The following is a 57,671-nucleotide window of genomic DNA, read 5'->3' as shown; positions in this document are numbered from 1 at the left end:
TGCTTATCGACCCAGCGCCCAATCAGCGGGCGCGATAAATGCCCCACCACAAACGGCACCATCAGTTGCAGAACGATTTTGCCAATCGCGTGCAACGTGTCGGTAGAGCCTTCCTGGGTATTCATCAATGCGCCAACCAGAACCGGGGACAGGAAAATCCCCAGAATGCTCGATGCCGAAGCACTACACACCGCAGCCGCTACGTTACCGCCCGCAACGGAGGTAAAAGCAATCGCCGACTGAACGGTTGCAGGCAGAGCGCAAAGGTAGAGGAAGCCCATGTACAGCGGTTGGTTAAGGATTGCAGGCGACAAGAACCCCATCGCCAGGCCGAGCAATGGAAAGAGTGCAAAGGTGCTGAGAAACACCACCAGATGCAATTTCCAGTGGCCCATTCCCGCCACAATGGCATCACGCGAAAGTTTAGCGCCATGCATAAAGAACAGCAGCGCAATGGCCGCCGTGGTCAGGTACTCAAACAAGGTTTTGACGATACCTTCGCAGGGAAACAGCGAAGCCAGCACCACCACGGCAATCATAATCAGCAAAAAAGTATCAATTTTAAGACGCTGCAACCAGTTCATCCGCTTTCCTTTAACACGAGGCAAGACCTTGAGTATCAATAATAATTAATACTGTTTTTGATAGTGTAGCTTTGAATTTTAGGCGGTTTGACACTTTCGTCGGTAATACTCAGCACGCATTCCAGCGGGTTGAAATGACCATCATAGTCACAGCTCTGTTTCGTCGTGCCGACGGGCTTACCGTTGAGCGTACTTTCAGAGGTGTAATCGAGTTTTTTCTTTTTGTCGCTACCGGTTTTCGCCGTAATGGCCAGGGTTTCTTTGTCTGCGGTGGTTGTTTTACCTAAGGGATAACCGTCTGCGTCATAGTGGTAAACAATAGCAGTCTCTTTAGTGTGGGCAGAAACAACAAAACCATGATCGTCGGTTTCGTAGGTCACAGCAGCCTGAGGTAACTCCGCCAGCTGGCATTTTCCCTGCAGTCTTACCTTTTTTTCACGGCTTTGAGAATCAAGATAGTAATTGGCATCAAGCACCAGCGTAGCGCCAGAGTTGCTTTCCAGATCGTGAAATTCGAGTTCGTTAAAACAGCCTTCTTTCGATATGAAACCGACAACGCGTTTAACGGCCTCACCCTTTTCATTAATCAGCGTCTGGCTGAAATCCTTGACCGGCCCACGTAGCGGGTCGAAATCAAATTCATTCGAGAAACTTGCCATTTCTGGGGTGTAGGAGAGTGTAATAGTCTGATTATCACAACCGGCAATCGACGCGGCCAGTGCACAAAGGATAATGATTTTCTTCACGTAAGTGCTGTCCCCAACTTGAAATGTAATGAACATGATATAAGCAAATACAACAATTTACACTACAGCGACTATTCTTATAGTGGATCCTCAATATAAGGAAGTGACCATGCAACGTTCAATCTGGCTGGGTATATGCCTCTTGGCAGCGGCGGCCCCCGTGCTGGCTGCACAGACGTCATGCGACAAAGTTAAGGCAGACATTCAGCAAAAAATCATCAACAACGGCGTCGCGGAATCAGGATTTAGTTTGACCATTGTCCCAAATGACCAGGCTGATAAACCAGACGCACAAGTTGTTGGGCACTGTGCTAATGATACGCAGAAAATTCTGTATACGCGCACCAGCAGCGGTAATTCCCAGTCAAGCAGTACGACACAAGACGGCACATCTGCCGAACCACAGTAATCTTTTTGCCGGGGCGCCATCGCCCCGCGCTAAAGACTCGCAGCCAAATCAAGTTTCATTCAAAAGTCGCACTAACTTTGACCCGCGTTAACAACTCCTACTCCTTAATGAGTAAAAATCGTTCCTGCCGATAATATTCGCCTGATAAGCAATATTCCGCACCGCCGTCATTCATACATAACAACGATAACAATGACATCCCAACTGAGATAACACTTCATGGAGTGAGTTATGTCGAACCCATTTTGCCCTGATGGAATATCCCGTAGAACCCTGATGAAAGGCAGCGCCATTAGCGGGCTGGCCCTTGCCGTAAGCGGTATTTCCCTGCCCTTTGGCCTGCGTGCTGCAGCCACTGCGGTAGGTGCTGCAGTCACCCCTGACGAAGATAAAGTTGTCTGGGGTGCCTGTTCTGTAAACTGCGGTAGCCGCTGTGCCCTGCGTTTGCACGTTCGTGATAATGAAGTCACCTGGGTGGAAACCGATAATACCGGGCACGATATTTATGGTGACCATCAGGTGCGTGCTTGCCTGCGTGGCCGTTCAATCCGCCGCCGTATCAATCACCCGGAACGCCTGAACTACCCGATGAAACGCGTAGGTCTTCGTGGCGAAGGGAAATTTGAGCGTATTTCATGGGATGAAGCGCTCGATACCATCACCAAAAGCCTGAAAGGCACGGTAGAAAAATACGGTAACGAGGCGGTGTACATCAACTACACCTCCGGAATTGTCGGCGGTAATATCACGCGTTCTTCGCCGTACGCCTCGCTGGTTGCCCGTCTGATGAACAGTTATGGCGGTTTCCTCAGCCACTACGGCACTTACAGTACCGCGCAAATTGCCTGTGCAATGCCTTATACCTACGGCAGCAACGACGGCAACAGCACGTCCGATATCGAAAACAGTAAGCTGGTTGTGTTATTCGGCAACAACCCGGCCGAAACCCGCATGAGCGGCGGCGGCATTACTTACTATCTTGAGCAGGCTCGCGAACGCTCCAATGCGCGAATGATCGTTATCGATCCACGCTACACCGACACCGCTGCCGGGCGTGAAGATGAATGGGTACCGATTCGCCCAGGTACAGACGCCGCGCTGGTTGCCGGTATCGCTCACGTTCTGATTAGCGAAAATCTCGTCGACCAACCGTTCCTTGATAAGTATTGCGTCGGTTACGACGAAAAAACGCTGCCAGAAGGCGCACCAGCCAATGGCCATTACAAGGCATATATTCTCGGCCAGGGCGATGATGGCATTGAAAAATCACCGCGTTGGGCGTCTGCCATTACCGGTATTCCGGTCGATAAAATCATTAAGCTTGCGCGTGAAATTGGCAGTGCTAAACCTGCGTATATTGCACAAGGCTGGGGGCCACAGCGCCAGGCAAATGGTGAGCTGACTTCCCGCGCCATCGCTATGCTGCCCATTCTGACGGGTAACGTCGGCATTAACGGCGGCAACAGCGGCGCTCGTGAATCGACCTACACCATCACCATTGAACGCATGCCGGTGCTGGTCAACCCGGTGAAAACACAAATCTCCTGCTTTAGCTGGACGGATGCCATCGCCCGCGGTCCGGAAATGACGGCCAAACGTGACGGCGTGCGCGGCAAAGATAAGCTCGATGTACCGATTAAGTTCATCTGGAACTACGCCGGTAACACCATCATCAACCAGCATTCCGACATCAACAAAACGCACGATATTCTGCAAGACGACAGCCAGTGCGAAATGATTGTGGTCATCGAAAACTTCATGACCTCGTCGGCAAAATATGCCGACATTCTGCTGCCGGACTTAATGACCGTCGAACAAGAAGACATTATCCCGAACGACTATGCCGGAAACATGGGCTACCTGATCTTTATCCAGCCGGCCACCACGCCGAAGTTTGAGCGTAAACCGATTTACTGGATAACCAGCGAAGTGGCGCGCCGCCTGGGGCCGGATATCTACCAGAAATTTACCGAAGGGCGCACCCAGGAAGAGTGGCTGAAATATCTCTACGCGAAGATGCTGGAACAAGACCCGGCATTGCCGTCTTACGAAGCGCTTCGCGAGATGGGGATTTATAAACGTAAAGACCCGAACGGCCATTTTGTAGCATATAAAGAGTTCCGAGCCGATCCGGATGCCAACCCGTTGAAAACCCCGTCCGGGAAGATTGAAATCTACTCCAGCAAACTTGCGGAAATCGCGGGCAGTTGGGAGTTAGAAAAAGACGAAACCATCAGCCCGCTGCCGGTTTACGCCTCAACTTTCGACGGCTGGGATGCGCCAGAACGCAGCTCTTACCCGCTGCAACTGTTTGGCTTCCACTACAAAGCGCGTACCCACTCAAGCTACGGCAACATTGATATCCTCAAGGCCGCCTGCCGCCAGGAAGTGTGGATGAACCCGATAGATGCGCAAAAACGCGGCATCGCCAACGGCGATATGGTGCGCGTGTTTAACGGGCGCGGTGAGTTACGTATTCCTGCGAAAGTCACACCGCGCATAATGCCGGGCGTGACAGCCATGGGTCAGGGTGCCTGGCATGAGGCGAATATGGCGGGCGACCGCATCGACCATGGTTCGTGCATCAACACACTAACCTCGCAACGCCCTTCACCACTGGCGAAAGGCAACCCGCAACACACCAATCTGGTCGAAATCAAGAAGGCTTAAGGAGTAGCTGATGGCAACGCAATACGGTTTTTATATTGATTCCAGTCGCTGCACCGGCTGCAAGACGTGCGAACTGGCATGCAAAGATTACAAAAACTTAGGCCCGGATGTCAGCTTCCGTCGCATTTATGAATATGCGGGCGGTGACTGGCAGGAAGATAACGGTGTGTGGCAGCAAAACGTGTTTGCTTACTACTTATCCATCGCCTGTAACCACTGTGAAGATCCGGCTTGTACCAAAGTCTGCCCGAGCGGTGCGATGCACAAGCGTGAAGATGGTTTTGTGGTGGTGAACGAAGACGTGTGTATTGGCTGCCGTTATTGCCATATGGCCTGCCCGTACGGTGCGCCGCAGTACAATGCAGAAAAAGGCCACATGACGAAGTGAGATGGTTGCTACTCGCGCATTGCCGAAGGCAAGAAACCTGTTTGTGTTGAATCCTGCCCGCTACGTGCGCTGGATATGGCCCCCATTGATGAACTGCGCAAAAAATATGGTGAGCAGGCGGCAATCGCCCCCTTGCCATCGGCGCACTTCACCAAACCCAATATTGTGATTAAACCTAATGCCAACAGCCGCCCTTGTGGGGATAAAACCGGTTATCTGGCCAATCCTCAGGAGGTATGAGATGGGAAGCGGATGGCATGAATGGCCGTTGGTGTTGTTTACCGTACTGGGCCAGTGCGTAGTTGGAGCGGTAATCGTGATGGGGCTGGCATGGAATGCAGCCAGTAACAACAGCGAGTTACAGCAAAAAATCGTGCGTTCCATGTTCTTTATCTGGGTGCTGATGGGCGTTGCTTTTATTGCGTCGGTGATGCACCTCGGCTCACCGCTGCGGGCGTTTAACTCGCTTAATCGCGTGGGCCATTCAGCATTGAGTAATGAAATTGCCAGCGGTTCGGTGTTCTTCGCGGTCGGCGGTTTCTGGTGGCTGATTACTGTGTTAAAGAAAATGCCTGTCGCGATTGGCCGCGTCTGGCTTGCTGCCACGATAGTGTTGGGGCTGGTTTTTGTCTGGGCAATGACGCGTGTTTACCAGATTGATACCGTGCCGACCTGGCATAATGGCTACACCACGCTGAGTTTCTTTATGACGGTGCTGCTTGGCGGTCCGCTGCTCGGAGCAATGTTGTTACAGAGCATCGGCTTCAGGTTCCAGAGCATTAAACTGGCAACGCTGAGCGTGCTGGCGCTGTTTGTGGCTATTGCGGTTATCGTGCTACAAGGCGGCGAACTGGCTGGTATCCAAAGTTCAGTGCAGCAAGCCCGCGCGTTGGTTCCTGATTACGCCTCGCTTCAGGTGTGGCGTATCGCGCTTCTAGCGCTCGGTTTAGGCTGCTGGATTTGCCCGCTAATGCGCCGCACGCAGCCCTCAACCTTTGGCTTGTTCATTGGCTTTGTGTTGGTCGTTATCGGCGAATGTATTGGCCGGGGTATTTTTTACGGCCTGCATATGACAGTTGGCATGGCGGTAGCAGGTTAATTAATACAAAATGCGCGGGAAAACTCGCGCATCCTGCGCAACAAGGAAAAGAACGATGTCTCAAATTAAGCAAAGAATGGCAACTATCGCCCTGACGGGAAGAGTGCTCGGCGCACTGTTTTATCAAGAGCCAGGCAGCCGGGACGTAGCAACGCTTTACGCCAGTCTTGCAGACCCTGTATGGGCAGAACAATGGCCGGTGCAGCATGAAGAATTGACCGCTATCGCTCAACGCATGGCTGATGGGTTCAATTATTCCGAAGAGTCACTCAGCGAAGCCTGGCAGCGCCTGTTCATTGGCCCTTACGCTTTACCGGCTTCTCCGTGGGGCTCGGTTTATCTCGATAAAGAGCAAGTGCTGTTTGGCGATTCCATGCTTGAACTGCGCCGCTGGATGCGTAAGAACGACATCGCCAACGAGCAAGAGACCAACGAGCCGGATGACCATATCGGTCTGTTGCTGATGCTGGCGGCCTGGCTTGCCGAAGAAGGCTTGCATCAGAAAGTGGATGAACTACTCGCCTGGCATATTCTGCCGTGGAGTGGGCGTTTTCTGGAGCTGTTTATCGCCAATGCTGAGCACCCGTTTTACCTGGCATTGGGCGAGCTGACCCAAATCACGCTGGCTGACTGGCGTGCAGAAATGCTGATCCCGGTTGCCAGTAAAGAGCTTTATTTCTAAGAATCTGAGAAACGGTGGATTAGCCGCAGGCGACATCCACCTAACAAAAACAGCGCTCATAAGTCGGATTAGCGCAGCGACATCCAACACTTAGCTTCGCAATAAAAGTTACACCGTAACTTCACTCCCCCACTTTTAAGACAATTCTTTACCTTCTCGTTTAAGCGAGGCGGCACAAGGCCAAACGTTATATTCCCCTGCAAATCATAAGCCTGCTCATTTCCACATAAACTGGAATCATTCCCGTCACGTTGCTATAGGTCAAAACACCCTGCCGACACAAGGCATAACAACAGGCGACCTCAAGGTTGCTATAACACGTGCACCCAGGGAGACACACTGCAATGCAAAATACTTCCATCGTAAAACGCACTTTTTTAGGTGCTATTGCGCTGATCGCTGTGGTCGGCTTGCTGGTTTGGGGGATTGGCCCGGAAACCATAAAAGCGCGTAAGGTCGATTTACTCTATCTCGGGCAACAGCATTTAATTCTGGTGTTTAGTTCTATGGCACTGGCGCTGCTGGTCGGTATTCCGAGTGGAGTCTTGCTAAGCCGCCCTGCGGCTCGCCGCTGGGCTGAGTATGTGATGCAGATATTTAACGTCGGGAATACATTGCCGCCGCTGGCGGTACTGGCACTCGCCATGGTGGTTATCGGTATCGGTGACAAACCGGCGATTATTGCGCTGTTCCTCGCTTCCCTGCTGCCGATTGTGCGTAACACCTACTCCGGTTTATGCGGCGTTCCGTCATCGCTTATCGAAGCCGCCAATGGGATTGGCATGACAAAATGGCAACGCTTGCGTCAGGTTGAGTTTCCCAATGCCTGGCCGGTCATTCTTTCGGGTATACGTATTGCGACCGCAATTAACGTCGGTACCGCACCGCTGGCCTTCCTGATTGGTGCCAGCAGCTACGGCGAACTGATTTTCCCCGGTATTTATCTCAACGATTTCCCGACGCTAATTTTGGGTGCAGCCGCCACAGCACTGTTTGCCCTGATTCTTGATGTCGCACTCGCCGGTCTGGGCCGCGTTTTAAGTCCGCACACCGCGAAATAACAACAATAAGGAGCGTTGTATGAAACCCATTAAACCGCTGGTTGCTGCACTTGCCGCAACGGTATTGCTGGCTGGCACCGCAAAAGCGGCCCCTATCGTCCTGGCGACCAAGAGCTTTACCGAACAGCATATTCTTTCCGCTATGACGACCCAGTATTTAACTAAAAAAGGCTTTCAGGTCACGCCGCAAACCAATATTGCCACCGTGATTTCTCGTAATGCGATGATCAACAAACAGGTGGATATGACCTGGGAATATACCGGCACGTCACTGATTATTTTTAACCACATCAACAAGCGTATGACGCCGCAAGAATCCTGGGAGACGGTTAAAAAACTGGATGCAAAACTGGGGCTGGTGTGGCTGAAACCCGCGGATATGAACAACACCTACGCCTTCGCGATGCAGCGTAAACGGGCGGAAGAAGAGAACATCAATACAATGTCGGAACTGGTGGCGAAGATTGAAAAAATCCGCCAGACCACGCCGAAAAACAACTGGATGCTTGGGCTTGATCTGGAGTTCGCCGGGCGCAGCGATGGCATGAAACCCTTGCAGCAGGCCTACAACATGCCGCTCGACAGACCGCAAATTCGCCAGATGGACCCGGGCCTGGTTTATAACGCAGTGCGCGATGGCTTTGTCGATGCCGGGTTGATTTACACCACCGATGGCCGCGTGAAAGGTTTCGATCTGAAAGTTCTGGAAGATGATAAAGGCTTCTTCCCAAGTTATGCCGTCACACCCGTGGTACGCAAAGACACGCTGGCGGCAAATCCGGGTCTTGAGGAAGCACTTGATACCCTCTCCGGCACGCTGAACAACGACGTGATATCCACCCTGAATGCCAAAGTGGATATCGACCATGAAACCCCGCAGCAGGTTGCTCGTGAATTCCTGCAACAGAAAGGCTTGCTCTAAGGAGGCATCATGGAAACGTTGCATTATATGATTGATAACGCAGGCTATCTTGGTGGCCTGACGCTACAACACCTTTGGTTAGTCCTGATGGCTGTTGGCCTGGCGATTGTGATTGGCGTGCCGTTGGGCATTTTAATCGTGCGCCACAAATGGCTTGCGACGCCGGTACTCGGTATCGCCACCATCGTGTTGACCATTCCTTCTATTGCGCTGTTTGGCCTGATGATTCCGCTGTTTTCGATGGTCGGTCAAGGGATTGGCGTGCTACCCGCCATTACCGCCGTTTTCCTGTACTCACTCTTGCCGATTGTCCGCAACACGCACACCGCACTCGACAGCTTGCCTCCGGGCCTGCGTGAAGCCGGACGTGGTATCGGCATGACATTCTGGCAACGCCTGCGTTGGGTAGAAATCCCGATGGCCCTGCCGGTCATTTTTGGCGGCATTCGTACCGCCGTGGTGATGAATATTGGTGTGATGGCGATTGCTGCGGTGATCGGTGCGGGCGGTTTGGGCCTGTTATTGCTTAACGGTATCGGCAGCAGCGACATCCGTATGTTGATTGCTGGTGCTGTCATGATTTGTGTATTGGCTATTGTGCTTGATTGGTTATTGCACCGTCTGCAATTGGTGCTGACTCCTAAGGGGATTCGATAATGATTAAACTGGAAAATCTCACAAAACAGTTCGTTCAAAAGAACGGCCAAACCTTTAACGCGGTTGATAACGTCAGCCTCAATGTGCCTGAAGGCGAAATGTGTGTACTGCTCGGCCCTTCCGGCTGCGGTAAAACCACTACGCTGAAAATGATCAACCGCCTGATTGCCCCAACCGGCGGCAACATCCTGATTAACGGTAAAAATACCAACGAGCTGGATACCGTGACGCTGCGCCGCAATATTGGCTATGTTATCCAGCAAATCGGCCTGTTCCCGAACATGACGATTGAAGAAAACATCACCGTCGTGCCGCGCATGTTGGGTTGGGACAAAGCACGCTGTAAAGAGCGTGCCAGCGAATTAATGAGCATGGTGGCACTCGACCCGAACCGTTTCCTGAACCGCTACCCGCGTGAAATGTCTGGCGGCCAGCAGCAGCGTATCGGCGTGATCCGCGCGCTGGCGGCGGATCCTCCGGTGCTGCTGATGGATGAACCTTTTGGTGCGGTCGACCCTATCAACCGTGAAGTTATCCAGAACGAGTTCCTGGAAATGCAGCGCCAGTTGAAGAAGACTGTGATGCTGGTCAGTCACGATATCGACGAAGCCCTGAAGCTGGGCGACCGTATCGCCGTGTTCCGCCAGGGGAAAATCGTGCAGTGCGCCAGCCCCGATGAGCTGCTGGCTAAACCGGCTAATGAATTTGTTGGCTCGTTTGTCGGCCAGGACCGCACGCTAAAACGCCTGCTTCTGGTGCAGGCCGGTGACGTGACAGACCAGCAGCCGACCATCACCGCACGTGCGTCAACGCCGTTACCGGAAGCATTCGGCACCATGGACGACAACGATATGCGCTCAATTACGGTGGTGGACGGTGACGGAAAACCATTGGGGTTTGTGAAACGCCGCGAAGCCCGTGGAGCCACAGGTTCGTGTGCAGATTTGCTGCACCCGTTCCGCGTGACCGGGCGTGCGGAAGATAACCTGCGTATCGTGCTGTCGAAACTCTACGAACACAATATGGTATGGATGCCTATCACGGACGAAGATGGGCGCTATAGCGGTGAGATTTCGCAAGATTATATCGCGGATTACCTCAGTTCAGGCCGTACCCGCCGGGCACTGAATATTTACCAGCCGTAACCCGGTACACTTCACAATGGTGGATGACGCTAACGCGTATCCACCCTAAAATTACCTTTTAAGAATGCCTGAATACCCAAAATAATTCGAATTGCAGGAAGGCGACAAAGCCGAAAGCCCCCAGGAGCATAGTACACTATGTAACTGGGGCGATCGGGTGCAGTCAACGCATCTGCAATTTGAAGTATGAAGGGTATTTATGCATCGTTTAAACCACTTCCCAGACATGAAAGGCATGCTTCGACGGCTCGTTTTCGCCGTCTGGATAGGCATCGCCTCCGCGCTGGTTGTCTGGTTGTTTCGCCAGTCGATGTATTTTCTTGAAGGCCTATTCTTAGGTGATCACAGCGGAAGTCTGGTTGCTGCTGCCGCGGCGTTACCGGAGTGGCGACGCCTGCTGACACCGGCACTTGGCGGCCTGCTTGCAGGCACCTTACTTTGGGGCTGGCAACGCGCCACGCGCCAGCGCCCTGCCGCACCCACTGATTATATGGAAGCGATTGAAACCGGTGACGGGCGGCTTGATGTCTCGGCAAGCCTGGTCAAATCTGTCGCCTCGCTCATTGTCGTGGCAAGCGGCAGCGCCATTGGCCGTGAAGGGGCAATGGTTCTGCTGGCTACCGTCTTTGCCTCGGTATTCGCGCAGCGCTTCTCACATTCCAATGAATGGAAACTGTGGGTCGCCTGCGGAGCCGCCGCCGGGATGGCGAGCGCCTATCATGCCCCACTGGCGGGCAGTTTGTTTATCGCTGAAATTCTGTTTGGCACGCTGATGCTCGCCTCGCTCGGCCCGGTCGTGATCGCCGCCGTGATCGCTTTGCTGACCACGCATTTGCTCAATGATGAACAAGCACTGCTGTATACCGTTCGCGCGTTAAGCGCCCCGCAGCCCGGTCAATATTTACTGATGGCATTCTTCGGTTTACTCGCCGGAGTGGCCGGGCCGTTGTTTCTCTGGTTGATGTCGCAAAGCAGCAAAATGTTCCAGCGTCTGAACCTGCTGCCACCCTTGCAGCTCGCGCTAGGGGGTTTACTGGTTGGGCTGCTTTCGCTTATCACGCCTTTGGTGTGGGGCAATGGTTACAGCGTGGTGCAGTCGTTTCTTTCGCAGCCTCCGGCGTTGCTTTTTGCAGCGGGGATCCTGGTGTACAAACTGGCGGCTGTGCTGGCGAGCAGTGGCTCTGGCGCACCTGGTGGCGTATTTACGCCAACTTTATTTGTCGGGGCAGCGCTGGGAATGGTGGTGGGTCAATGGTGTGGGTTATGGGCGTGGAGCGGCGATAACATTGCGATTTTGATGGCACTAACCGGGATGGCAACACTGCTGGCAGCCACCACACATGCACCGATTATGTCGACGCTGATGGTCTGTGAAATGACCGGGGAGTTTACATTGCTCCCCGGCTTACTGATTGCGTGCGTGATTGCTTCAGCTCTTTCGCGCTGGTTACGCCCGCAAACGGTCTATCGTCAAAGCGCTGCCAAGACGGGATAAATCGATGTAATTTGTCAGATCTCGCTGTTCCGCGCGTGGCAAATAAGGCAGTTCACCAACCAGCGGAGCCGGCAGTTTTTTACTGAGTACATCGATAATTTCTGCGTAGTGCGCAAGCCCTGGATTGATGCGGTTTGCCACCCAGCCAATCAGCGGTAAACCGTCGTTGGCAATCGCCTGAGCCGTGAGTAAGGCATGGTTGATACAGCCTTCCTGAATACCGACAACCATCAATACCGGCAGTTGCTCCTGCACTACCCATTCGGATAGCGGGCGTAAGTCGTTCATCAGGCTGCGCCATCCGCCCGTGCCTTCGACAATAACGTGGTCAACCTGCCCGGTCAGGCGTTGCAAGCCGTCAGACAGCAGCGAATAGTTAATCTGGCAGTTGTGACTGACACTGCTTTCTTCTTCGCTAAGCGCAATAGGGTTGATGGCTTCGTATGGCAGTGCAACCGTGGAAACACTTTGCAGAACTAACGCATCTTTGTTGCGCAGGCCCTCTGGCGTCTCTTTACTGCCTTTGGCTACCGGCTTATAGCCGACGACACTTTTGCCACTGGCCGCAAGAGCCTGCAACAAGGCGCGAGACACTACAGTCTTCCCGACTGCCGTATCGGTACCCGTTATAAAGAAACGCGTAAGCATGACTAACTCCCAAGGTATGCTTCATTCCCCGTCATACTCCGGGTTGCAGCTAACGCACCTGCAACGCGAATTATTTAGGGGGACAGTGATTTGAAAATGAATAATTCAGGAGAGAAATTCTAAAAGAATAGTGATCCAACCAGCTTGAGATAGCGCAATTTTTAGTGGATCAACGAATATCATTACCCTTGCAGCAAGCGAATTAATAACGAACCGTTATACATTGCGTCTTTTACCAGCGCCGCCCCCGCCATGGTTCCACGGTGATTATACTGAGTACTTTCGACAATCATATGCTCGCTATAAGCCGGTAACGCCTGTTGACGGATGCAACTGGTAATCGCCGGATGCAGGATATCTGCGGCTCGGTTTAGCGGCGAACCAATCAGGATTTTTTGTGGATGGAACAAATTGACCATGATCGCCAGAATTCGACCCACATTGGTGCCGACGCCCAGAATAATATCTTTCGCCAATAGGTCACCGCTTAACGCGGCATCACAGAGTGATTCAACGGTTAGCGGCTGTTCATGCAGCATTGAACCCATTGACTGGCTCATCCGCAGCTGTGCCAGTTCCAGCACACTGTCGATGCTGGCTATCGTTTCCAGGCAACCGTGGTTACCGCAGTAACAGCGTTTTCCGTAAGGGTCGACCTGCGTATGGCCGATTTCAACCAGGCTGCTGCTGCCCGCATGGAGCAGGCGACCATCGGTAATCACCCCCGCCCCAACGTTATTATCAATCACTACCTGAATGACATCACGCGCGCCTTTTGAGGCACCAAACAACCCTTCCGCCATCGTCCAGGCACTGATGTCATGCTGAATGTAAACCGGAACACCGGTGTAATTTTCCAGAATCTCACCTAGCGGCATTTCACAAACATCGTAAAACGGCATGCGGTGGACGATACCGCGCTTGGTGTCGATAATGCCAGGCATGGTGATTGCGATGGCCGTCAGGCGTTCGAGCTTTTGCTGATGGCGAATAAAGAACTGGTCAATCTGCGCGATGATCCGCTCGATAAGCGGTTGTGAATCCTCGACGGCGAGCAAAACGGTATCTTCAACAATCAGTTTGCTGCTCAAATCGTGCAGACCGAGTGAGATTTCCCCACGGTTGATACGCACAGATAAATAATGCCATGCTTCGGTTTCCAGCATCAGGCCCACAGCAGGACGCCCCCGGCTGCCCGGATCCTGAATTTCTGTTTCCTGTACCAGATGGGCTTCAATCATTTCACGAACAATTTTCGTGATACTGGCCGGCGCGAGTTGCGCCAGGCGAGAAAGATCGATGCGCGACACCGGCCCATGGGTATCAATCAAGCGATAAACGACGCCCGCGTTAGTTTGCTTGATTTGATCAATATGGCCCGGTTGGCTATCAGCAACCACTTGCGACTCCCTTTATTTTCGCGCTTCGAAATAAACTTTGGGCTATGGTGAAACACTTCAAGTGAATGAGTCAAATATTTACCCATGGTTGTGATTTACCGCACATATTCCGCCGTTTTACACACCTTTTACCGCGCTTATTGACGCGGTAAGCAAGGCTGAGATCCGAAGTGCGGCCGCAGAAAGCTCACGATGCTTTGGCCACACCAACCACATTTCCGATTGCGCTTCCGGCTCCTCTATCGACAACCACACCACCTCGGACAGACGAACGCGTTTAAATGACGCCGGGAGTATCGACACACCTAACCCGGCAGACACCAGCCCGATAATCGTCATCGCCTCACCCACTTCCTGAGTAATGTAGGGTGAAATTCCGTGGCGTTGCAGCAGGCCGAGAATATCCTCATACAGCCCGGTACCCACGTGTGGGTCAAAAAAGACAAACGGCTCATGCGCGAGTTGTTGCAGGGAAATTGATGAGCGTTCAGCTAATGGGTGGTCGCGATGCACCATCGCCATTAATGGCTCGCGCAACACCAGACTCCAGGCAAGTGTGTCGGGAAGACGCGTGTTGCGCATTAAACCGAGTTCTAACTCGCCGTCATTTAACGGGGCTATTTGCTCGCGGGTGTTAATTTCACGCATCTGAAGATGAACATTGGGGTAGCTGCGGCGAAAAGTCGACAAGCTATCAGAGACTGCTTTGATAAACGGAGCTGACGATGTGAAGCCGATACGCAACTCACCAGTTTCCCCCTGGTGCAGCCGCGCCGCACGCCCGGCCGCTGTTTCAACCTGGCTTAAAATCTGCCGCGCATCGAGCAAAAACTGGCTTCCGGCCGCCGTCAGGCTCACGCTGCGGTTGGTTCTCGCCAGTAAACGCGCACCAATTTGTTGTTCCAGGATTTGAATTTGCTGGCTTAACGGCGGCTGCGAAATGCGCAACCGCGCCGCAGCACGGCCAAAATGCAGCTCTTCAGCAACGGCGATAAAATAGCGCAGGTGGCGTAATTCAATATTCATACTTTAAACATATCAATTGAGATTATTAATATATTAGACAGAACAATCACGATTTTCTACTCTAAAAAGAAGAGTACAACCTGCGCATTAAGGACCCATTTTGAGCCGTACAACCCTCGTCAACACCGCCCCGGCAGAAGATGTTGACGACAGATGTTTCCCCCAGCCGACAAGCTATATCAAACGTGGTTCACCTCAGTTTATGCGCGTCACTCTGGCGCTGTTTTCTGCAGGATTAGCCACCTTCGCGCTGCTATATTGCGTGCAGCCAATATTGCCGGTTCTGTCTCATGAATTTGGTGTATCACCTGCCAGCAGCAGTATTTCGTTATCTATTTCTACCGCGATGCTGGCGATTGGGTTGCTGTTTACCGGGCCACTGTCCGATGCTATTGGCCGCAAACCGGTGATGGTGACGGCACTTCTGCTCGCTTCAACCTGCACCTTACTCTCCACGATGATGACCAGTTGGCACGGCATTCTGGTGATGCGCGCCTTAATCGGGCTTTCGCTAAGCGGCGTTGCCGCCGTGGGCATGACCTACCTGAGTGAAGAAATCCACCCCAGCGTGGTGGCATTTTCGATGGGTCTTTATATCAGTGGAAATTCAATTGGTGGCATGAGTGGCCGCCTGCTCAGCGGTGTGCTGACCGACTTCTTTAACTGGCGTATTGCCGTTGCGGCTATTGGCTGTTTTGCTCTGGCATCAGCGTTAATGTTCTGGAAGATACTGCCGGCATCAAAACATTTCCGCCCTTCCTCGCTGCGGCCAAAAACCTTATTTATTAACTTCCGCCTGCACTGGCGTGACCAGGGGCTGCCGCTATTATTTGCGCAGGGTTTTTTGCTGATGGGGGCATTCGTTACCCTGTTTAACTACATCGGCTATCGCCTGATGCAAGGGCCATGGTATTTAAGCCAGGCGGTTGTTGGGCTTTTATCGGTTGCCTATTTAACCGGCACCTGGAGTTCGCCCAAAGCCGGGGCGATGACCGCAAAATTTGGCCGCGGCCCGGTGATGGTATTTTCCACCGCCGTGATGCTGTCAGGCGTGGTGTTAACCGTCTTTTCACCACTGCCGATTATATTCATCGGCATGCTGCTGTTTTCTGCCGGGTTCTTCGCCGCGCACTCTGTCGCAAGCGGCTGGATTGGTCCACGCGCAAAACGCGCCAAAGGGCAGGCCTCGTCACTCTATTTGTTCAGCTATTATCTAGGTTCGAGCCTTGCCGGGACGCTCGGCGGTGTTTTCTGGCATCAGTTTGGCTGGACGGGAGTCGCGAGTTTTATTGGCTCACTTTTGGTCATTTCATTACTGGTGGGAACGCGTTTGCATCATCGCGCACAATAACCCTGTCACGGCCTCGTTTTCGGGATAGCTTTTTGCTATTTTCGCTGCGTAAACCATCTCTTATGAGGCCCTATGGAAAAGCAAAACTACAATCACCTCACCCGCACCTTCCAGCGTCTTTCACGTTTTGGGCATCTCTCAGCTATCGCTGGCTGGGATATGTTCACCAATATGCCACCCAACGGCAGTACCGCACGCGGTGAAGCCCTGGCTGAGCTGAGTGTTTTGCAGCACCAAATCCTGACGGATAAAAAAATCGCCACGCTATTACAGGCGGCGGTTCAGGAAGATTTAAATGATGTTGAGCGCGCTAACCTGCGCGAAATGACGCGCCAGTATCAAGAAGCGATTCTTTTGCCGGCATCACTGGTAGAAGAAAAATCGCTGGTTGGAACACGCTGTGAACATGGCTGGCGCACGCAACGCCCCGCCAATGACTGGCAGGGTTTTTCCGCCAATTTAAAAGAGGTGGTTCGTGTTAGCCGTGAAGAGGCGAAACTGCGCGCCGAAGCAAAGGGTAAATCCCCTTACGATGCGTTGTTGGACATTTATGAACCTGGCATGTCCAGCGCCAAACTCGACGTGCTGTTCGGCGATTTGCGCACCTGGCTGCCTGAGTTGCTGCAACAGGTTGTCGATAAACAAGCAAAAGAGTCCGTCATTGCGCCGGTTGGCCCCTTTGCCACCCACGATCAGCGCGAGCTAGGCCTCGAAACCATGAAGCTGCTGGGCTTTGATTTTAACAGTGGGCGACTGGATGTCAGTGCGCATCCGTTCTGCGGCGGCGTGCCGGAAGATGTCCGCATCACCACACGTTACGATGAAACAGACCTGGTGAGCGCCCTGTTTGGCGTTATCCACGAAACGGGCCATGCACGTTACGAGCAAAACCTGCCACGTGAATGGCTCGGCCAACCTGTTGCGCTGGCGCGTTCCACCGCGATTCATGAATCACAAAGTCTGTTCTTTGAGATGCAATTAGGGCGAAGCAAAGAGTTTCTCAAACTGCTGCTGCCGATGGTCACTGCTCGCTTCGGCAAGCAACCCGCGTTTGAAACGGCAAACTTTATTGCTGTTAACCAGCGCGTCGAGCGTGGTTTTATTCGTGTTGATGCGGATGAAGTCAGCTATCCGGCCCACGTGGTTTTACGTTACGAGATCGAACGTGCGCTGATTGATGGTGAAATCGAAGTGGAAGATATTCCTGCACTGTGGGATGAAAAAATGCAGCACTGGCTGGGTCTTTCCACCAAAGATAACTTCCGTAACGGTTGTATGCAGGATATTCACTGGACGGACGGCGCTTTCGGTTACTTCCCGTCGTACACGCTGGGTGCGATGTATGCCGCGCAACTGTTCAATGCGGCAAAACTCGCACTGCCACAACTCGAAAGCGATATTGCAGAAGGAAACTTCACCGCGCTGTTCAACTGGCTACGTCAGAATATCTGGCAACACGGCAGCCGTTTCACCACTTCAGAGTTGATTACCAATGCAACCGGGGAAGATCTTAACCCGTTGTATTTCCGCAAACATTTAGAAGCGCGTTACCTTTAATCTTCCTCCCCCCGTCCGCGCCCTAAATAATTCGGGTTTTGTAGGGGGGATTAGCGTTAGCCACATCCACCATTGACGCAGGTTATGTCGGATGTCGCTGCGCTAATCCAACCTACGAAGGCATTTCGTCAGAAATTCCCCGGCGTGTACAAACCGTTACACGCCGAAACCAATCACTCACTGAACGCATTGATCCACAAGTTTATAGTTCATCTCAACGGCCCCGCAGTGGGGTTCAAATATAAGCAAATTCGAGGATGTCGAGATGAATAAAGTATTAGCTCTGGTTGTTGCCGCTGCAATGGGTCTGTCTTCTGCTGCTTTCGCTGCTGAAACTACTGCGACTCCAGCTCCTGCTGCAACAGCAACTGCTCACGCACCAGCTGCAAAAACCACTCATCACAAGAAACACAAAAAAGCAGCCACCGAGCAGAAAGCTCAAGCAGCTAAAAAACACAAAAAAGAAGTGAAGAAAACTGAAGCTGCAAAACCAGCTGCACAGAAAGCCCAGGCTGCTAAAAAACATCACAAAAAACCTACCGCTAAAACTGAAGCAGCAAAACCTGCAACTCAGCCAGCTGCGTAAGTTTATCGGGGCAACCCCGAAAGCATAGCCACACTATTAACCTGCATACTTCACGTTGTCGGTTAAAAAACACCCGGTTCGCCGGGTGTTTACTTCCGGAGTCTGGATGATGTTGCGACGCTATAGTTTTGAAATCATCCTCACGCTGCTTATTCTTTGCGGCATTGTTACGCTAAGCTTCTGGCTTTAATGACTTTTCACTCCCACTTTTTGTGCGACCCGTCTATAGTTAGACCATTCATTGGGTTTATTTAACAATCATAATTAATCGCCCCATAGAGAGTGATATGCGCAAAAAAGTTGTATTGCTGTTAGGTGTACTTTGTTTGTTACCTGCCCTTTCTCACGCTGATGAAAGCGCTGCGAATGTCAAAACACTGTTCTTTGGCAAGGATGACCGCATGCGTGTCACCGACCCATCAAGCCCACCGTGGGATGCTATCGGCCAGCTCGAAACAGCCAGTGGCAATTTATGCACCGCGACTTTAATCTCCCCGCATCTGGCGTTGACCGCCGGGCACTGTTTACTGCAACCGCCACGCGGCACACCTGATAAAGCTATCGCATTACGTTTTGTGTCGAACAAAGGCAAGTGGCGCTACGAAATTCATGACATCGAAGGCCGGGTTGAATCATCGCTTGGTCGTCGGTTAAAGCCTGATGGCGATGGTTGGATTGTGCCGGCAAATGCCGCACCGCATGATTTTGGCCTGATTGTGTTACACAACCCGCCGTCGGGTATTACGCCATTGCCGTTGTTTGAAGGCGACCGCGATGCGCTCACCGAAGCGCTCAAAAATCAGAATCGTAAAGTCACGCAGTCGGGTTATCCGGAAGATCATCTGGATGATCTCTACACCCATAACGATTGCCTGATTACTGGCTGGGCACAGAAAACGGTATTGTCGCACCAGTGCGATACGCTGCCTGGCGACAGCGGTTCGCCGTTAATGCTGAAGGTTGATAATGCCTGGCAGTTGATTGGTGTTCAGAGTTCGGCTCCCGCAGCCAAAGACCGCTACCGGGCCGATAACCGCGCGATTTCCGTTACCGGTTTTCGTGACCAGCTACAAACTTTAGCTAACCAGTAATTCCACCGCCTGGGCTTGCACCAGGCGGTTTTCTTTTATGCCAGTTTGATTATCACCATACCGATCAACAATAAAACCAACCCTACCCAGCCTTTGCGGTTAAGCCGTTGGCCGAACAATATCCAGCCTGCCGCCACGGTAGCGATAATCCCAAACCCACCCCACAAAGCATAGGCAACGGAAAGCTCAATCCCTTTTACCGCCTGCGCCAGTGCGCTAAAGGCGGCAAGCACTGCACACAGCGACAACACGCCATAGCCAAAGCGCCGGAACCCGTCGGAGTGTTTCAGGAAAATATTGGCCACAATTTCCAGCACAATCGCCACCAGCAACCACAGAGCGTGAACCCATTCAAATGACAGCATGTTCGCCCTCCCTGGCGGGTTTATCCGTTCGTGGTTTACGGGTAGCAGTACCGGATTTAATCAACGCGATCCCCACCACCAGCGTGGTCAAGCCAATTATTTTTAGTAGTGATATTGACTCGTCAAACAGCAGGACACTGAATACGGTAATAAATAAAATACCTATCCCTTCCCACATCGCATAGGCGACGCCAAGGGCGATTTTTTTAATCGAAAACGACAGTAAAATATAAGACAAGGTGATCATCAGCAGCATAAAAATATAGCCGAGATTATCATCGCTAACACTGGACCATTTCATGGATAATGTGCCAGTGATTTCTGCAATAATAGCCAGTGCTAATAATATCCAATAGATCATGATTCCTCTCCTGATAGAGAAAATAGCCGTGCTAAAACTTGTGACATGCTAAATAAAGCGCGCAAGTCGAATAAAAAATAAGCTTCTTTCCCCAAAACAATTCGAGTTCCAGCAAGGCAGCAACCTCGTCAGTCCCCCTGAGCACAGTGAACTATGCGATTGGGACGAGTGAGAGTAGCCACGCAACTGGGGCGCGAAGTATGAGGGGAAATACAGGAGAGCGAATCTACAGCGCGTTGCGCCAGTGTTGTTCACCGGAAAGTGAAAATGCAGAAGAGAAAGATGGAGCTTGATGGGTAACTAACATTTTGAACAGCTTGTTCGTAAGCATAATGTCCATAGTTTTCACAACGTATCCGCGGTGTTGCTTCTCATCAGTTGCGGATAGTAAATTGTCCTCAGTAGTCAAACACGCTAAATTTGTACCATATTTCAGGTATTAACCGCCTTCCCTTTTCAATTCTTTACGCTCGGCGACGTAAAAATAACGGTATACCCCTCCTTTTCACACCCGTATTATATAAACATTAAGGAACAGATTATTCTGACGGAGACCATCAATAATGGCAAAACCCATTATTACATTCAGTGCGTTAAAAGCAGTCATTATGATGGGTATGTTAGTCATCATTCTGGTGGGTATAAAAGTGGCAGCGGATATGATTGTGCCATTTATTCTGGCGCTGTTTATTGCCATTATCCTCAACCCCATGATCCGTCGTCTTGAAGGCATTCGCGTTCCACGGGTGCTGGCGATTACCCTGGTCATTTCAGTGATTATTTTCGTGGTGGTCGTGCTTCTCGCCTATCTGGGGACCACGATGAATGACCTGACGCGCACGTTGCCACATTACCGTTCGTCTTTAATTTCTCCGATGCAAACGCTGGAACCCTGGCTACAACGTGTCGGCATCTCGGTGTCGGTTGATGAACTGGTGAAATACATTGACCCCAATTCCGCCGTGGCACTGGTTACAGGTCTTATCACCCAGCTTTCCAACGCCATGACATCCATCTTCTTGTTGCTGCTGACCGTGGTGTTTATGTTGCTTGAAGTGCCGCAATTACCGGTAAAGCTCCAGCAGTTACTGTCCCGCCCGGCGGAAGGAATGGTGGCTATCCAGCGTGCGCTCGATAGCGTGAGCCAATATCTGGTGCTGAAAACCGCCATCAGTCTGGTAACAGGCCTTGTGGTCTGGGTAATGCTGGCGATGCTTGACGTGCGTTTCGCCTTTGTCTGGGCATTGCTCGCCTTCTCGCTTAACTACATTCCCAACATTGGTTCCGTTCTGGCGGCCATTCCTCCCGTCGCGCAAGTGCTGGTCTTCAGTGGTTTGTACGAAGCATTGCTGGTCGTGGCGGGGTATCTGGCGATAAACCTGGTGTTTGGCAATATTATTGAGCCGCGCATGATGGGCCGCGGGCTGGGGTTATCGACGCTGGTGGTGTTTTTGTCGTTGATCTTCTGGGGCTGGCTACTCGGCCCGGTGGGGATGCTACTGTCGGTACCACTGACTATCGCGGTAAAAATAGCCCTTGAACAAAGCGATGGCGGTAAACGTATTGCCGTGTTGCTCAGTGACGTGACAAAAAGCTAATGAACCAGAGCCGTTGCGCGCAAGCGTACGGCTCTGGTGTGAGATTACAAGGTGTAGCCCGGTTTTTTAGCCAGCGTATCTAATGCCGGGGCAATCTCTTTATCGTAAACATCCTCTTTCCAGCGATCTTTCTGGATTGGGGTTAAGGCTACGGAAAGTGATTCATCCGTTGAATTGAAATGCTTTTTGAGTACGTCACAGATATCGGCGGCTAGCGCCTCTTTCTGCTCGTCAGTCAGTTCACGCGGGAAGTGTTTTACGGTGATATGCGGCACAACAAATCTCCTTTGAATATCGAATTCTATTCTTACGTTAAGTTAGCCGGTTCTGGCAACTGAAAATTATTTCGGGCAAATAGCGGCAAACTCCGCAAAGCTGATACCGTATTGTGGGTGGTCAAAACGCAAACCAAACCGTTCTTGCAGCAGCTGATACAGTGCCGATTCATCGTTAATGTCTTGCCGCTCCCCGTCGTTAAACTGGCGGTTACTGAGCGAAAGCGTCGGCGAGGCGGGTCCGTGAAAACCGATACGCTCGAAATAGGCCTGTCGCTCAAATGTCATCATCTCAACTCCTTTAAATCAGATGTATTGACTATAAAGCGTTTTTTTCACGGTAAATGATCGATAATGCTCTCGCTCGAAGGGGCCTGTAGACTATTCACCGGAAATTAAGCGCCAGAAGGAAGGTTCATGAAACCCAAGTCGATGACACTCTATGACGTGGCAAAACACGCCAATGTCTCTTATCAGACCGTTTCGCGGGTCATCAATCAGGCGGAGCATGTTTCTGATAAAACACGCCGTAAAGTGGAAGCGGCAATGTTGGCGCTTAATTATGTTCCTAACCGTGTCGCCCAACAGCTGGCCGGGAAACTTAGCCACACCATTGGGCTGGTGACCAGTAATCTGTCGCTTCATGCGCCGTCACAAATCGCCGCAGCCATTAAAATTCAGGCCAGCAAGCTCCACTTCAACGTGGTGATATCAATGATTGAGCAGCCCGACATGAACGCCTGTAAAAATGCGGTCAACAGCCTGCTCTCGCAGCGGGTCGACGGGTTGATTGTGAATATTCCACTCGAAGATGAGCAGGCCGCCGCGATCACTGAGATGTGTGGCAATGTGCCTGCGTTGTTTCTTGATGTCTCACCGCAACTTGATACCCACAGCATCACCTTCGATGCCACAACAGGCACGCATTTGGCGGTGGATCATCTCGTTATGCAAGGCCACCAGCACATCGCGTTACTCAGTGGGCCGCTCAATTCCGTTTCAGCGCGTTTGCGCCTTGAGGGCTGGCAACAAGCACTGGTGCAGCATCAGCTGACGGCCATTGCGCAGTTGCAAGGCGACTGGAGTTCACTATCAGGTTATCTCCAGACACTCTCCCTTGTGAGTTCCGGCGTGACGTTCACCGCCCTGCTGGTCGCCAACGATCAGATGGCGTTAGGCGCACTGCGCGCACTCAATGAATCGGGCCTGGCTGTGCCGGGGCAAGTTTCAGTGATTGGTTATGACGACACCGAAGACAGCGCCTGTTTTATCCCGCCGCTCACCACCATCAAGCAGGATTTTAAAGCGCTGGGTGAAATCAGCGTCGACACCCTGACAGCCCTGATTCATACCGCTATTCGGCCCGTCAATGCACGCGTTTTACCGGTGACACTGGTGGAGCGTAAAACGACGGCGGCACCCGGTTTTTATACCGCGTCGCCACAGGCACTGGCGGATGCACTGGCTGTTCTCGCCCGCCAGGTTGCGCGCCTGAAATAATTTCTGTGAATCCCCTCACCTGAACCTGTTTTGATGCTTTACATTGCGGCGAACAAAAATCATATTATTTAAAATTGTGAGCGCATCGCAAAAATGCAAAGGAACAACCAATATGACAATTCAATCGGGTTCAGTCGCGGCGTCACTCGCCGCGATTCTCGGGCGACGTGACTGGGAAAACCCAGCGGTAACGCAATTGAACCGTTTACCGGCGCACCCACCGTTTTCCAGCTGGCGTGACGCTCTCGCCGCCCGTGACGATAGCGCATCGGACAGCCTGAAAATTCTGAATGGTGAATGGCAGTTTAACTATTTCACTCAGCCTGAAAGCGTGCCCGAAAGCTGGCTTGAAACTGATTTAGCCGACGCGCAGCCTTTGCCTGTGCCATCAAACTGGCAAATGCATGGCTTCGATGCGCCGATTTATACCAATGTCACCTATCCCATTCCCGTCACTCCGCCGTTTGTGCCGGCAAACAACCCAACAGGTTGTTACTCGCTCACATTTAATGTTGAACAATCCTGGCTTGATAATGGCCAGACACGCATTATTTTTGATGGCGTGAATTCTGCTTTTCACCTCTGGTGTAACGGCCACTGGATTGGCTACGGCCAGGACAGCCGCCTGCCCTCTGAGTTTGATCTCAGCAAAGTCCTGCATGCGGGGCAAAACCGCCTCGCGGTGATGGTGCTGCGCTGGTGTGACGGTAGTTATCTTGAAGACCAGGATATGTGGCGCATGAGCGGTATTTTCCGTGACGTCACACTGCTGCATAAACCGGCCACGCAGCTCAGTGATGTGCGTATTGCCAGCCATTTAAACGAAGATTTTAGCCATGCGATTCTGGAAACGCAGGTCGTCGTCAAAGGCGATACCGGCAGTCCATTGCAGGTAACAGTGCAACTGTGGCGCGGTGAGCAGTGCGTTGGCGAGCGGCAACAGCCACTCGGGAGCGAGATTATTGATGAACGTGGCGCCTATAGCGACCGAACCACAATCCGGCTCCCTGTTGCAAACCCGCTGCTGTGGAGTGCGGAAATCCCTGACCTCTACCGCGCCGTGGTTATTTTGCAAGATAGCGGTGGCGCGACAATCGAAGCCGAAGCCTATGACGTGGGCTTTCGCAGAGTCGAAATCCACCAGGGATTGTTGAAACTCAACGGCAAACCGTTGCTTATTCGCGGCACCAACCGCCATGAACATCACCCGGAATTTGGCCAGGTGATGGATGTCGAAACCATGCGCCGCGACATTCTGTTAATGAAGCAGCACAACTTTAATGCGGTGCGCTGCTCGCATTATCCGAACCACCCGTTGTGGTATCGCTTGTGCGACCGTTACGGCCTTTACGTGGTGGATGAAGCGAACATTGAAACACACGGCATGGTGCCGATGAATCGCCTGAGTGACGATCCCGCCTGGCTGCCCGCAATGACCGAGCGCGTGACGCGCATGGTGCAACGCGACATCAACCATCCGTCCATTATTATCTGGTCGCTCGGTAACGAATCTGGCCACGGCGTCAATCACGACGCGTTGTATCGCTGGATAAAATCAGCCGATCCCACGCGCCCTGTGCAGTATGAAGGCGGCGGTGCAAACACGGCAGCCACCGACATTATTTGCCCGATGTACGCCCGCGTCGATCAAGACCAGCCCTTCCCGGCAGTACCAAAATGGTCGATTAAAAAGTGGATTGGCATGCCAGAGGAAACGCGCCCGCTGATCCTGTGTGAATATGCCCACGCCATGGGCAACAGTTTTGGTGGTTTCCATAAATACTGGCAGGCATTCCGCCAGCACCCCCGCCTGCAAGGCGGCTTTGTCTGGGACTGGGTCGATCAATCACTGATTAAACACGATGAAAACGGCGAACCCTTTTCTGCCTACGGCGGGGATTTTGGTGATAAGCCCAACGATCGCCAGTTCTGCATGAATGGCCTTGTCTTTGCCGACCGTACACCGCATCCGGCATTGTTTGAGGCCCAGCAAGCGCAGCAGTTTTTCCAGTTTGCGCTACATCGCGAAACGCCATTGCGCCTGGAGATTTCCAGCGAATACCTGTTCCGCCACAGCAACAACGAACGCCTGATCTGGCAGATTTCGCAAGCAGGTGAACCCCTCGCAGAAGGTGAAATGCTGCTCGATATTGCGCCAGAAGGTAAGCAGACGATGACCTTCGATTCAATCCCAACAATTAGCGGTAGTGGTGACGTGTGGCTGACGGTAAAAGTTTTGCAAACCAACGCCACAGACTGGTCTGAGGCAGATCATGTTTGTGCATGGGATCAGTGGCAACTGCCAGGCATTCTCACGGCAACCCCACTGCCATTTAATGGTGAAGCGCCTGAACTGTCCACCAGCAATTGCCATTTCGATATCCGCCTCGGCCTGCATCACTGGCAGTTCAACCGCGAAACGGGTTTGTTAAACCAGTGGTGGAAAGCACAGCAGCCTGCGCTCATCACACCGCTGCAAGATCAGTTCACCCGTGCGCCGTTAGATAACGATATTGGCGTCAGCGAAGTGACGCGCATCGACCCCAATGCCTGGGTGGAACGCTGGAAAGCCGCTGGCATGTATGAGCTGGAGTCGCGGGTCGTGAGCTGTGAAGCTGAAGCACTTGCTAATGAAGTGCAGCTACGCACCATTCATAGCTGGCATCACCATGGCAAAACACTGTTTATCAGCCGTAAACTCTGGCGAATTGATTGCCTGGGCGAACTCCACGTCAGCGTTGATGTTGACGTCGCGTTTGGCACACCGCCACCTGCACGCATTGGCCTGACCTGCCAGTTAGCGGAAGTTTATCCTGAAGTGAGCTGGCTTGGCCTCGGGCCGCATGAGAACTACCCCGACCGCAAGCAATCTGCATTATTTGACCGCTGGCAGCGCCCTCTTGAAGACTTGTACACCCCTTATGTTTTCCCAACGGAAAACGGCCTGCGTTGTGATACGCAAAATCTGGAATATGGCGACAACCAGTGGCTCGGGAATTTCCACTTCAATATCAGCCATTTCAGCCAGCAGCAATTGCGCGAAACCTCGCACCGCCACCTGCTTGTTGCCGAAGAAGGAACCTGGTTAAATCTGGATGGTTTCCATATGGGCGTGGGTGGTGATGATTCCTGGAGCCCGAGCGTTTCCCCAGAATACCTGCTTGATAGGCAGCATTATCATTACGAGATTAGCTGGCAGCGTCGTTAACAGTGAGCCCCTGCTCCATTTATTTAAAAAGACATTAGCGTCCATAACCATTTATGGATAGGATTTAGCGCCCGTTTTGACATGGCCCAGAAGTTATAAAAAAGCCAGGCACCAAAACGGAGATCTTTTTAATACGGAGACAGGGGTCCACATGAAAGCAACACAAAAAACAGAAGCGGAAAAACACGCGGCCAGACGGCGCTGGCTTAACTCACATGATGACGGTTACCACAAAGCGATGGGCAACCGCCAGGTGCAGATGATCGCCATTGGCGGCGCGATTGGTACCGGCCTGTTCCTTGGCGCAGGTGCGCGTCTGCAAATGGCTGGCCCAGCTTTAGCGCTGGTGTACCTGGTCTGCGGGATCTTTTCCTTCTTTATTCTACGCGCGTTGGGTGAGTTAGTACTTCATCGCCCGTCGAGCGGCAGCTTCGTTTCATATGCCCGTGAGTTCCTCGGGGAAAAAGCCTCATACGTTGCAGGCTGGATGTACTTCGTTAACTGGGCAATGACCGGCATTGTCGACATCACCGCGGTGGCACTTTATATGCATTACTGGGGTGCTTTCGGTGATGTACCGCAATGGGTATTTGCCCTGTGTGCGCTCGGGATTGTCGGCACCATGAACATGATCGGCGTGAAATGGTTTGCGGAGATGGAGTTTTGGTTTGCGCTGATTAAAGTCCTCGCCATTGTCGCTTTCCTGGTGGTCGGGACGATATTTCTCGGCAGCGGTAAAATGCTGGACGGCAATGCGACAGGCTTCCATTTAATCACTGATAACGGTGGTTTATTCCCGCATGGCTTATTACCCGCGCTGGTGCTGGTTCAGGGCGTGGTGTTTGCGTTTGCATCCATTGAACTGGTGGGGACTGCCGCAGGCGAGTGCAAAGACCCGCAAACCATGGTACCAAAGGCGATTAACAGCGTTATCTGGCGTATCGGCCTGTTCTACGTGGGTTCCGTTGTGTTGCTGGTGTTGTTACTGCCGTGGAATGCTTATCAGGCAGGGCAAAGCCCGTTTGTGACGTTTTTCTCAAAGCTCGGCGTGCCTTATATCGGCGATATTATGAATATGGTGGTACTGAGTGCCGCGCTCTCGAGCCTGAACTCCGGCCTCTATTCCACCGGGCGTATTCTGCGTTCGATGTCGATGGGTGGTTCAGCACCTAAGTTCATGTCGAAAATGAGCAAACAACAGGTTCCGTATGCAGGGATTCTGGTGACGCTTGGCGTGTATGTGATTGGCGTGCTGCTGAATTATCTCGTCCCATCACAAGTGTTTGAAATCGTGCTTAACGTCGCTTCGCTCGGTATTATCACTTCCTGGGCGTTTATCGTGGTTTGCCAGATGAAACTGCGTCAGGCAATCAAGCAAGGCAAAACGCCTGATGTGGGCTTTAAATTACCTGGCGCGCCGTTTACCTCATGGCTGACGCTGTTGTTCCTGTTTAGCGTGCTGGTGTTGATGGGCTTCGATTACCCGAATGGCACTTACACCATCGCCTCTATTCCACTGATTGCTGTGCTGCTGGTCATTGGCTGGTTTGGCGCGCGTAAGCGGGTGCATGAGTTGGCTCATAACCCTGATGCACATCCCGATGATATGCCGCAGAAAGTTGAGTGATGACGTGGTGAGGTGTTAAAGAAAAAGGCAGAAGATTATCTTCTGCCTTTTTGCTTTCCCGCGCGGGTGTTACAGCGTGCCGCTGAATATCACCGGACCTGTTGGTTGTCCGGTTGGTGAGCCACCCTGCGGCTCAAGACTGATGGCAATCGTTGTGCCTGGGGACAATGCCACATTGGCAGCGGTGAGTTCCGTGGCTTCATGGGCGTTAACTAAACCCAGCGAAATCGGTTTTGCACCTGAGGGGATCGCCCACAGTTCTAAGCTGTTGCTGGCGGCAATTTCTCGCGGTTGAACCGGAACCAACTGCAATGTTTTACGCTCACGATCCGCATTAACAACCCATTGCTCTTTCGCCGCGTCACTGCTGTTTAATACCACCAGCGGTGCAAGTTCTGGCGAACGACTGGTGAAATACGGCACCAGAATAATAGCCGCAAGCCCGGCGGCTAACGCCCAGCCGAGATAATTCCAGTACCACAATGGAGCGGTTTTTTGCGGTGGCAAACTGAGCTGAATTTTCTTCCATACCCGTTCTGGCGGAATCTGTTGCTGTGTGGTGTTTTCAAACGGTGCCAGCAGCGTTTGCCAGCGCCCAAGTTGCTGCGCCAGTTCTGGCTCCTGCGCAAGGCGTTTTTCGAAATGCAGACGCGCATTCCCGCGCAGCGTGCCCAGGGCATACTGTGCGCTCAATGCGCTGTCGATATCTTGTCTGCTTTTCATAATCCTACGCAGTCCTTAAGGTGGTCCAGTGCCCGACGAACCCAGCTTTTCACTGTGCCGAGCGGCTGATGTAACCAGGTGGCAATTTCGCTGTGCGACATCCCCTGATAATAAGCCAGCACCACACTTTGCCGTTGTTCCGGCGGCAGGTGCGCCAGGCACTGTGTCAGTTTGTCGACTTGCTTATCATCATGCTGGTTTTCATCATTTTGATAACTCGTGACGGGCGTATATTCGGTCAGTTCCTCTTCCAGCTCACTGCTGCGCGTTGTGCCGCTTCTTAACCAGTCGATACAACGATTACGCACAATATGCGTAAGCCAGGTCATGGGGGAGCTGAATGCGGGGTCATATGTTGCGGCACGATTCCAGACCGCAAGGAAGCTGTCGTGAAGGACTTCTTCAGCCCATGCCGAACGGCGCAACATGCGCAGCGCGACGGGAAAAAGTGCCGGGGAAGTCTGCCGATACAGTTGTTCAAATGCGCGTCTGTCACCATCAGCAATGGCTTGCACTAACGCTACCTGTTGTTGAACCAGCTTATTATCCATATCTGCCCTGATTAAGGTGTGAGCAGACGCAGGCCGCGCTCACTCACACCGAGTATAGACAGTAATTATTCAGGCATCAGGACCGTATCAATAACATCGATCACACCATTTTTCTGGTTTACGTCGTATGTGCTGATATTGGCGATATTACCTTTGCCATCTTTAAGCTGGATGTTGTGTGGGCCGTTGCTCATTATCCACAGCGGTTGCCCGTTCACGGTTTTCAGTTCCGCATGGCCGCCACCCTCTTTAATTTTTTTCTCGAGCTGTTTCATATCGTATTTACCCGCCACGACGTGGTAGGTCAGGATGCTGGTCAGCGTGGCTTTGTTTTCTGGTTTTACCAGGTTTTCAACGGTCCCGGCTGGCAGTTTGGCAAATGCCGCGTTGGTCGGTGCAAACACGGTAAATGGCCCCGGGCCTTGCAGTGTCTCGACCAGACCCGCCGCTTTAACGGCTGCAACCAGCGTGGTGTGGTCTTTCGAGTTGAGCGCATTCTCGACGATATTTTTCGAAGGGTACATCGCCGCGCCACCCACCATGACGGAATCTGACATCATGGCAGCCATGCTGGCTGCGCTAAACAGTAACGAGGTCGTGATAGCAGCAGTAAGGATCTTGTTCATGGTTATTTCCTCATTGAGTCAGGAGCACGTTGTTGGCTCACACTCTGATATACGAACGAGGAAACGAATTGGATGCAGGGAAATAAAAATATTTTTAAGGCCAGAAAAACTCCCTTGTCAGCCGCATTGAGACTCGCTAAATCCTTATCCGATAAAAACTTGCATTAACGTTATGTGCCGTTAACACTTTTCAAACATTCGTCACAAGTATTAACATACCACCTTGAATGTTCCAGATGGTTCGTCCGGAACGTAAAATGCTCCCACCAGTGAAGATGTCTGATGAAAATTGTGCACCATGGAAAGATTTCCTTTCCATTGATATTAGTCCCGGCCCTTTCGTCCTTTGCCCTTCCCGCGCTTGCAGCTGAAGAGACAATGGTCGTTACCGCAACGCAAGGCACAGTTTCCGAGCTGGATACCCCGGCGGCGGTCAGTGTTATCAATGGCGACGATATGCGCCAGGCGGCACCACGCGTTAATCTTTCAGAAAGCCTGAGCAGCGTGCCTGGGTTACAAGTCCAGAATCGTCAGAACTATGCGCAAGATTTACAGCTTTCGGTTCGCGGGTTTGGTTCGCGCTCAACCTACGGGGTACGCGGAATACGCATGTACGTGGACGGTATCCCCGCCACGATGCCCGACGGCCAGGGGCAAACCTCGAATATCGATATTAACAGCGTAGAAAGTATTGAAGTGTTACGCGGCCCCTTTTCGGCGTTGTATGGCAATGCGTCGGGCGGCGTCATTAACGTGACAACGACAACCGGTACGCAGCCGCCCACTTTCGAAGCGAGCAGCTACTACGGCAGTTTTGGAAGCTGGCGCAACAGCATTAAGGCCACGGGCGCTACGGGCGATGGCACGCAGGCAGGCGACGTGGATTACGCCGTTTCCGCTTCACGTTTTACCACGCACGGTTATCGTGACCACAGCAGCGCACAAAAAAATATCGGCAACGCCAAACTGGGCGTCAGACTCAACGAAGCGAGCAAGTTAACGTTACTGCTCAACAGCGTAGATATTGATGCCAATGATCCTGGCGGTTTAACCGAGCAGGAATGGCACAACGATCCGACTCAGGCTCCCCGCGCCGAACAGTACAACACCCGCAAAACAACGAAACAGACTCAGGCCGGGTTGCGCTACGACCGGCAGTTAACCGCCAGTGATGATTTGAGCGTGATGATGTACGCAGGTGTGCGTGAAACCACACAGTATCAATCCATTCCCGTTGCCCCACAGCTAAACCCGACGCATCCGGGCGGCGTGATTTCGCTCTCGCGTCACTATCAGGGAATTGATTCTCGCTGGACGCACCGCGGTGATCTTCTGTCAGTGCCGGTCACCTTTACCACCGGGCTTGACTACGAAACCATGTCGGAAAAACGCAAAGGGTATGAAAACTTTGTGGTAGAAAACGGTACCACGGTTCTAGGCGAAAAAGGCGATTTACGCCGTGACGAACGCAACCTGATGTGGAACGTGGACCCGTATCTGCAAACTGCCTGGCAGCTCACCGATAAACTCAGCCTCGATGCCGGAGTGCGATTCAGCTCGGTCTGGTTCGACTCAAACGATCAGTACATTACCGGTAAGAATGGCGATGACAGCGGAGATGCCAGCTATCACAAATGGCTTCCGGCTGCGGCACTGAAATACGCAGTGACTGATGCCTGGAATATTTACACCTCGGCAGGCCGTGGTTTTGAAACGCCTACCATCAACGAACTGTCGTATCGTGATAATGGCCAGTCAGGGCTGAACTTCGGTTTAAAACCCTCCACCAGCGATACCGTGGAAGTCGGCAGCAAAACACGTATTGGCAATAGCTTACTCAGTGCGGCACTCTTCCAGACCGATACCGATGATGAGATTGTTGCCGACCAAAGCAGCGGCGGGCGCACAACCTACAAAAATGCCGGTGAAACCCGCCGCCGTGGCGTTGAGCTTTCCGCTGATAGCCAGTTGGGTTACGACTGGCGTGTGAAAATGGCGTGGACTTATCTGGACGCAACCTACCGCAGTAATGCGTGTGGCGCTGATAATTGCGAGGGTAACCGCATTCCGGGAATCGCGCGCAACATGGGCTACGCGTCGCTTGAATATGCGCCGCCAGAGGGTTTCTATGGCGGCGCTGACGTTCGCTACATGAGCGATATTCAGGCCAACGATGAAAACACCGCACAAGCGCCTGCTTATACGGTTGCCTCGCTCAATAGCGGTTATAAACTGCGGATCCAGGAAAGCTGGTTACTGGATATCTGGGGGCGCGTCGATAACCTGTTCGACCGCGAATACGTCGGTTCCGTTATCGTCAACGAAGGTAATGGTCGCTACTATGAACCTGCGCCAGGGCGTAATTATGGTGTGGGCGTGAATCTGAGTTACACCTTCCTGTAAGTCCATCTGACAGGCATAAAAAAACGGAACCTGATTTGGGTTCCGTTTTTATTGCTGTCTGTTTTTATTACGACCAGAAGTGTGATTACTCCATGGTGGCTCCACCGTTAAGCTTAAACACCACGTTGACAATCATACCCTGCCCCGGCTTGCCGCTTTCATAACGCCATTTTTTCATCGCCATTTTCACTTCGCGCTCAAACATGTTGGCTGGCGTGGCAGAAAGAATCGTCACATTGCTCACGCTACCGTCTGCAGCAACATCAAATTTCACACGCACCTTACCTTCAATGCGCAAAGCGTGTGCGCGGGCAGGATACTGCGGCGAATTACGGCTCAGCGCGCGCGGCCCGGTGGCAACAGGTGCGGTTGAAGTAACAGGCGCTGTATTAGCCACCGGTGCCGGGCGAGCAGGCGCGGTGTTAGTCACCGGAGCGGCTGTCGGGCGTGGTTCAACCGGTTTCACTTCACGCTTCGGTTGCTCCACTTTTTTCACCGGCTTCGGTTTTGGCTTCGGTTTCGGCTCTGGCTTATGAATAACCACCGGCGCTTCTTTCGGCGGCTCGGGAATGGGTTCAGGCTCAGGTTCAGCAACCGGCTCTGGTGGCGGTTGCACAACTTCAGGTTGTGGCGGTTCCAGGTCAGCCGGAGCCACCATCGTCACGCTGATAGGCTGGGCAGGCGCTGGCAACTCAATAACCTGATGATGTACCGAGGCATACAGAGCCGCTGCAACGATAGCACCATGAATTAAAACTGAGAGTGCAGTCGGCCACGTAAGGCGGCGGCGAGGTAAATCAAAGGTCATTGACGTCATAATGGCTTAGGTGTCTTAGAACAGGCGTCAATTTTAAATGCAAATAGCAATCATATTCAACAACGCATCCACTAAACACGCTCATTTTTCTGCCAGACGCTGGATTTTCCCTCATTCACCCCGCCGATTTAACATCTTGTTTATCTTTCAATTGCAGTCTTAGCGCCATTCACTTACCGTATTTTACATACCTCATATCAATAAGGAGTGCTGCACGTGCTGTATGTCATTTATGCGGAAGATAATGCCGACTCTCTCGAAAAGCGGACGGCAGTGCGCCCGGCCCACCTGGCCCGACTACAACTTTTACGTGATGAAGGCCGTCTGTTAACCGCCGGTCCAATGCCTGCCGTCGACAGTAACGAACCAGGTGCTGCGGGTTTTACCGGTTCAACGGTCATTGCTGAGTTTGCAACGCTTGAGGATGCACAAGCCTGGGCTGAAGCAGATCCTTATATCGCGGCGGGTGTGTACAAACAGGTAGCAATCAAGCCATTCAAGAAGGTATTCTGATTAAACTATTCGTACGGCGAATGAATTTATCAGGAAATTTTTATGGATTTGTTTGATGAGTCTTATGAGCGCCATAAGCAGTCTGTGGGTAATCAGGAAGCACGCTGGAACGCCTGGCTCGCCAAACACCCGTTGGTGATTGTCGCGGCAGCATCGGTCACTGTACTGATTATTTTATTGGCAATGCATTTCTCGTAAGACCGAGATTGAAGAAGATACCGGGCACCGCAAGCGGTGCCCTTTTCTTTACGACGCCCATTGATCGTGAATGGCAAACAGCAAGGAATTACGCTGGCGGTTTGTCTGGCACTTTCTGATGGCGTGAATGCGCATATTGCGGCGCGACTGACCTTCCAGCCAACGCGACCTGCGCCGTTGTGTCTGACGCAGCATCCGCCACCGTCCGACCTCAGTTCTACTACGCCTCATTTTTACGACTCGGGTTGCATTTAAGACGCGCCATTATAGAGCGTTCTTCACGCCAGACCAGTCGTTTTACGATTATACCCGTCATACTTCAGGTTGTTGGTGTTTAACCGGGCCTGCGCAAGCGCTGCTCTGAAATGCCCACGGCGTTTTAGTCCGCCACTCAGATAATTTTTGGGTATAGTTTTAGTGTCAACCGATGACTGTTGTGCGTAAACTCAAAAGCATACGGTTTCTAAAGGATTTTTGAACTATGACAACCTTCTATACAGTCGTTAGTTGGCTGATAATTTTAGGTTACTGGCTGGTAATAGCCGGCGTGACGTTGCGAATTTTGATGAAACGTCGCGCAGTTCCTTCGGCCATGGCTTGGCTACTGATTATTTATATTCTTCCGCTGGTCGGGATTATTGCCTACCTGTCGTTTGGTGAATTGCACTTGGGTAAACGCCGGGCAGAACGCGCGCGCGCCATGTGGCCTTCGACCGCAAAATGGCTCAACGATCTTAAAAGCTGTAAACATATTTTCGCGGAAGAAAATAGCGAAGTTGCGGCTTCGCTATTCCAGTTATGCGAACGTCGCCAGGGGATTGGTGGCGTTAAAGGCAACCAGCTACAACTGCTCACCACCTCTGATGAAACAATGCATGCGTTGATTCGTGATATTCAGCTGGCTCGCCATAACATCGAGATGGTGTTTTATATCTGGCAGCCAGGAGGGTTAGCAGACCAGGTGGCGGAATCGCTGATGGCCGCGGCTCGCCGTGGTATTCACTGCCGCTTAATGCTCGACTCAGCGGGCAGCGTTGCCTTCTTCCGTAGCCCGTGGGCCAACATGATGCGTAACGCGGGCGTTGAAGTGGTTGAAGCACTCAAAGTTAATCTGATGCGTGTGTTCTTGCGCCGCATGGATTTACGCCAGCACCGCAAAATGGTGATGATCGATAATTACATCGCTTATACCGGCAGTATGAATCTCGTCGACCCGCGTTTCTTTAAACAGGATGCAGGGGTTGGGCAATGGGTCGATTTAATGGCGCGTATGGAAGGCCCGGTTGCCACAGCAATGGGTATTGTCTATTCCTGTGACTGGGAAATCGAAACCGGTAAGCGCATTTTACCTCCCGCGCCAGACGCCAATATCATGCCGTTTGAAGAAGCGACCGGGCATACTATTCACACGATTGCTTCAGGCCCAGGCTTCCCGGAAGATTTGATTCATCAGGCACTGCTGACGTCAGTTTATGCGGCACGTGAATACCTGATTATGACGACCCCTTATTTTGTGCCGAGTGACGATTTGCTTCATGCGATTTGTACTGCGGCACAACGTGGCGTCGACGTCAGCATTATTGTGCCACGCAAGAACGACTCATTACTGGTGGGTTGGGCAAGCCGGGCATTCTTTACCGAATTGCTGGAAGCTGGCGTGAAAATTTACCAGTTCGAAGGCGGCCTGTTGCATACCAAGAGCGTGTTGGTCGATGGGCAACTGAGCCTGGTAGGCACGGTGAATCTCGATATGCGCAGCCTGTGGCTCAATTTTGAGATAACTCTGGTTATCGACGATTCCGGTTTTGCCAGCGACCTTGCCGCCGTACAGGACGATTACATCTCCCGTTCACGGCTGGTTGACCTGCGTTTATGGGTGAAACGCCCTATGTGGCAGCGCGTGGTCGAGCGACTGTTTTACTTCTTTAGCCCGTTGCTGTAAAACGTGGCGCATCAGTACTTAATAAGTGGAACCAGACATGGAAATGGATCTGAACAACCGCCTGACAGAAGATGAAACTCTCGAGCAGGCCTACGATATTTTTCTCGAACTGGCGGTCGATAACCTCGACCCGGCAGATGTCATTTTATTCAACCTGCAATTTGAAGAGCGTGGCGGTGCCGAGCTTTTTGACCCGGCTGAAGACTGGCAGGAACATGTTGATTTCGACCTGAACCCGGACTTCTTTGCCGAAGTGGTGATTGGCCTTGCTGACACCGATGGTGGCGAACTGAACGACATTTTTGCACGCGTTCTGCTGTGCCGCGAAAAAGACCACAAGCTCTGCCATATTCTGTGGCGCGAGTGATGCTTTTTTGGCGCGGCACTGGCTGCCGCGCTACTCTTCTTTTCCAATAAGCGGCAACCGCCCGCCACACGATTTGCAATATTGCGCGTTGGTCTCATGATCTTGCTGATGACATAACGGGCATTTTCGCGCAAGCCTCTTACGTTGTAATTCTGCCGTCATCTGCGCCGTCAATATCCCGGTTGGGATAGCAATGACTGAGTAACCAATCAGAATCAGAAGCGAAGCCACCAGCCTTCCCAGCGGAGTATGTGGCGTAATATCGCCATAACCCACCGTTGCCACCGTCACAACCGCCCAGTAAACCGAAATCCCCAGGCTTGTGAAACCGTTGACCGCCCCTTCAATGCCATACATCAGCGCGCCAGCGGTAACTAATACAATCGCAATAAATGAATAGAATAGAATCAGCTGATGCCGGGCATTGACCACTGCACGCCATAAACTATTTAGCGCAGGCATTAAGCGCAGTAATTTCAGAATACGTAATACGCGTATTGCCCGCATGGCTCGCCAGGCAAAGAAGTAATGTATCGCCAGTTCCGGCCAAAGCCACAAAACATACAGCGGAAGGATTGTCGCAAGATCGATAAAACCCCAAAAACTGAACACGTAGCGCACCGGATCGGGCCAGGTGAGCACGCGCAAAACATATTCGAGGGTAAAGACGAGGGTAAAACCGATTTCGATGGCGATAAACCATCGCCACTGTTCAGGTGTGAAAGTGACCTGGCTGCCGATACTGGATTCAATAAAAACAGTGATGACACTGAGCAGCGCCAGCAAGCCCCATAGTGCTTCGGAGCAGCGCCCTGAGCGGGTTCGTTGGTCAAATAAAACGTGGTAACAACGTTGTCTTAAAGAACTCTTATTCCCTGTCACGAAAACCTCGCCTGTAAAAAGGGCTGGCGTAATGCCAGCCCAGCGAGATTATAACGGGTCAACCTTCAGACAGGAAACGGCATGCTTGAAACTGCCCTCCAGAACCGGGCGAGTTTTCGCACATTCTGGCCCTGCAATCGGGCAGCGAGTACGGAACACGCAGCCTGACGGCGGGTTGATTGGCGATGGCAACTCCCCTTCAAGAAGTTGTATCGTTTTATTTCTTTCCAGATCCGGGTCAGGAATGGGCACCGCAGACATCAATGCTTTGGTGTAAGGGTGCAACGGGTTGTGATACACCTCATCATAGGTGCCCAACTCGACAGCATGGCCCAGATACATTACCAGAACACGGTCAGAGATGTGTTTTACCACCGCCAAATCGTGCGCGATGAAGATAAGGGAAAGCCCCATTTCACGTTGCAGTTTTTGCAGCAGGTTCACAACCTGAGCCTGAATTGACACGTCGAGTGCCGAAACCGGTTCGTCACAGATAATCAGTTTTGGCTCAAGGATAAGCGCACGGGCAATCCCGATACGCTGACACTGACCACCTGAAAATTCGTGCGGGTAACGGTTGATGAGGTTTGGCAGCAAGCCCACTTTCATCATCATCGCTTTTACACGGTCACGAACTTCCTGACGCGGCATTTTCGGGTGATAAGTGCGCAGTGGCTCAGCGATAATATCGCCGATGTTCATACGCGGGTTGAGCGACGCGAGCGGGTCCTGGAAAATCATCTGGATATCGCTGCGCACATTGCGCCACTCATCCTGATTCATACCCAGCAAATCTTTACCCAACCATGCCACACGGCCTTCGGTGGCTTTTACCAGACCGATAATCGCACGGGCAAACGTCGATTTTCCGCAGCCAGATTCCCCTACCACGCCCAACGTTTCGCCTTCATATAAACGCAAGGTCACGCCATCAACCGCTTTCAGGGTTTTGGACGGTTGCCAGAACCACTGCTTGCCATCTTTGATATCAAAGTGAACTTTGAGGTCAGCGATTTCTAAGAGGACTTTTTTCTCCTGGGTCACAGCGTTCATACCAACTCCTCCACTGGCTTAAAGCAGGCGCGTAAGCGGCCTTCACCAAATCGTTCCAGTGGCGGTGCCGTGTTGCAGATTTCCATCGCATGCGGGCAACGCGGCTGGAACGGACAACCCTTCGGCAAACGCAGCAGGTTTGGCGGGTTGCCAGGAATGGTCAGCAAGGATTCACCTTCGGCATCCAGACGCGGAACGGCGTTGAGCAGGCCTATAGAATACGGGTGAACCGGGTTGTAAAACACATCCCGCGCCTGACCATATTCCATCGTACGCCCGGCATACATCACCAGCACTTTGTCGCAGATCCCCGCCACAACACCCAGATCGTGGGTGATCATGATAATCGCGGTATTGAACTCACGCTTAAGATCGTTGAGCAGCGTCATGATTTGCGCCTGAACAGTAACGTCCAGTGCGGTTGTTGGTTCATCGGCAATCAGCAGTTTTGGACGGCACAGCAGCGCCATCGCAATCATCACGCGCTGGCGCATACCGCCGGAAAACTCATGCGGGAACATGCGCATGCGCTTACGCGCTTCAGGCATTTTAACTGCATCGAGCATACGAACAGATTCTTCAAACGCTTCCGCTTTGCCCAATTTTTTGTGCAACATCAGCACTTCCATCAACTGCTCACCTACACGCATGTAAGGATTCAGTGAAGTCATTGGGTCCTGGAAGATCATCGAAATCTGTTCCGCACGCAGGCGGTTAAGCTGGTTTTCTGGCAGGTTCAGGATCTCTTTGCCATTGAATTTAGCTGACCCACCAATACGACCATTTGCCGCAAGCAGGCCCATCAAAGCAAATGCCGTTTGCGATTTACCGGAACCGGACTCACCGACGATACCCAGTGTTTCACCGGCACGCAGGCTGAAATTCAGATCGTTTACCGCAGTAACATCACCGTCTGGCGTACCGAAGGTGACGCGCAGATCTTTCACGTCTAACAACGTAGAAGTCTGGCTCAGTGGAGTAACCACCGCAGGATTTTCAATTGTGCTCATCGCGGCACTCCTTAACGATCTTTCGGGTCGAGGGCATCACGCAGGCCATCGCCGATAAAGTTGAAACAGAACAGAGTGATAACCAGGAAACCTGCCGGGAACATCAGCAACCATGGGGAAACTTCCATGGAGTTGGCACCGTCGCTCAGCAATGCACCCCAGCTACTTAGTGGCTCTTGCGTACCCAGCCCCAGGAAACTCAGGAAAGATTCGAACAGAATCATGCTTGGCACCAGCAACGAGGCGTACACCACCACCACACCGAGTACGTTTGGCACAATGTGACGAACGACGATGTTAACGGTAGAAACACCGCCGACCTGGGCTGCTTCGATAAACTCTTTGCGCTTCAGGCTCAATGTTTGGCCACGCACGATACGCGCCATATCCAGCCAGGAAACCATCCCGATCGCGACAAAAATCAGCAGGATGTTTTGCCCAAAGAATGTCACCAGCAAAATCACAAAGAACATGAATGGGAAGGAGTTGAGGATCTCCAGCAGACGCATCATCACGGAGTCAGTTTTGCCACCCAGATAGCCCGCAAGCGAACCATACAAGGTACCCACCACTACCGCGACCAGTGCTGCGGCAACGCCCACCATCAACGAGATACGGCCACCAATTGCCACACGAACTAACAAGTCACGACCCGATGAGTCTGTCCCGAAGTAGTGACCGGATGTCATATCTGGTGCAGCCGACATCATTCCCCAGTCGGTATCGAAATAACTAAACTGCGACAGCATCGGCGCGAAGGTCACAAACAATGCGATAAGTGCCAGCACAATCAGACTCGCAACCGCAGCACGGTTATGCATAAAACGGCGACGGGCATCTTGCCAAAGACTACGGCCTTCTACTTCTAGTTTTTCACTGAAGTTTTCCAGCGCCTCGCTGTTTTTCTTACTCAACATCATGGCGTACTCCAGTGTCAGTAACGGATTTTCGGATCGATAACGGCATATAGCACATCAACAATCGCGTTAAAGAGAATAGTCAGCGCGCCGACCAGAATCGTCAGACTCAGAACCAATGAATAGTCGCGGTTCAACGCTCCGTTTACGAACAACTGGCCAATACCCGGTAACCCGTAAATAGTTTCAATAACCATTGAGCCTGTGATGATACCGACAAATGCCGGGCCCAAATATGACAGAACGGGTAGCAGTGCAGGTTTCAAAGCGTGGCGCAAAATAATGCGGCGCATCGGCAACCCTTTAGCACGTGCGGTACGGATAAAGTTGGAGTGCAGGACTTCAATCATGGAACCACGAGTGATACGCGCGATACTGGCAATATAAGCCAAAGACAACGCGACCATCGGCAGGATCATGTATTGAATGGCACCTCCGTTCCAGCCGCCACCGGGCAGCCACTTAAGTGTTATCGCAAATATCAGAACCAGTAATGGCGCAACCACGAAGCTCGGGATAACAACCCCCGTCATGGCAACCCCCATTACGGCGTAATCCCATTTGGTATTTTGATTCAGTGCGGCGATGACCCCCGCTAAAACACCTAAAACCAGTGCAAAAATAAATGCAGCAGCACCTAATTTTGCCGAGACAGGGAAGCTTGAGGCGACCAGGTCGTTCACTGAATAATCTTTGTATTTAAATGACGGGCCAAAATCACCGTGTGCCAGTTGTTTCAGATAGCTGAAATACTGAGTCGAGATCGGATCGTTTAAATGATATTTGGCTTCAATGTTCGCCATAACTTCCGGCGGAAGGGCGCGTTCGCTGGTGAATGGGCTACCTGGCGCAAGGCGCATCATGAAGAATGATATTGTTATAAGAATAAAGAGTGTCGGAATTGCTTCCAGACAACGACGTAGAATAAATTTCAACATTGCCCGTACCTTCTGGCTGTGCCTTTAGAGTGCGATAAAATAAGACACGATGGGGCAAGTCTGTTTTTCTACCCGAAATCATTCACGTTGCAGATGCGTTAACTGCGGCGTTAAGGATGACGAGTAAGACTTGCCCCACGAATTGCCATTAATGTTTGATGATATACATATCTTTGGTGTAGATATTATCCATCGGGTCTTTACCGGTATAACCGCCAACCCATGGTTTCACCAGACGGGCATTCACGTAGTAATAAACCGGAACGATTGCAGAATCTTTGCCCAATTGCTGTTCCGCTTTATCGTAGGCAGCAGCACGCTGTGCATCATCAGTCGCTTTCAGCGATTCGGCCATGATGGCGTCAAAGGCTGGGCTCTTATAATGCGCGGTGTTCATTGAGCTTGAAGACAGCATTGTGTTCAGGAATGAAGTCGGTTCGTTATAATCCGCACACCAGCCAGCACGTGCAACGTTGTAGTTACCCTGGTGACGAGTATCAAGGAAGGTTTTCCACTCCTGGTTAACCAGCTTCACGTTCACACCCAGGTTTTTCTGCCAGATAGAAGCGGCAGCGATAGCCAGTTTCTTGTGCAGATCTGAAGTGTTGTACAGCAGGTCGAAGGTCAGCGGTTTATCTTTGGTGTAGCCCGCTTCAGCCAGCAATTTCTTAGCTTCTTCGTTACGTTTTTCCTGAGTCCAGGAGAACCACTCAGGCTTAGTCAGTTTTGCGCCATCAGCATAAGGAGGCGTGTAACCATAAGCAGGCAGATCGCCCTGCGCCTTCACTTTATTAACGATAATGTCACGATCCAGGCCCAGTTTCAGAGCGGTACGAACACGCACATCGTCAAACGGAGCTTTCTGGTTGTTGATTTCGTAGTAGTAAGTACACAGGTATGGATCAACATGTACTTCAGTAGGAATTTCTTTTTTCAGCTTCTGGAACAGCTCGATTGGCAGGTTGTTATACGTCATGTCAATCTCGCCGCTGCGGTAGCGGTTTACATCCGTCACTTCGGAAGAGATTGGCAGATAAGTAATTTGTGAAATAACGGTTTTCGCATTATCCCAATAATTGGTATTACGCTCCATGACGATGCGTTCGTTAACAACCCAATCTTTCAGTTTATAAGCACCGTTGCTCACGATGTTTGCTGGTTGGGTCCACTTCTCACCAAACTTCTCAATGGCGGTTTTATTCACCGGGGACATCGCCGGGTTAACCAGAAGTTTGTAGAAGTAAGGAACAGGCTCGCTCAGAGTGACTTCCAGCGTGTGGTCATCAATCGCTTTAACGCCCAGTTCACTTGGTTTCATTTTGCCGTCGATGATGGCATCAACGTTTACGATATGGCCGTATTGCGGGTAGCTTGCGTATGGGGAAGCAGTATTTGGATCAACCAGACGCTGCCAGCTATAAACGAAATCTTGCGCAGTAACAGGTTCGCCGTTAGACCATTTCGCATCTTTACGCAGATGGAAGGTCCAGACTTTAAAATCTTTATTATCCCAGGACTCTGCTACGCCCGGAATTGGGTGACCGTCTTTTGGAGAAGTAATCAGTAAGCCTTCAAACAGGTCACGGCTCACGTTTGACTCAGGAACACCTTCAATTTTATTTGGGTCCAGAGACTGTGGTTCAGCACCGTTATTTCGAATCAACGTTTGCTTTTCTGACAGTTGAACACCTGCAGGAACTTCGGCCGCCATGGCCACATTGCCTACGATTAGCGCGGTTAAAATGCTTGCTGCTACCAGACTTTTTTTTGTGATGATGGACATTGTGTTGATACTCCACTCATTATAATTACCGACCCGAAAGCCAGCCTCTTCCCCTTAGGGTTCCTTAACAGCGCAAGAGCGTTATGCGACTGCCCGGATTAACTTCTTGTCTTACTTGCTATCACCGACTTTATTTGGGGGACGCTCTTAATGGCACCCTGCTCCGTCGATTCTTAATCAACCTACCCTGTACTGAGGTTGATTTTGATGAGTCATCTGTAAATGAAACATTTTTCAGATAATTGTGTTGCCCGGAAAGTATCAAAAGCCTCTGTTGCTCGCCAATACATTTTGCAAATTTGTTAACCATTTCTCTTTTATCTATTCAGAGTCAGGTTTAAAGAGGTATGCAACTCGTGCAAATCGCCTAATTAACTCTCTAAAAACAAAAGAAATGTCAGTGTCCACGAGGGAGGTTTGGTTGCAGGCTTACGGCTCACAACCGTTATTCACGAAAAATTAACAATTGGTTATTTTTTAGCACATTCATCTGCAAGACAGCTTGATTAACTAATATCATCTCAATAAAGCCGCAGCAAGCATCATTGTGTAGTGTGAGTTAAATAACGAAGCGATTGTCAGTTTTATGTACAGCGGGGAAAAGTGAAGGGAGCTAATAGACGGTTTCCAAAGCATTTTCTTATGAATGATTTTCTTATGAATACTAAAAAAATGCTTATGCTTTATTGGTATTGGTGTGGAATTAACAAAAAAAAGCAGAATGGTTATTCTGCTTTTTCATATGAACCTTTCAGCAGAACTAACTTAAAAGTCCCGGGAAGATTGTTTTCAGGCCAGTCACAATAAACTCTATACCCAGAGCCATCAGCAACAGACCCATGATACGGGTGATGACGTTGATGCCAGTTTGACCCAGCAGGCGCACAAGCCATGGCGCAAGGCGGAACACCAACCAACAACAAAATGCAAAGAGTGCAATAGCGATTGTAAAACCGACCAGATAATTCCAGCTATGGTAACGCGTGCCCCATACGATGGTCGAACTGATTGCACCTGGGCCTGCCATTAAAGGCAATGCCAATGGCACAACACCCACACTTTCACGGATAGCGCTTTCTGATTTTTCTTGTTTGTTCTGTTTATCTTCCCCGAGCTTACCGCTGATCATCGACATCGCAATGGTGACCACCAGAATACCGCCAGCGATACGGAAAGAATCTATTGATATACCAAATAATTGCAGAATGCCGTCACCAAGGAACAATGAGGTCCATAAAATAATCGCTACCGATAAATTCGCGGTAAGGTTTGTTTTATTTCGGGCCAACGCCGTTTGGTAGCTGGTCATACTGATAAAGACAGGAATGATCCCCACTGGGTTTACCAGCGCGAACAAGCCAATAAAGAACTTAAAATAGGTAGGCAAATCGAACAAGGATTGAGCCACTCAAAACTCCGCGAATGAACTTAGCAAAGGCCGGCGTAATGTAATGGAAAACAGGTGTTGGCGCTACGTCCTTTCGTAGCATAGATAACTACTTTTATAAGCAAATGCGATATTAAACGATATTGTTACTCACATGTTGAAAATATGGTAATTTGTTTTATCTTTGCTGTGACTAAAATTTTAAAGACTTATCAGTTACCTGAATCCTGCCTGCTGAATGGAGTCAGCCTTAAAATATTGTGATTTACATCACAAAAAACCTACTCAGAAGTGAGTACTCTGGATGCATCTGAAGAGCGAATGATTCAGACGATGAATAGGTTTTTTAGGTAGGCTCTTTTAGTAAGTCAGCAAGATGTTTTGGGAAGTTTTTGGATAGTCGTGGCTCGTCTTTTACGCAAGCTGTTGCCCGCTGACTATACTTTCGTCTCGAGCAGCTCATTTACTAAAAGAGTTTAAACATTATCAGGAGAGCATTATGGCTGTAACTAATGTCGCTGAACTTAACGCACTTGTAGAGCGCGTCAAGAAAGCCCAGCGTGAATATGCCAACTTTACTCAAGAGCAAGTTGATAAAATCTTCCGCGCCGCCGCTCTGGCTGCCGCAGATGCTCGAATCCCTCTCGCGAAACTGGCTGTTGCCGAATCTGGCATGGGTATCGTTGAAGATAAAGTGATCAAAAACCACTTTGCTTCAGAGTATATCTACAACGCCTATAAAGATGAAAAGACCTGTGGTGTTCTGAGTGAAGACCAGACCTTCGGTACTATCACTATCGCTGAGCCGATCGGTATCATTTGCGGTATCGTGCCAACGACTAACCCGACTTCAACGGCTATCTTTAAGTCTCTGATCAGCCTGAAGACGCGTAACGCGATCATCTTCTCTCCACACCCACGTGCTAAAGACGCGACGAATAAAGCAGCAGACATCGTTCTGCAAGCTGCAATCGCTGCCGGTGCACCTAAAGATCTGATCGGTTGGATTGACCAGCCATCTGTCGAACTGTCTAACGCTCTGATGCACCACCCAGATATCAACATGATTCTGGCAACAGGTGGCCCAGGCATGGTTAAAGCAGCTTATAGCTCCGGTAAACCAGCAATCGGCGTAGGCGCAGGTAACACCCCTGTTGTTGTTGACGAAACTGCCGACATCAAACGTGTTGTTGCTTCTATCCTGATGTCCAAAACCTTCGATAACGGCGTAATCTGTGCTTCCGAGCAATCAGTAATCGTTGTTGACTCTGCTTACAACGCAGTGCGCGAACGTTTTGCATCCCACGGCGGCTACATGCTGCAGGGTAAAGAGCTGAAAGCTGTTCAGGATATCATCCTGAAAAACGGCGCACTGAACGCAGCTATCGTTGGTCAGCCAGCAACTAAAATTGCTGAACTGGCAGGCTTCACAGTACCCGCTGACACCAAGATCCTGATTGGTGAAGTAAGTGTTGTTGACGAATCTGAGCCATTCGCTCACGAAAAACTGTCTCCAACTCTGGCTATGTACCGTGCTAAGAGCTTCGAAGATGCAGTCGTTAAAGCTGAGAAACTGGTTGAGATGGGCGGTATCGGTCATACCTCTTGCCTGTACACCGACCAAGACAACCAGCCAGAGCGCGTTAAGCACTTCGGCGACAAAATGAAAACTGCACGTATCCTGATCAACACCCCTGCTTCTCAGGGTGGTATCGGTGACCTGTACAACTTTAAACTCGCGCCTTCCCTGACTCTGGGTTGTGGTTCATGGGGTGGTAACTCCATCTCTGAGAACGTGGGTCCTAAGCACCTGATCAACAAGAAAACCGTTGCTAAGCGAGCTGAGAACATGTTGTGGCATAAACTTCCGAAATCTATCTACTTCCGCCGTGGCTCTCTGCCAATCGCGCTGGACGAAGTGATTACTGATGGTCACAAACGTGCGATGATCGTTACCGACCGTTTCCTGTTCAACAACGGCTATGCAGACCAGATCACTTCTGTTCTGAAAGCAGCTGGTGTTGAAACTGAAGTATTCTTCGAAGTAGAAGCTGATCCAACTCTGTCCGTAGTACGTAAAGGTGCAGAACTGGCGAACTCCTTCAAACCAGACGTGATCATCGCGCTGGGTGGTGGTTCACCGATGGATGCTGCGAAAATTATGTGGGTTATGTACGAGCACCCAGAAACTCACTTCGAAGAACTGGCACTGCGCTTCATGGACATCCGTAAGCGTATCTACAAGTTCCCGAAAATGGGCGTAAAAGCGAAAATGATCGCGGTTACCACCACTTCCGGTACCGGTTCAGAAGTGACTCCGTTTGCAGTTGTAACTGATGATGCAACTGGCCAGAAATACCCACTGGCTGACTACGCTCTGACTCCAGACATGGCGATTGTTGATGCCAACCTGGTCATGGACATGCCTAAGTCCCTGTGTGCATTCGGTGGTCTTGATGCCGTAACTCACGCACTGGAAGCTTATGTGTCTGTACTGGCGAGCGAGTTCTCTGACGGTCAGGCTCTGCAAGCGCTGAAACTGCTGAAAGAAAACCTGCCAGCATCTTACAATGAAGGCTCTAAAAACCCTGTTGCTCGTGAGCGTGTACACAACGCTGCGACCATCGCGGGTATCGCGTTTGCGAACGCCTTCCTGGGTGTGTGTCACTCAATGGCACACAAACTGGGTTCTCAGTTCCACATTCCTCACGGTCTGGCGAACGCCCTGTTGATCTCTAACGTTATCCGTTATAACGCGAACGACAACCCAACTAAGCAGACTGCATTCAGTCAGTATGACCGCCCACAAGCGCGTCGTCGTTATGCTGAAATCGCAGACCATCTGGGTCTGAGCGCACCGGGCGACCGTACTGCTGCTAAGATTGAGAAACTGCTGGCATGGCTTGACAGCATCAAGGCTGAACTGGGTATTCCTAAGTCCATCCGCGAAGCTGGTGTTCAGGAAGCTGACTTCCTGGCTCACGTTGATAAACTGTCTGAAGATGCGTTCGATGACCAGTGTACCGGTGCTAACCCACGTTACCCACTGATCTCTGAATTGAAACAAATTCTGATGGATACCTTCTACGGTCGTGAATTCTCCGAAGAAGGCAACGAAGCAGCATCTGCTAAAGCTGCTCCAGCGCCAGCCGCTAAAGCTGATAAGAAAGCGAAGAAAACCGCTTAATTGTCATCGCTAATAAAAAACCCGCTTCGGCGGGTTTTTTTATTTCTGTTTTCTGAAAATCGCCGCACAAAGCCTCTCACGACGACGAGAGGGAAAGGCACACCTTTCCCCTCCTGATGATTTTTATTCGCTCTGAATGCCTTGCAGAGAGCCTGTCTGAAGCGCTTCTTTGTAATGTTTACGGCAAACCGACACATAGCGCTCATTGCCGCCAATCACGACCTGCTCTCCCTGGTTATACGGGCGCCCTTCCTGGTCAAGGCGCAGAACCATGCTGGCTTTACGTCCGCAAAAACAGATGGTTTTTAATTCCACGAGTTTGTCTGACCACGCCAATAAATATTGGCTTCCACCAAATAACTCACCCTGAAAATCAGTGCGTAAGCCATAACATAATACTGGAATATCTAATTCATCTACGACGTCTGATAACGCCAGCACCTGGTCACGCGTCAGAAACTGGCATTCATCAACCAGAACACAATGCACGGCATCACGTTGATGCTCGTCGCGTATTTCATTGAATAATTGGGTTGAGTCATTGTAGAGTTTTGCCGGCGATGATAACCCAATACGCGAACTCACCTTTCCCGAACCAAACCGATTGTCAATTTCTGCGGTATACACCAACGTACGCATTCCGCGCTCTTGATAGTTGTATGATGATTGCAGTAATGCCGTAGATTTACCCGCGTTCATTGCGGAATAGTAAAAGTAGAGTTGTGCCATTGGTCAGCTAGCCTGAGTTAAAATGTAAATATTATTAACACGGATTATATCATAAGCCGTTAGTGAGTTGCCGCTACCTGATGCTGGTAAGCAAAATTCTTGTATCGGACGAATGATATATAAATCTTACAGCAAAACGAGCAGTGACGGCCGTTGTTTGCGGCTTACTGGGTCGCGCTTAACTTGCAGATTTTTCAGTGCATTCAATGAAATTCAGTGGAAGTTATTGAATCACTAATAATAACTATCTATTAAGAATATTCACTGTGACAGGCAATAATACCAAAGGTTGATATTTCACCATTAATGCTCTTATGTCTCAATTTACAACTGCAACAGTCCCTGATACTCACAGGGTTGTTGTAGAAAAAGTGAGTTACTCCGTTTTGTTTAGCCCATGCGCAAGGCTAAATTTAAGTTAATGCGCTTTAATAAATCGACAAAATATTATGGAATTTTGAATTCCTTACATTACCCCCTATTGCAGAACTTAATTTAAGGCTCTATTATTAGCCCAACAAGCCAACCATCAATATAAGATTGAGATTACTAAAATGAGCGAAGCACTTAAAATTTTGAACAACATCCGTACTCTTCGTGCACAAGCCAGAGAATGCACCCTGGAAACGCTGGAAGAAATGCTGGAAAAATTAGAAGTTGTTGTTAACGAACGTCGCGAAGAAGATAATGCACAAGCTGCAGAAATTGAAGAACGCACTCGTAAATTGCAACAATACCGTGAAATGCTGATTGCTGATGGTATTGATCCTAACGAATTACTGAATAGCATGGCTGCTGTTAAAACTGCAGGCAAAGCAAAACGCGCTGCACGTCCAGCTAAATATCAGTACATCGACGAAAACGGCGAAAGCAAAACCTGGACTGGCCAGGGCCGTACTCCAGCAGTAATCAAAAAAGCAATGGAAGAGCAAGGCAAAAAACTGGAAGACTTCCTGATTGCCTAATTGTCGCTTTTAGTGCTGCTTATTAAATCCCGCTTCGGCGGGATTTTTGTTCTGTGTGCCGCGCTTGCCGTTTTATAGCCACAAAAAAAGGAAGCATAGCTTCCTTTTTTTCATTTTACTGCCCGCTATTTTTAATATCAGCTAACTTTATAAAATGCCTTATACCAGTCTACAAAGCGCTGTACGCCATCCTGTACCGTAGTCTGTGGTCTGAAGCCTATCACATCAAATAACGCTTCAGTATCCGCACTGGTCTCCAGAACATCGCCTGGCTGCATAGGTAGCATATTCTTCTGAGCGACTTTACCCAAAGAGCTTTCCAACGCAGTAATATAATCCATCAGCGTTACAGGGTTACTATTGCCAATGTTATAAACTCGATATGGCGCAGAACTTGTCGCAGGTGAACCTTGTTCTACTGTCCACTCGGAATCGGCCTGTGGAATGACATCCTGTAAGCGGACAATGGCTTCGGCAATATCATCGATATAAGTAAAATCACGGCGCATTTGTCCGTGGTTGTAAACATCAATGCTCTTCCCTTCAACAATTGCACGCGTAAATTTAAATAGCGCCATATCCGGGCGGCCCCAAGGACCATAAACGGTGAAAAAGCGCAGACCCGTCGTCGGTAAGCCATATAAGTGCGAGTATGTATGTGACATCAACTCGTTAGCTTTTTTGGTTGCCGCATATAAAGAAATCGGGTGGTCGACGCTATCATCCGTAGAAAATGGGAGTTTGCGGTTAAGACCATATACTGAGCTGGATGACGCATATAACAGATGCCCCACCTTATTATGACGGCAACCTTCAAGAACATTTAAATGCCCAACCAGGTTTGAGTCCGCATAAGCATGTGGATTATCGATTGAATAACGTACACCAGCCTGTGCTGCAAGATGAATCACACGATCAAATTTCTCTGTGGCAAATAATTCTGCCATGGCATTACGATCGGCGAGGTCAATTTTGTCGAAACGGAATGAAGAATGAGGCGCGAGAAGATCAAGGCGAGCTTGCTTGAGATTGACATCATAATAGTCGTTCAGATTATCGATACCGATAACCTGGTGACCGGCCGCCAACAGACGTTCGCTGACATGAAATCCAATAAAACCTGCACCGCCGGTAACCAAATATTTCATATAACCCTCATTTATACCCGTGATACTCAAAACTGCATCGTTTTGGCTGTGTGAACTTACCTAAATCACTTACTGATGTAAGATCTTCGGATAAGTGCACTTGCCGCCGCGATGCAGTTCGAATTACTCAGGGTACATTACGCAATATTGATGGACGCTCCGCGGCCAATTGCATAATAAACAAAGCCGCGTTTGCTGAGTCTTTCAGGATCATACAGGTTACGACCGTCAAAGATAACTGGTTGTTTCAATGCTTTCTTAATTGCATCAAAATCAGGCGCACGGAAACTTTGCCACTCGGTACAAATAACCAGAGCATCCGCGTCCTGTAATGCAGCTTCTTTGGTACCCATCAATTTCAGATCTGAACGATGTCCGTAAATGCGCTGGGTTTCGTCCATTGCTTCCGGGTCATACGCCTGCACCTGAGCACCGCGTTCCCACAGCGCTTCCATCAGGACGCGGCTTGAGGCTTCACGCATATCGTCGGTATTTGGTTTGAAAGAAAGCCCCCACAGCGCGAAGGTTTTACCTTTCAGGTCTTCACCAAAGTGACGAGTAATAAACTCAGGGAGTTTTAACTTCTGGTCGTGGTTGACCTCTTCCACCGCTTGCAGAATACGTGGTGTGTAGCCAATCTGCTGGGCGGTACGAATCAAAGCCTGCACATCTTTAGGGAAGCAAGAGCCACCATAACCGCAGCCTGGGTAAATAAAGCTGTAGCCGATGCGTGAGTCTGAACCAATACCCATACGTACTTTCTCGATATCTGCCCCCAGGCGTTCTGCCAGGTTTGAGATCTCGTTCATAAAGCTGATTTTGGTCGCCAGCATGCAGTTCGCCGCGTATTTGGTCAGCTCAGCACTACGGATATCCATCAGGATCATACGGTCGTGGTTGCGGTTGAACGGTTCGTACAGTTCACGTAGCAAATCAACCACGTCATCGTTATCAGTACCGATAACGATACGCTCAGGGCGCATACAGTCAGAAACTGCCGCACCTTCTTTCAGGAATTCAGGGTTAGAAACCACATCAAATGGAATGTCTACACCACGGGCTTTCAGCGTTTCTTCCATTACGCTGCGCACTCTATCCGCAGTTCCGACTGGAACGGTGGATTTATCGAGCACAACTTTGTGGGATGTCATGTGCTGAGCGATAGTACGCGCAACAGCGGTGACATATTTCAGGTCAGCAGAGCCGTCTTCATCAGGTGGCGTACCAACGGCAATAAATTGCATTTCACCATGATGAACGCCCATTTCAGCATCGGTGCTGAACTGCAAACGGCCTTCTTCATAGTTTTTCTTAACCAGTGGCGTTAAGCCAGGTTCAAAAATCGGGATCACGCCGTTTTTAAGATTTTCGACTTTCTTCGCATCGACATCTATGCACATCACATCGTGACCGACTTCCGCAAGCACTGCTGCCTGCACAAGACCAACATAGCCGATACCAAATACAGTAACTTTCATCTTTCTATCCTGCGTTGAAATGAATTACTTTTTCGCGCCAACCGTCTCTTCTAGCCAGGCTTTAAAATCTGCACCCAGAGTGTTGTGACGAATACCGTATTCCACAAACGCCTGCATATAGCCAAGTTTGTTACCACAGTCATGGCTTACGCCTCTCATGTGATAGGCTTCTACCGTCTGTTTTTCCATCAGCATAGCAATGGAGTCAGTCAGCTGAATTTCATCGCCTGCACCTGGAGGTGTTTTTGACAACAGAGGCCAGATATCCGCAGTCAGCACATAACGGCCAACAACCGCAAGATTGGATGGCGCAACGTTAGCTTTAGGTTTCTCAACGATACCCACCATTGGCACGCTATCGCCTTCGTTTAACTCAACACCTTTACAGTCAACAACACCGTAAGCGGTAACATCTTCTACCGGTTCAACCATAATCTGGCTGTTGCCCGTAGCGTCAAAACGTTTGATCATTTCTGCCAGGTTATCCTGGGAAAGATCGGACTCGAACTCATCGAGGATGACATCTGGCAGGATAACGGCAACAGGCTCATCACCCACTACCGGGTGCGCGCACAATACAGCGTGACCTAAACCTTTCGCCAGACCCTGACGCACCTGCATAATGGTCACGTGCGGAGGGCAAATAGCCTGTACTTCTTCCAGCAACTGGCGCTTAACGCGTTTTTCCAGCATGGCTTCCAGTTCAAAACTGGTATCGAAATGGTTTTCGATGGAGTTTTTCGAAGAGTGCGTCACCAACACAATTTCAGTGATGCCTGCAGCGATACATTCATTTACCACATACTGAATTAATGGTTTATCAACCAGAGGCAACATCTCTTTTGGAATTGCCTTGGTCGCCGGTAACATACGCGTGCCTAATCCCGCGACCGGGATTACTGCTTTTCTTACTTTAGAATTAATGGCAGCCATTGAAAAATCTCCTGGACTGTTCAAGTTTTCACTTGCAAGTCAATTAAAAAAACGTCTCGAGTATATCAGCTTAAAAGTGAGATCTACGGCTGTTTACCCGTTACGTTGGTAATTTAAGATAAATACGAATGAGTTGAATACGATATTACCACCAGCAATGATAGGGGAGAAAACCTAAATGATTTCAACCATTCAAATGCTCACTCCGCAGACAACATCAGGCGTAATCTCCCACCCGTACCCCATACCTGACACTGCCAGGACTCACAACGCTGGCTGATTTGGTTGAGATAAGTATTGCCCAGCGTCCCTAATGGCACACCATTGCTGACCTGAATTTGATGCTCACCGGTATTTAAGGTGGCATTTAGCCCAGCCGATACCAGAATCAGGTTTTTTAACTCGCTATGATAATAGCCGACCATTAACGGAAACTGCCCCGTGAGATTGGCCTGGCGTAATAACTGATTCACTTGTTTCAGTAAATTACCCAGTTCAGGTAAACGTTGGTTCTGTTTAGAAAGTTGTTCCTGCAATAGCCCATTAAATAGCGCACGTAATAACAACGCTGCCAACACACCGTTATCGCCGGCTCTTGTCACATCAAGGCAATAAAATGCCAGGTCATTTTCTGATAACGGTGCAATATCCAGAACCAGCCCTGGCTGATTTAGCGTAATCAATTGGCGGTAATTCACGCGGCAGTGCGACATCACTTGCTGCACCGGCGGCTGTAACTCTTGCAGTAATTTAGAAGCTGCCTGCGGGTCGCTCACCAGCGCATCCCAGTCCTGAAACAACCGTTCTTCTTCCTCGACCCGAGAATTAAACATATTGGGATAGAGGCAGGCGAACACCGTTTCACGCAGACGGTTAAGATCTTTAATTGGCTTGAGCAACACATCCTGAACACCAAAGCGCAGCGCCTTAGCAATATCAGACATGTTCTCGGTGGCGGAAATCACCAGTATTGGCGTTTCAACACCTTCATTACGCAGATGCTCAACCAGCTTCAGTCCATTCATGCGCGGCATCGCCAGATCACAAATCAGCAGGTCGGGGGAAATACTGGACATTTTTTCCAGCGCATCAATACCATCGGTGGCAACAGCCGTTGCTGCCCCTAAAGAAGTGAGATAATTCTCCAGTAAAGCGCGGAAAACGGGCTCGTCTTCAACAATGAGAATTAGTTTTCCAACGAGTGGCTGTGTCATTTTCGATCCCCTGACTGGCGATAGATCAATAGTGGCATGGTATGACAATTGCCGCCTGTCAGAATTACCTGAAGATGCGCGTTTTCACCGTACTCATTCATGGGTACGAACCAATGGCAGCAGCTCATCCATCTTTTTCTCGACAGCTAAACTACCCGCACTTATCGCTTCAGCAGCACGATGGAAATCAAGCGTTGAAATCTGAGGGCAAAAAGGTTGCAACAAAATGTCCGGCGGGTCACCCGCCATGCGGTTGCGTTTTAAGCGGTTTTCCAGCACCTGAATGGACGTGGTCATGATTTCCATGGCCGTGGGCGTCGTATTGGCGCGTCGTGTTGTTATTTTGCCAAGCTGTTCACGTAAACGCCCGCGCCAGGAATCGGGCTGTACCTGGTTTTCCGCCAGTGGAGTTGTCATATTGACGGAAAGTAAATCTTGCTGCATCAGATGAGCATCATGCTGAAGATCGACGGCAATAACGATATCGGCACCCAACGCACGGGTCAGCGAAACGGGCACCGGGTTAACCACTGCGCCATCGACCAGCCAGTAGCCGTTATACCCAACGGGCGAAAGCAGGCCAGGCATGCTGCAAGAAGCGCGTACCGCCTGGTGAAGATCGCCATCAGTGAACCACAGCTCGCGCCCGGTACTTAAGTTGGTGGCAACAGAGCCAAAACGCAGCGCGCAGTCTTCAATTTTCTCTTCCGTAATGATTTTACGAACGTTATTGAAAACTCTTTCACCACGCAGCAAACCGCCACGTCGCCAGGAGAGATCCATCAGTCGCAGGACATCCCAATAGCCGAACGAACGCACCCAGCGCTCCATCATAGGTAAACGATTACTGGCATATGCCGCACCCACCAGCGCGCCCACCGAGCAACCTGCTACGATATCAACCTGAATGCCAGCCCGCTTTAACGCATTAATGACACCAATATGCGCCCATCCTTTTGCTGCTCCCGACCCTAATGCAAGGCCGATCTTTACCTGTCTCATTTCGCCTCGGTCTTTCTTCCCCGGTTTATACCCATCATTCTTCAAGCTGCGGGGGTGTTGATTGCAACTCAAATGCCAATGGATATATCACCTCGTGGCGAACTCGCCACAGCTCAGTTAACATAACTACCCTGCGTATTTACGCCGACTATTTTTTTGTAACCAAGGAGATGCTGTGTCGCAACTTTGCCCTTGTGGTAGCGGTCAGGAGTATAGCTTATGTTGCCAGCCTTACCTACGCGCGGACCAGCTTGCGCCAACCCCATCGCAACTCATGCGTTCACGTTATAGCGCTTATGTGATGCAGGATGCAGACTATCTTGTTTCCACCTGGTACCCGCAAACACGCAGTCCTGCTCTGACAACAGATCTTTTGGGAAGTTTTGGGAATACTCACTGGTTGGGCCTGACAGTTTATGAAGCCGCCGCAGGTGAGAATGAAAACGAAGGTTACGTTAGTTTTGTCGCGCGCTTTGAAGAACAAGGCAAAGAAAGTGCGATTATCGAGCGTTCTCGTTTCTTAAAGGAAAACGGCCGGTGGTACTATGTGGATGGAACCCGCCCGCAGTTTGGTCGAAATGACCCCTGCCCTTGCGGTTCTGGAAAAAAATATAAAAAGTGTTGTGGGTAATGACTCGTCATGGCACAAATCAATTAGCAAACACACGTACAACAGGACTTAGCCTGCAATGCAAGCATTACAACGAAAAGTACTACGCACCATCTGCCCTGACGCAAAAGGGCTTATCGCTAAAATCACCAACATTTGTTACAAGCACGAACTGAACATTGTTCAGAACAATGAGTTTGTCGACCACCGCACCGGGCGCTTCTTTATGCGTACCGAACTCGAAGGTATTTTTAACGACAACACACTGTTGGCCGATTTAGATAGCGCACTGCCTGAAGGTTCAGTACGTGAACTGATTCCTGCGGGCCGTCGCCGCGTGGTGATTCTGGTGACCAAAGAAGCGCACTGCTTAGGTGACCTGTTAATGAAAGCTAACTACGGCGGGCTGGATGTCGAAATCGCCGCAGTAATTGGCAACCACGAGACTTTACGTACGCTGGTCGAACGTTTTGATATTCCGTTCGAACTGGTGAGCCATGAAGGGCTGACCCGTGAAGATCACGATAAACAGATGGCAGATGCGATTGAAGCGCACCAGCCTGATTACGTGGTACTGGCGAAATACATGCGCGTATTAACGCCTGAGTTCGTTTCACGCTTCCCGAATCAGATTATTAATATCCACCATTCGTTCCTGCCTGCTTTTATTGGCGCACGCCCTTATCACCAGGCGTATGAGCGCGGTGTGAAAATCATTGGCGCAACCGCGCACTACGTCAATGACAACCTGGATGAAGGCCCAATCATCATGCAGGACGTGATTCACGTCGATCACACTTACACTGCAGAAGATATGATGCGTGCCGGGCGTGATGTAGAGAAAAATGTTCTCAGCCGTGCGTTGTACCAGGTACTGGCTCAGCGCGTGTTTGTATACGGTAATCGCACGATTATTCTGTAGATCAATCATATAATTGCTTAGGTTTGCGACGTTACGTGTAAAAAAACGGCAAACGATTCATTTTCTTACAGTGAATGCTTTACAGCGGCGCTTCATTTGATATGATGCGCCCCGCTTCCAGACGAAGGAGGCGAGTAAGAAAGCCAACAAAATGTAATACCCCTGGCGGGGTTCCCGAGCGGCCAAAGGGAGCAGACTGTAAATCTGCCGTCATCGACTTCGAAGGTTCGAATCCTTCCCCCGCCACCATTCTTGACCACTGGCTGTGGTTAAGACGATAAGCTCTCATCAATATGAGCACTTATCAAAATTCAGTAGTACCTATACCCCTGGCGGGGTTCCCGAGCGGCCAAAGGGAGCAGACTGTAAATCTGCCGTCATCGACTTCGAAGGTTCGAATCCTTCCCCCGCCACCATTCTCTAGTAATACCTCCAAACAAATCCAAATCGCACAATCTTTCATATTCCCGTTGGGGAAGGATGAGAAGCTTCGACTAAGGTTCGATTCGAGCGTTAGCGAGAAAGCGTTGCCGCAGGCAACGACCCGAAGGGCAAGACGCAAAGCGTCTAGTAATCCTTCCCCCGCCACCATCTCTTTAATACCTTCCCAAACAAATCCAAATCGCACAAACTTTCATATTCTCGTTGGGGAAGGATGAGAAGCTTCGACTAAGGTTCGATTCGAGCGTTAGCGAGAAAGCGTTGCCGTAGGCAACGACCCGAAGGGCGAGGCGCAAAGCGTCGAGTAATCCTTCCCCCGCCACCATCTTCTAGCAATATCTCCCAATAAAATCCAAATCGCACAAACTTTCATATTCCCGTTGGGGCAGAAGTGTAGGCAGGTAATAGCTGTCATTACATCGCAGGCAATCGCCGCGTAACTGGCGAACTTTTCACAATCGCCGTATTAGACTGAGCCTGT

Annotated in this window: 56 protein-coding genes, 2 tRNA genes, 2 other RNA genes and 1 pseudogene (2 of these 61 running past the window's edge); 32 read left to right on the top strand and 29 right to left on the bottom strand. The window is 50.7% G+C overall.

The annotated features are described in order from the left end of the window. Together M975_RS06610 and M975_RS06605 are read right to left on the bottom strand one after the other, a co-directional pair. On the bottom strand, positions 1-584 hold the 5' portion of the coding sequence (locus M975_RS06610) for a bile acid:sodium symporter family protein (RefSeq protein WP_064558050.1). The gene continues 415 nt to the left of window position 1, outside the view; 584 of the gene's 999 nt are visible here — the first part of the coding sequence; the start codon lies at positions 582-584; its stop codon lies off the left edge, out of view. A 35-nt stretch (positions 585-619) separates the two neighbouring features. Further along, a complete protein-coding gene (locus M975_RS06605; protein WP_083967852.1) occupies positions 620-1,330 on the bottom strand; it encodes a YnfC family lipoprotein in 711 nt (236 codons plus the stop codon). Positions 1,331-1,439: 109 nt separating this feature from the next. Between M975_RS06605 and M975_RS06600 the strand changes: the two genes are divergently transcribed. The 10 genes and pseudogenes from M975_RS06600 to clcB all read left to right on the top strand — a co-directional run bounded on the left by M975_RS06600 (position 1,440) and on the right by clcB (position 11,858). Further along, positions 1,440-1,739 carry a DUF1161 domain-containing protein gene (locus tag M975_RS06600; RefSeq protein WP_064558048.1) on the top strand — a complete coding sequence of 100 codons (300 nt, stop codon included), beginning with the start codon at positions 1,440-1,442 and terminating at the stop codon, positions 1,737-1,739. A 231-nt stretch (positions 1,740-1,970) separates the two neighbouring features. Next, complete coding sequence (gene ynfE, locus M975_RS06595) at positions 1,971-4,409, top strand: selenate/tellurate reductase subunit YnfE (protein ID WP_064558047.1); 2,439 nt, start codon at positions 1,971-1,973, stop codon at positions 4,407-4,409. 10 nt (positions 4,410-4,419) lie between these two features. After that, a pseudogene (locus M975_RS06590) lies at positions 4,420-5,037 on the top strand (DMSO/selenate family reductase complex B subunit). Between the two features lies 1 nt (position 5,038). Further along, positions 5,039-5,896 carry a dimethyl sulfoxide reductase anchor subunit family protein gene (locus M975_RS06585; RefSeq protein WP_064558046.1) on the top strand — a complete coding sequence of 286 codons (858 nt, stop codon included), beginning with the start codon at positions 5,039-5,041 and terminating at the stop codon, positions 5,894-5,896. Between the two features lie 55 nt (positions 5,897-5,951). Continuing rightward, positions 5,952-6,578: a Tat proofreading chaperone DmsD gene (gene dmsD / locus M975_RS06580; protein WP_064558045.1), complete on the top strand. Its 627-nt coding sequence runs from the start codon at positions 5,952-5,954 to the stop codon at positions 6,576-6,578. A 344-nt stretch (positions 6,579-6,922) separates the two neighbouring features. Next, complete coding sequence (gene osmY / locus M975_RS06575; RefSeq protein WP_064558044.1) at positions 6,923-7,639, top strand: osmoprotectant ABC transporter permease OsmY; 717 nt, start codon at positions 6,923-6,925, stop codon at positions 7,637-7,639. 19 nt (positions 7,640-7,658) lie between these two features. After that, positions 7,659-8,561, top strand: coding sequence for an osmoprotectant ABC transporter substrate-binding protein OsmX (gene osmX / locus M975_RS06570; protein WP_064558043.1), 903 nt, complete (start codon positions 7,659-7,661; stop codon positions 8,559-8,561). 9 nt (positions 8,562-8,570) lie between these two features. Further along, positions 8,571-9,218 carry an osmoprotectant ABC transporter permease OsmW gene (osmW, locus tag M975_RS06565; RefSeq protein ID WP_064558042.1) on the top strand — a complete coding sequence of 216 codons (648 nt, stop codon included), beginning with the start codon at positions 8,571-8,573 and terminating at the stop codon, positions 9,216-9,218. Further along, on the top strand, positions 9,218-10,363 hold the full coding sequence (gene osmV / locus M975_RS06560; protein ID WP_064558041.1) for an osmoprotectant ABC transporter ATP-binding protein OsmV: 1,146 nt from the start codon (positions 9,218-9,220) through the stop codon (positions 10,361-10,363). Before osmW ends, osmV begins: the two co-directional genes overlap by 1 nt. A 199-nt stretch (positions 10,364-10,562) precedes the next feature. Then, complete coding sequence (clcB, locus tag M975_RS06555; protein WP_064558040.1) at positions 10,563-11,858, top strand: voltage-gated ClC-type chloride channel ClcB; 1,296 nt, start codon at positions 10,563-10,565, stop codon at positions 11,856-11,858. On the opposite strand, the gene bioD is transcribed toward clcB, so the two are convergent. The 3 genes from bioD to M975_RS06540 form a co-directional block, all read right to left on the bottom strand. After that, positions 11,811-12,506 (bottom strand): dethiobiotin synthase, encoded by a 696-nt coding sequence (gene bioD, locus M975_RS06550; protein ID WP_064558039.1) that lies wholly within the window; start codon positions 12,504-12,506, stop codon positions 11,811-11,813. The two genes, clcB and bioD, sit on opposite strands and share 48 nt — an antisense overlap. Before the next feature lie 182 nt (positions 12,507-12,688). Further along, the gene (mlc, locus tag M975_RS06545) at positions 12,689-13,906 is read right to left on the bottom strand and encodes a sugar metabolism global transcriptional regulator Mlc (RefSeq protein WP_064558038.1); all 1,218 of its coding nucleotides are present in this window, start codon (positions 13,904-13,906) and stop codon (positions 12,689-12,691) included. 117 nt (positions 13,907-14,023) lie between these two features. Then, positions 14,024-14,932 (bottom strand): LysR family transcriptional regulator, encoded by a 909-nt coding sequence (locus tag M975_RS06540; RefSeq protein WP_064558037.1) that lies wholly within the window; start codon positions 14,930-14,932, stop codon positions 14,024-14,026. A 100-nt stretch (positions 14,933-15,032) separates the two neighbouring features. Between M975_RS06540 and M975_RS06535 the strand changes: the two genes are divergently transcribed. From M975_RS06535 to M975_RS06520, 5 genes are all read left to right on the top strand, one after another. After that, on the top strand, positions 15,033-16,283 hold the full coding sequence (locus tag M975_RS06535) for an MFS transporter (RefSeq protein ID WP_064558036.1): 1,251 nt from the start codon (positions 15,033-15,035) through the stop codon (positions 16,281-16,283). 72 nt (positions 16,284-16,355) lie between these two features. Continuing rightward, positions 16,356-17,840 (top strand): carboxypeptidase M32, encoded by a 1,485-nt coding sequence (locus M975_RS06530; protein WP_064558035.1) that lies wholly within the window; start codon positions 16,356-16,358, stop codon positions 17,838-17,840. 265 nt (positions 17,841-18,105) lie between these two features. Next, entirely contained in the window at positions 18,106-18,426 is a 321-nt protein-coding gene (gene asr, locus M975_RS06525; protein WP_064558034.1) for an acid resistance repetitive basic protein Asr, read from the top strand. Positions 18,427-18,532: 106 nt separating this feature from the next. Then, the gene (gene ydgU / locus M975_RS23630; protein ID WP_472297464.1) at positions 18,533-18,616 is read left to right on the top strand and encodes a small membrane protein YdgU; all 84 of its coding nucleotides are present in this window, start codon (positions 18,533-18,535) and stop codon (positions 18,614-18,616) included. A 97-nt stretch (positions 18,617-18,713) separates the two neighbouring features. After that, positions 18,714-19,517: a trypsin-like serine peptidase gene (locus M975_RS06520; RefSeq protein WP_064558033.1), complete on the top strand. Its 804-nt coding sequence runs from the start codon at positions 18,714-18,716 to the stop codon at positions 19,515-19,517. Positions 19,518-19,552: 35 nt separating this feature from the next. Here the strand turns inward: M975_RS06520 and mdtI are convergent, their stop codons facing one another. The 3 genes from mdtI to M975_RS23625 all read right to left on the bottom strand — a co-directional run bounded on the left by mdtI (position 19,553) and on the right by M975_RS23625 (position 20,574). Continuing rightward, a complete protein-coding gene (gene mdtI, locus M975_RS06515) occupies positions 19,553-19,882 on the bottom strand; it encodes a multidrug/spermidine efflux SMR transporter subunit MdtI (protein ID WP_064558032.1) in 330 nt (109 codons plus the stop codon). Further along, positions 19,869-20,246, bottom strand: a complete 378-nt coding sequence (gene mdtJ, locus M975_RS06510; protein WP_167350532.1) for a multidrug/spermidine efflux SMR transporter subunit MdtJ — start codon at positions 20,244-20,246, stop codon at positions 19,869-19,871. The genes mdtI and mdtJ overlap by 14 nt, the downstream gene beginning before the upstream one ends. Positions 20,247-20,469: 223 nt before the next feature. Next, positions 20,470-20,574: a protein YdgV gene (locus M975_RS23625; RefSeq protein ID WP_483413587.1), complete on the bottom strand. Its 105-nt coding sequence runs from the start codon at positions 20,572-20,574 to the stop codon at positions 20,470-20,472. Positions 20,575-20,806: 232 nt separating this feature from the next. On the opposite strand from M975_RS23625, the gene M975_RS06505 reads away from it, so the two are divergent. Next, a complete protein-coding gene (locus tag M975_RS06505) occupies positions 20,807-21,841 on the top strand; it encodes an AI-2E family transporter (protein WP_064558030.1) in 1,035 nt (344 codons plus the stop codon). A 44-nt stretch (positions 21,842-21,885) separates the two neighbouring features. On the opposite strand, the gene pptA is transcribed toward M975_RS06505, so the two are convergent. Both pptA and M975_RS06495 read right to left on the bottom strand, forming a co-directional pair. Continuing rightward, complete coding sequence (gene pptA / locus M975_RS06500) at positions 21,886-22,116, bottom strand: tautomerase PptA (RefSeq protein ID WP_064558029.1); 231 nt, start codon at positions 22,114-22,116, stop codon at positions 21,886-21,888. Positions 22,117-22,182: 66 nt separating this feature from the next. Further along, on the bottom strand, positions 22,183-22,407 hold the full coding sequence (locus M975_RS06495; protein ID WP_064558028.1) for a hypothetical protein: 225 nt from the start codon (positions 22,405-22,407) through the stop codon (positions 22,183-22,185). Between the two features lie 126 nt (positions 22,408-22,533). Here M975_RS06495 and M975_RS06490 point away from each other — a divergent pair, with 126 nt between their 5' ends. From M975_RS06490 to ansP, 3 genes are all read left to right on the top strand, one after another. Next, positions 22,534-23,616, top strand: a complete 1,083-nt coding sequence (locus M975_RS06490; RefSeq protein ID WP_064558027.1) for a LacI family DNA-binding transcriptional regulator — start codon at positions 22,534-22,536, stop codon at positions 23,614-23,616. Positions 23,617-23,728: 112 nt separating this feature from the next. Next, positions 23,729-26,824 carry a beta-galactosidase gene (locus M975_RS06485; protein WP_064558026.1) on the top strand — a complete coding sequence of 1,032 codons (3,096 nt, stop codon included), beginning with the start codon at positions 23,729-23,731 and terminating at the stop codon, positions 26,822-26,824. A gap of 151 nt (positions 26,825-26,975) precedes the next feature. Continuing rightward, positions 26,976-28,451, top strand: coding sequence for an L-asparagine permease (ansP, locus tag M975_RS06480; protein WP_064558025.1), 1,476 nt, complete (start codon positions 26,976-26,978; stop codon positions 28,449-28,451). 69 nt (positions 28,452-28,520) lie between these two features. On the opposite strand, the gene M975_RS06475 is transcribed toward ansP, so the two are convergent. The 3 genes from M975_RS06475 to M975_RS06465 all read right to left on the bottom strand — a co-directional run bounded on the left by M975_RS06475 (position 28,521) and on the right by M975_RS06465 (position 30,351). Further along, on the bottom strand, positions 28,521-29,174 hold the full coding sequence (locus M975_RS06475; protein WP_064558024.1) for an anti-sigma factor: 654 nt from the start codon (positions 29,172-29,174) through the stop codon (positions 28,521-28,523). After that, positions 29,171-29,725: an RNA polymerase sigma factor gene (locus M975_RS06470; RefSeq protein WP_064558023.1), complete on the bottom strand. Its 555-nt coding sequence runs from the start codon at positions 29,723-29,725 to the stop codon at positions 29,171-29,173. The genes M975_RS06475 and M975_RS06470 overlap by 4 nt, the downstream gene beginning before the upstream one ends. A gap of 65 nt (positions 29,726-29,790) precedes the next feature. Further along, entirely contained in the window at positions 29,791-30,351 is a 561-nt protein-coding gene (locus M975_RS06465; RefSeq protein ID WP_064558022.1) for a fasciclin domain-containing protein, read from the bottom strand. A gap of 282 nt (positions 30,352-30,633) precedes the next feature. Between M975_RS06465 and pqqU the strand changes: the two genes are divergently transcribed. Then, entirely contained in the window at positions 30,634-32,754 is a 2,121-nt protein-coding gene (pqqU, locus tag M975_RS06460) for a TonB-dependent receptor PqqU (protein WP_064558021.1), read from the top strand. A gap of 85 nt (positions 32,755-32,839) precedes the next feature. Here the strand turns inward: pqqU and M975_RS06455 are convergent, their stop codons facing one another. Then, positions 32,840-33,571 carry an energy transducer TonB gene (locus M975_RS06455; protein WP_209438122.1) on the bottom strand — a complete coding sequence of 244 codons (732 nt, stop codon included), beginning with the start codon at positions 33,569-33,571 and terminating at the stop codon, positions 32,840-32,842. Between the two features lie 216 nt (positions 33,572-33,787). Here M975_RS06455 and M975_RS06450 point away from each other — a divergent pair, with 216 nt between their 5' ends. Then, positions 33,788-34,084, top strand: a complete 297-nt coding sequence (locus M975_RS06450; protein ID WP_064558019.1) for a YciI family protein — start codon at positions 33,788-33,790, stop codon at positions 34,082-34,084. 42 nt (positions 34,085-34,126) lie between these two features. Next, positions 34,127-34,282 (top strand): hypothetical protein, encoded by a 156-nt coding sequence (locus M975_RS22880; protein ID WP_154150139.1) that lies wholly within the window; start codon positions 34,127-34,129, stop codon positions 34,280-34,282. A gap of 48 nt (positions 34,283-34,330) precedes the next feature. Here the strand turns inward: M975_RS22880 and M975_RS22240 are convergent, their stop codons facing one another. Further along, positions 34,331-34,513, bottom strand: a complete 183-nt coding sequence (locus M975_RS22240) for a YciY family protein (RefSeq protein WP_072009405.1) — start codon at positions 34,511-34,513, stop codon at positions 34,331-34,333. A 250-nt stretch (positions 34,514-34,763) separates the two neighbouring features. On the opposite strand from M975_RS22240, the gene cls reads away from it, so the two are divergent. Then, the gene (gene cls / locus M975_RS06445) at positions 34,764-36,224 is read left to right on the top strand and encodes a cardiolipin synthase (protein ID WP_064558018.1); all 1,461 of its coding nucleotides are present in this window, start codon (positions 34,764-34,766) and stop codon (positions 36,222-36,224) included. A 37-nt stretch (positions 36,225-36,261) separates the two neighbouring features. After that, complete coding sequence (locus M975_RS06440) at positions 36,262-36,591, top strand: HI1450 family dsDNA-mimic protein (protein WP_034494996.1); 330 nt, start codon at positions 36,262-36,264, stop codon at positions 36,589-36,591. A gap of 30 nt (positions 36,592-36,621) precedes the next feature. Here the strand turns inward: M975_RS06440 and M975_RS06435 are convergent, their stop codons facing one another. The 7 genes from M975_RS06435 to M975_RS06405 form a co-directional block, all read right to left on the bottom strand. Continuing rightward, complete coding sequence (locus M975_RS06435; protein WP_064558017.1) at positions 36,622-37,473, bottom strand: ion transporter; 852 nt, start codon at positions 37,471-37,473, stop codon at positions 36,622-36,624. A gap of 48 nt (positions 37,474-37,521) precedes the next feature. Then, positions 37,522-38,526: a murein tripeptide/oligopeptide ABC transporter ATP binding protein OppF gene (gene oppF, locus M975_RS06430; protein WP_064558016.1), complete on the bottom strand. Its 1,005-nt coding sequence runs from the start codon at positions 38,524-38,526 to the stop codon at positions 37,522-37,524. After that, the gene (oppD, locus tag M975_RS06425) at positions 38,523-39,536 is read right to left on the bottom strand and encodes an ABC transporter ATP-binding protein (protein WP_064558015.1); all 1,014 of its coding nucleotides are present in this window, start codon (positions 39,534-39,536) and stop codon (positions 38,523-38,525) included. Before oppD ends, oppF begins: the two co-directional genes overlap by 4 nt. Positions 39,537-39,547: 11 nt before the next feature. After that, the gene (gene oppC, locus M975_RS06420; RefSeq protein WP_064558014.1) at positions 39,548-40,456 is read right to left on the bottom strand and encodes an oligopeptide ABC transporter permease OppC; all 909 of its coding nucleotides are present in this window, start codon (positions 40,454-40,456) and stop codon (positions 39,548-39,550) included. 14 nt (positions 40,457-40,470) lie between these two features. Then, positions 40,471-41,391: an oligopeptide ABC transporter permease OppB gene (gene oppB, locus M975_RS06415; protein WP_064558013.1), complete on the bottom strand. Its 921-nt coding sequence runs from the start codon at positions 41,389-41,391 to the stop codon at positions 40,471-40,473. A 148-nt stretch (positions 41,392-41,539) separates the two neighbouring features. After that, positions 41,540-43,174, bottom strand: coding sequence for an oligopeptide ABC transporter substrate-binding protein OppA (gene oppA / locus M975_RS06410; RefSeq protein WP_064558012.1), 1,635 nt, complete (start codon positions 43,172-43,174; stop codon positions 41,540-41,542). A 760-nt stretch (positions 43,175-43,934) separates the two neighbouring features. Continuing rightward, the gene (locus M975_RS06405; RefSeq protein WP_064558011.1) at positions 43,935-44,582 is read right to left on the bottom strand and encodes a YchE family NAAT transporter; all 648 of its coding nucleotides are present in this window, start codon (positions 44,580-44,582) and stop codon (positions 43,935-43,937) included. A 478-nt stretch (positions 44,583-45,060) separates the two neighbouring features. Between M975_RS06405 and adhE the strand changes: the two genes are divergently transcribed. Then, complete coding sequence (gene adhE / locus M975_RS06400) at positions 45,061-47,748, top strand: bifunctional acetaldehyde-CoA/alcohol dehydrogenase (protein WP_064558010.1); 2,688 nt, start codon at positions 45,061-45,063, stop codon at positions 47,746-47,748. A 123-nt stretch (positions 47,749-47,871) separates the two neighbouring features. Here adhE and tdk read toward each other — a convergent pair whose 3' ends face one another. Next, the gene (gene tdk / locus M975_RS06395; protein WP_064558009.1) at positions 47,872-48,477 is read right to left on the bottom strand and encodes a thymidine kinase; all 606 of its coding nucleotides are present in this window, start codon (positions 48,475-48,477) and stop codon (positions 47,872-47,874) included. Positions 48,478-49,031: 554 nt separating this feature from the next. Between tdk and hns the strand changes: the two genes are divergently transcribed. Further along, complete coding sequence (hns, locus tag M975_RS06390) at positions 49,032-49,442, top strand: histone-like nucleoid-structuring protein H-NS (RefSeq protein WP_064558008.1); 411 nt, start codon at positions 49,032-49,034, stop codon at positions 49,440-49,442. Positions 49,443-49,579: 137 nt separating this feature from the next. Here hns and M975_RS06385 read toward each other — a convergent pair whose 3' ends face one another. From M975_RS06385 to rssA, 5 genes are all read right to left on the bottom strand, one after another. Beyond that, the gene (locus tag M975_RS06385; protein ID WP_064558007.1) at positions 49,580-50,590 is read right to left on the bottom strand and encodes an NAD-dependent epimerase; all 1,011 of its coding nucleotides are present in this window, start codon (positions 50,588-50,590) and stop codon (positions 49,580-49,582) included. Between the two features lie 137 nt (positions 50,591-50,727). Next, entirely contained in the window at positions 50,728-52,068 is a 1,341-nt protein-coding gene (locus M975_RS06380) for a UDP-glucose dehydrogenase family protein (protein ID WP_064558006.1), read from the bottom strand. 24 nt (positions 52,069-52,092) lie between these two features. After that, entirely contained in the window at positions 52,093-53,001 is a 909-nt protein-coding gene (gene galU / locus M975_RS06375) for a UTP--glucose-1-phosphate uridylyltransferase GalU (protein ID WP_064558005.1), read from the bottom strand. A 200-nt stretch (positions 53,002-53,201) separates the two neighbouring features. Continuing rightward, positions 53,202-54,215, bottom strand: a complete 1,014-nt coding sequence (gene rssB, locus M975_RS06370; protein WP_064558004.1) for a two-component system response regulator RssB — start codon at positions 54,213-54,215, stop codon at positions 53,202-53,204. Positions 54,216-54,308: 93 nt separating this feature from the next. Then, positions 54,309-55,217, bottom strand: a complete 909-nt coding sequence (gene rssA, locus M975_RS06365) for a patatin-like phospholipase RssA (RefSeq protein ID WP_034494978.1) — start codon at positions 55,215-55,217, stop codon at positions 54,309-54,311. 175 nt (positions 55,218-55,392) lie between these two features. On the opposite strand from rssA, the gene M975_RS06360 reads away from it, so the two are divergent. The 6 genes from M975_RS06360 (at position 55,393) to M975_RS06335 (ending at position 57,515) form a co-directional block, all read left to right on the top strand. Then, positions 55,393-55,848, top strand: a complete 456-nt coding sequence (locus M975_RS06360; RefSeq protein ID WP_074388333.1) for a YchJ family protein — start codon at positions 55,393-55,395, stop codon at positions 55,846-55,848. Between the two features lie 58 nt (positions 55,849-55,906). Next, a complete protein-coding gene (purU, locus tag M975_RS06355; RefSeq protein ID WP_064558002.1) occupies positions 55,907-56,749 on the top strand; it encodes a formyltetrahydrofolate deformylase in 843 nt (280 codons plus the stop codon). 164 nt (positions 56,750-56,913) lie between these two features. Next, positions 56,914-56,998 (top strand) — tRNA-Tyr (locus M975_RS06350). Positions 56,999-57,080: 82 nt separating this feature from the next. Next, a tRNA-Tyr gene (locus M975_RS06345) sits at positions 57,081-57,165 on the top strand. A gap of 43 nt (positions 57,166-57,208) precedes the next feature. Continuing rightward, a non-coding RNA gene (locus M975_RS06340) (RtT sRNA) lies at positions 57,209-57,340 on the top strand. Positions 57,341-57,383: 43 nt separating this feature from the next. Beyond that, positions 57,384-57,515: non-coding RNA, RtT sRNA (locus M975_RS06335), on the top strand. A gap of 89 nt (positions 57,516-57,604) precedes the next feature. On the opposite strand, the gene M975_RS06330 is transcribed toward M975_RS06335, so the two are convergent. Further along, positions 57,605-57,671, bottom strand: the end of a protein-coding gene (locus tag M975_RS06330; RefSeq protein ID WP_064518476.1) for an Lrp/AsnC family transcriptional regulator. Its footprint extends 377 nt past the window's final position; the window shows 67 of its 444 coding nt (coding positions 378-444); its start codon lies beyond the right edge, outside the window — the gene reads right to left on this strand; its stop codon occupies positions 57,605-57,607.

It is taken from the genome of Buttiauxella brennerae ATCC 51605 (assembly GCF_001654925.1).
GTDB lineage: Bacteria > Pseudomonadota > Gammaproteobacteria > Enterobacterales > Enterobacteriaceae > Buttiauxella > Buttiauxella brennerae.
The sequence above is the reverse complement of the archived record's forward strand: the minus strand, read 5'-3'. Positions and strand labels throughout refer to the sequence as shown.

Coding starts and splice junctions, on each gene's coding strand:
- M975_RS06600 (WP_064558048.1), top strand. CDS start 1,440: ATGCAACGTTCAATCTGGCTGGGTATATGCCTCTTGGCAGCGGCGGCC.
- ynfE (WP_064558047.1), top strand. CDS start 1,971: ATGTCGAACCCATTTTGCCCTGATGGAATATCCCGTAGAACCCTGATG.
- M975_RS06585 (WP_064558046.1), top strand. CDS start 5,039: ATGGGAAGCGGATGGCATGAATGGCCGTTGGTGTTGTTTACCGTACTG.
- dmsD (WP_064558045.1), top strand. CDS start 5,952: ATGTCTCAAATTAAGCAAAGAATGGCAACTATCGCCCTGACGGGAAGA.
- osmY (WP_064558044.1), top strand. CDS start 6,923: ATGCAAAATACTTCCATCGTAAAACGCACTTTTTTAGGTGCTATTGCG.
- osmX (WP_064558043.1), top strand. CDS start 7,659: ATGAAACCCATTAAACCGCTGGTTGCTGCACTTGCCGCAACGGTATTG.
- osmW (WP_064558042.1), top strand. CDS start 8,571: ATGGAAACGTTGCATTATATGATTGATAACGCAGGCTATCTTGGTGGC.
- osmV (WP_064558041.1), top strand. CDS start 9,218: ATGATTAAACTGGAAAATCTCACAAAACAGTTCGTTCAAAAGAACGGC.
- clcB (WP_064558040.1), top strand. CDS start 10,563: ATGCATCGTTTAAACCACTTCCCAGACATGAAAGGCATGCTTCGACGG.
- bioD (WP_064558039.1), bottom strand. CDS start 12,506: ATGCTTACGCGTTTCTTTATAACGGGTACCGATACGGCAGTCGGGAAG.
- M975_RS06540 (WP_064558037.1), bottom strand. CDS start 14,932: ATGAATATTGAATTACGCCACCTGCGCTATTTTATCGCCGTTGCTGAA.
- M975_RS06530 (WP_064558035.1), top strand. CDS start 16,356: ATGGAAAAGCAAAACTACAATCACCTCACCCGCACCTTCCAGCGTCTT.
- asr (WP_064558034.1), top strand. CDS start 18,106: ATGAATAAAGTATTAGCTCTGGTTGTTGCCGCTGCAATGGGTCTGTCT.
- ydgU (WP_472297464.1), top strand. CDS start 18,533: ATGATGTTGCGACGCTATAGTTTTGAAATCATCCTCACGCTGCTTATT.
- M975_RS06520 (WP_064558033.1), top strand. CDS start 18,714: ATGCGCAAAAAAGTTGTATTGCTGTTAGGTGTACTTTGTTTGTTACCT.
- mdtI (WP_064558032.1), bottom strand. CDS start 19,882: ATGCTGTCATTTGAATGGGTTCACGCTCTGTGGTTGCTGGTGGCGATT.
- M975_RS23625 (WP_483413587.1), bottom strand. CDS start 20,574: ATGCTTACGAACAAGCTGTTCAAAATGTTAGTTACCCATCAAGCTCCA.
- M975_RS06505 (WP_064558030.1), top strand. CDS start 20,807: ATGGCAAAACCCATTATTACATTCAGTGCGTTAAAAGCAGTCATTATG.
- M975_RS06495 (WP_064558028.1), bottom strand. CDS start 22,407: ATGATGACATTTGAGCGACAGGCCTATTTCGAGCGTATCGGTTTTCAC.
- M975_RS06490 (WP_064558027.1), top strand. CDS start 22,534: ATGAAACCCAAGTCGATGACACTCTATGACGTGGCAAAACACGCCAAT.
- M975_RS06485 (WP_064558026.1), top strand. CDS start 23,729: ATGACAATTCAATCGGGTTCAGTCGCGGCGTCACTCGCCGCGATTCTC.
- ansP (WP_064558025.1), top strand. CDS start 26,976: ATGAAAGCAACACAAAAAACAGAAGCGGAAAAACACGCGGCCAGACGG.
- M975_RS06475 (WP_064558024.1), bottom strand. CDS start 29,174: ATGAAAAGCAGACAAGATATCGACAGCGCATTGAGCGCACAGTATGCC.
- M975_RS06470 (WP_064558023.1), bottom strand. CDS start 29,725: ATGGATAATAAGCTGGTTCAACAACAGGTAGCGTTAGTGCAAGCCATT.
- M975_RS06465 (WP_064558022.1), bottom strand. CDS start 30,351: ATGAACAAGATCCTTACTGCTGCTATCACGACCTCGTTACTGTTTAGC.
- pqqU (WP_064558021.1), top strand. CDS start 30,634: ATGAAAATTGTGCACCATGGAAAGATTTCCTTTCCATTGATATTAGTC.
- M975_RS06455 (WP_209438122.1), bottom strand. CDS start 33,571: ATGACGTCAATGACCTTTGATTTACCTCGCCGCCGCCTTACGTGGCCG.
- M975_RS22880 (WP_154150139.1), top strand. CDS start 34,127: ATGGATTTGTTTGATGAGTCTTATGAGCGCCATAAGCAGTCTGTGGGT.
- M975_RS22240 (WP_072009405.1), bottom strand. CDS start 34,513: ATGAGGCGTAGTAGAACTGAGGTCGGACGGTGGCGGATGCTGCGTCAG.
- cls (WP_064558018.1), top strand. CDS start 34,764: ATGACAACCTTCTATACAGTCGTTAGTTGGCTGATAATTTTAGGTTAC.
- M975_RS06440 (WP_034494996.1), top strand. CDS start 36,262: ATGGAAATGGATCTGAACAACCGCCTGACAGAAGATGAAACTCTCGAG.
- oppF (WP_064558016.1), bottom strand. CDS start 38,526: ATGAACGCTGTGACCCAGGAGAAAAAAGTCCTCTTAGAAATCGCTGAC.
- oppD (WP_064558015.1), bottom strand. CDS start 39,536: ATGAGCACAATTGAAAATCCTGCGGTGGTTACTCCACTGAGCCAGACT.
- oppC (WP_064558014.1), bottom strand. CDS start 40,456: ATGATGTTGAGTAAGAAAAACAGCGAGGCGCTGGAAAACTTCAGTGAA.
- oppB (WP_064558013.1), bottom strand. CDS start 41,391: ATGTTGAAATTTATTCTACGTCGTTGTCTGGAAGCAATTCCGACACTC.
- oppA (WP_064558012.1), bottom strand. CDS start 43,174: ATGTCCATCATCACAAAAAAAAGTCTGGTAGCAGCAAGCATTTTAACC.
- adhE (WP_064558010.1), top strand. CDS start 45,061: ATGGCTGTAACTAATGTCGCTGAACTTAACGCACTTGTAGAGCGCGTC.
- tdk (WP_064558009.1), bottom strand. CDS start 48,477: ATGGCACAACTCTACTTTTACTATTCCGCAATGAACGCGGGTAAATCT.
- hns (WP_064558008.1), top strand. CDS start 49,032: ATGAGCGAAGCACTTAAAATTTTGAACAACATCCGTACTCTTCGTGCA.
- M975_RS06385 (WP_064558007.1), bottom strand. CDS start 50,590: ATGAAATATTTGGTTACCGGCGGTGCAGGTTTTATTGGATTTCATGTC.
- M975_RS06380 (WP_064558006.1), bottom strand. CDS start 52,068: ATGAAAGTTACTGTATTTGGTATCGGCTATGTTGGTCTTGTGCAGGCA.
- galU (WP_064558005.1), bottom strand. CDS start 53,001: ATGGCTGCCATTAATTCTAAAGTAAGAAAAGCAGTAATCCCGGTCGCG.
- rssB (WP_064558004.1), bottom strand. CDS start 54,215: ATGACACAGCCACTCGTTGGAAAACTAATTCTCATTGTTGAAGACGAG.
- rssA (WP_034494978.1), bottom strand. CDS start 55,217: ATGAGACAGGTAAAGATCGGCCTTGCATTAGGGTCGGGAGCAGCAAAA.
- purU (WP_064558002.1), top strand. CDS start 55,907: ATGCAAGCATTACAACGAAAAGTACTACGCACCATCTGCCCTGACGCA.